This window comes from Campylobacter concisus, from assembly GCF_002914005.1.
In the GTDB taxonomy this organism is placed as follows: Bacteria; Campylobacterota; Campylobacteria; order Campylobacterales; family Campylobacteraceae; genus Campylobacter_A; species Campylobacter_A concisus_N.
Window position 1 is genome coordinate 1 of record NZ_POZU01000040.1, and the last position, 54,511, is coordinate 54,511.

Below are 54,511 nucleotides of genomic sequence, written 5' to 3' on the forward strand. Positions count from 1 at the left end.
AATCATAATTTTTTAAAAATGTATGATCACTATAAAATTTTTACTCATAGTTAAGTTTTACTAGGTAAGCAATTTTCTAACGCAGAAATAATTTAATTTTATATAAAGATATTCAAAAAATAATGTGAAATGATAATAAAAATTTATGATTATCTATAAGTAGTGGCGGACAGAGAGGGATTTGAACCCTCGAGCCCCGATTAAGAGCTGCACCCTTAGCAGGGGTGTGGTTTCAGCCACTCACCCATCTGTCCATAAAAAGAAATCGCATTATAATTGAACGCCGCTGATATCTTGCTTAAATTTGCATTTAACAATTGTAACCCTCAGATAGAAAATCTAAAACAAAAATTTATAAATTTGGCTCTTCAAAGGTTACCATTTTAGCTTGGTTTTTGTCTGGGTGCGGCGTATTTGCATAGTAGCAAACCATACGGTAAACATAGAGGATACACCTATCGCTGCCGCGTCCGAGTGCCTTTGTGCGCTCAAACATCTCGTCTGGATCCGCGCCCTTTAACGAAGCAATGTCTGTGTAGCCGAGTGCCAACAGATCGGCCTCGGTCGCTTCACCGACATAGGGGATTTTCTTAAAATCACTCAAATTTAGCTCCTCACTTCGCTTTGATGTCATCTTCACACAACATTTTATAAAAAAGCTTAGTTAAAAACCACTTCACACAAGTTCAAATTTTAAATTTGCTCCAAAATTCGTTCACAAATTTCTCTTGGATTTGCATTTTCATAAATCGGCCTGCCAACAACTATGAAGTCACTACCTTCTTGCCTTGCACTCACTAAGTTTGCGACTCTTTTTTGATCTCCAGCACTCTCGCCAAAAGGTCTAACACCAGGACAAAGGGTGATAAATTTCTCATTTGTTACATCTTTAATGAGCTTACTTTCAAAAACAGAACAGACCATTCCGTCAAGCCCTGCTTCAAAACTCATCTGGCTAAATTTTCTAACAGCTCTTGCGATCGTATCATTATAAACAGCGTCAAATTCGCTCTCACTAAAGCTAGTAAGTGCCGATACTGCGAGCACCAAAGGACGGTTCCCAAGACCAGCTAGCCTATCCATAACTGTCTTCATCGCGCGCTCACCGGCGCTAGCATGCACATTTATCATATCTACGCCGATTTTTGAGACGACTTCAGCCGCATCTGCCATCGTATTTGGGATATCATAGAGCTTTAGATCGAGGAAAATTTTAAAATTTCCAAGCCCTTTTAGCTCTTCTATAAATTTTGCCCCATCCCTAAGATAGCTTCTAAGCCCCACTTTTAGCCAAAGATCAAGCCCTTTTAGCTCACGAGCAAGGGCTAAATTCTCTTCACTACTAGCCATATCAAGTGCGACACAGAGCCTCACAGATCGTCCTTTAGCTTATCAAGTACGCCATTTATAAATTTTGGTGCCTGATCACTTCCAAGTTCTTTCGCAAGCTCGATCGCTTCGTTTATGATGACAGCCTTATCAGTTTGGCTAAATTTCATCTCATAAAGCCCAAGTCTAAGAATGGCAAGCTCAGTCGCGCCAACTTTGCTAAAATCGCCGTCTTTTAGATATGGCTTTAAAATTTCATCTAGTTTTTCTTTGTTTGCGAGCACCTCTTTAAAAGTCTGCTGCGCCTCATGTTTACGCTCGTTTCTTATCTTTTTCTCTTCCAGAAATTCCTCTTCAAATGCAGCAGTTACCGGATTTATCTCATTTGAGTATAGTAGCGAAACGACGGCCTGCCTAACCTGATGACGAGTCGCCATTTCACGCCTCCAAATTTTTATACAAGCTTAGCATCTCGATCACGCCCGTCATCGCCTCAAAGCCCTTGTTTCCGGCCTTTGAGCCCGCTCTCTCGATGGCTTGCTCGATGCTATCTACCGTTAACACGCCAAACGTCACCGGTTTGCCGTATTTTAGCGTGACGTTTGCGATGCCCTTGGTGGTCTCGGCGCTAACGTAGTCAAAGTGAGGCGTAGAGCCGCGGATCACCGCTCCCACGCAGCAAACGGCGTCAAATTTGCCGCTAGCTAGAGCTTTTTCAAGTGCCATCGGTATCTCAAACGCGCCCGGCACCAAAATGAGACTCAAATTTTTCTCATCCCCGCCGTGACGTAAAAACGCATCCCTCGCGCCCTCCACCAGCCTATCGGTGATGATGTGGTTAAATCTCGCGCCCACTATGGCGATCTTTTCGCCGCCTTTTAAAGCCAAATTTCCTTCGATTATTTTCATGACTTCTCCTTTTAAATTATCTTTAACATTACCGCGCTTAGCGTTATTAGCGATAGATAAAACGCCTTTTACGCGCTCATTTTTTCGCCGTTAAAAACCACTCCAACTCCCACGGCTCCGATCGCTCCGATACCCGTCCAAATCGCGTACGCCACCGACATCGCCATCGCCTGCATCGCGTAGCTCAAAAGCCAGAGTGAAAGGGCGAAATTCGCGGTTAAAATCAAAAAATTCGCCGCTTTTTTCACGCCGACGCTTTTTTGAAATTTGGTTAGAAAAAACACGCCCGAAACCTCGCAGCACCCAGCCACTAAAAGAGCTAAAACGTGCATCAAGATTTTAGCCTTTTTAGCCCTAGCACGCCCGCAACTAGCGTTGCTATGAAAAATAGCCGCAAAACATCGGGCGCCTGGCCGCTTGAGCCGTATTCGCTAACGCTTTCGGCGACCACGATAAAAAACGCTCCAAGCCCCACAAATACGGTATATGCGACGCTAACGGGGATGTATTTTAAAGCCTTTACAAATGACACGAAGCTAACGCAGACTAACGCGGCAGTAAGCGCGAATCCTACGGCATCTTGGGCGTGTTTTAGCCCATACGCCCAGCCGCACTCGGCGACCGCGCCGCCTAGCACCCACAAAAAGCCCTTAGTTTGCATCGCCTAGGGCGCCTTTTATCTTAAAAATTTGAGCGATATTTGCGTCTAGCTCGTCCAAATTTAGCATATTAGGCCCGTCGCAAAGCGCCTCGCAAGGATTAATATGCGTCTCGTAGAAAAATCCGTCCACGCCGGTAGCTGCCGCAGCTCGCGCTAGATACGGTACAAATTTCGCGTCCCCGCCGCTTTTTTCACCCAGAGCTGATGGCATCTGTACGCTATGAGTAGCGTCGAAAATCACGGGCGCAAATTCTCTCATCAGCACCAAATTTCGCATATCTACGACTAAGTTTCCGTAGCCAAAGGTACTGCCTCGCTCCGTTAGCCACACGCCGTTTTGCTTGGCAACCTCGTATCCGTCGCCCTTTACGCCGCGCGTTTCTAGCACTTTTTTGACTGAATGCTTCATCGCAGAAGCCGCCAAAAACTGCCCTTTTTTGATATTTACCACCGCTTTTGTCTTAGCCGCAGCCACGAGCAAATCGGTCTGGCGACATAAAAATGCCGGGATTTGCAGCACGTCCGCCACCTCGCCCACAGGCTGTGCCTGATAGCTCTCGTGGATATCGGTCAAAATTTTAAAACCGAATTCCTTTTTTACCTTGGCTAAGATTTCGCACCCTTTTTCAAGTCCGGGTCCGCGAAACGAGCTTATACTCGTGCGATTTGCCTTGTCAAAGCTTGATTTGAAATAAAAATCTATCCGCTTATCTTCGTTAAATTTAACTAGCCTTTTTGCCACCTCAAAAACGAGCTGCTCGCTTTCGATGACGCAAGGCCCTGCTATTAATATCATTTTTTCTCCTTTATTTTTCTCTAACAACTAAAATTCCACTAACCACGACAAGCATGATGCCTACAAGCGCTAGGTGATTTGGTAACGCATCGCCCATAAAATAGCCAATTATAAGCGTAAAAATAACATCCGCGTAGCTAACTGCAGCGATGACGCCAGCCTTTTTACCAACAGCGAACGCCTTTGTCATGTACGACTGAAAAAAATATCCACTAAGCCCCATTAGCAAGATAAAAACAACGTTATACCAGCTTGGCATGCTAAATTTTGAAAATAAAAAATCAAGTGGCTCGTAGGTAAAAAATTCTGCCAAACCCATGCAAATAAGCGGCAAAAACGAACCCCAAAGCATGAAGCTTAGCACGATGATATTTGTGCCGTAACTTTTATTTAGCTCCTTTACGCTTGTGTATGCTATTGCCGCACCAAGACCACTCCAAATGCCGATGATATCGGTCTTATTTATACCTAAATTTGGCTGAATAACAAGCAAAATTCCACCAAATCCCAAAAATACAGCAAACCAGCCAAGTGAGCTTAGACGCTCTTTGAAAATAAAGGCTGCGAGGATGGCTGTAAAGATTGGATTTGTCTTTTGAAATGTAAAGGCTGTGGCCAAATTTACATGAGCGACATTGTAAAAAAAAGCAAAAAGTGCGACCGTGCCGACAAAGCCACGAAACATTAACAAAAAAAAGTGTCCACCAGCTTGCTTAAATGGAAATCTATAAATGGCATAAATGACGATAAAAAGGCCTATTAAATTTCTAAAAAATACAACTTCGATAGATGGCATATCCTTGCTAAGATACTTTGCAAATGCGCCAGTAACAGCAAACATAAAGCAAGCAAAGAGCATATAAAAAATGCCAAGATGCGAAATATAAAACCTTTTTAACATCACATGACCTTTAAAATTAAAGTAGCCATTTTAATGAAAAGTGGCTTAAATTTTGGTTGATTTTTTCTTTTATTTTGGCGCTTTTAAGCAAATTTTTATACTTTATATAAGTCAAAAATTTGTATAATCAGCCATCACGAAAAGGACAAAATTTGCAAAAAGTAATATTAGTAGGCAAGCCAAATGTCGGCAAAAGCTCACTTTTTAACCGCTTAGCTGGTCGTCGTATCGCTATAACAAGCGATGTTAGCGGCACGACAAGAGATACGAACAAAGCTAAGATCGAGGTTGAGGGTAAAGAGTGCATTTTAATCGACAGCGGTGGCCTTGATGATAGTAGCGAGCTTTTTAAAAATGTAAAAGCAAAGACCTTGGCAGAGGCTAAAAATTCAGACGCCATTTTATACATGGTCGATGGCAAAATGATGCCAGATGACGAGGATAGAGCCATTTTTTACGAGCTTAGCAAGCTAAATTTACCAATCGCTCTAGTCATCAATAAAATAGACAGCAAAAAAGATGAGCAAAGAGAGTGGGAATTTGTAAGCTTTGGCGCAAAAAACTCATTTGGAATTTCTGTAAGCCACAACACAGGTATTGATGAGCTTAGTATGTGGCTAGCAAAGCACTTAGAAAACAAAGTGCAGATAAAGGCCGATACGAGTGAAGATTTTGATGATTTTTTAGAAAACTATAATGACGAGGGTGAGCTAAGCGACGAGATAGACTATGAGAGCAAAAACATTAGAGTTGGTATCATAGGACGTGTAAATGTCGGCAAAAGCTCACTCCTAAATGCTCTTGTAAAAGAGAGTCGCGCCGTCGTTAGCGACGTAGCAGGCACTACGATCGACCCAGTAAATGAAATTTATGAGCATGATGGCAGGGTTTTTGAGTTTGTCGATACTGCTGGTATTAGAAAGCGTGGCAAGATCGAGGGCATCGAGAGATACGCGCTAAATAGAACTGAGAAAATTTTAGAAGAGACAGACGTAGCTCTACTCGTGCTTGATAGCTCTGAGCCATTAACTGAGCTTGATGAGCGTATCGCTGGCATCGCCTCGAAATTTGAGCTTGGCGTCATCATCGTGCTAAACAAATGGGATAAAAGTAGCGAAGAATTTGACGAGCTTTGCAAAGATATAAAGGATAGGTTTAAATTTCTAGCATACGCACCGATCATCAGCGTTTCGGCACTTGGCGGCAAAAGAGTACATAAAATTTATCCACTCATCATTGAAATTTACAAAAACTACACACAAAAAATCCAAACTTCAAAGCTAAACGAAGTGATCGGCGAAGCGACCAAAGCGCACCCACTGCCACGAGATAAAGGTAGGGTTGTAAAAATCTACTACGCAGTGCAGTTTAAGACAGCACCTATCATGATAGCGCTTATAATGAACCGCCCAAAATGTCTACATTTTAGCTACAAACGCTATTTAACAAACAAGCTTAGAGAGAGTTTTAACCTAACTGGCGTGCCTATCGTGCTAATCCCTAAAAAACGTGGAGAGAGCGATGAAAACAAAGAACAATAATATCGTTTTAATAGGATTTATGGGCGTTGGTAAGGGGACGACCGCAAGGGCACTAAGCAAGGCGCTAAAGACGATGAACCTTGACTGCGACGATCTTCTTGAGAGCTCACAAAATATGAAGATAAAAACTATTTTTGAAGAGTATGGAGAGGAGCATTTTAGGCAGCTTGAAAAGGATCTAGCTAAATTTCTAGCGACAAATGTCAAAAACAGCATCATCTCAACTGGTGGTGGTTTCGCAAAGGTTAAAAATTTAAAGAAAATTGGTACCGTGATCTATCTAAAAGCTAGTTTTGATGCGATCATGCAAAGACTAAAAAATAGTAAAAATAGCGAGAAAAAGCTAGCCAAACGTCCACTTTTAAGCGATCTAAAAAAAGCCGAGGCGTTACATCTGGAGCGAGAGGAGCTTTATGAGAAAAAGGCTGATTACATCGTCGAAGTCGAGGGTAAAACTCCAAAGCAAATCGTAAAAGAGATAAGGATGCTTTTAAAGATTTAGTTGTAAAGTAGCGTGATTGCTGCTTGCAACGATACATTTCAAGATCAGGCTGGATACCAAAAAGTCTAACCTGATGTTAAAATTTAAACGTTTTGGCAAAGATTTTTTTTAGGCGAGACGAAATTTTGGTTTTAAGTGAGGGCTAGACACATGGCCTGCTAGTTAAATTTTAAGATTAGATTAGATACAAAAACTCTAATGTAACGTTAAAATTTAAAAAGCATTTTGGCGAAATATCGCGAGATGATTTTGATAGTTGTGTAGAAATTTTAAGCCGAGGCTAGACACATAGTCTGCCGAAAGTTTAAAATTTCAAATCTCTATCAAAAGCGTTCGCGAGAAAAAGCCAAAATTTGAAAGGATAAGATGAGAGTATTAACCGGCCTCCAACCCTCCGGCAAACTACACCTTGGCAACTATTTTGCCTCGATAAAACAGATGGTTGATATGCAAGAGCAAAATGAGATGTTTATGTTTATAGCAAACTACCACGCGATGACAAGCCTTAGCGAGGCCAAAGCCCTAAAGCAAAACACTTTTGAGGCAGCATGTGCGTTTTTGGCACTTGGGATCGATCCAAATAAAAGTATTTTCTGGGTACAGAGCGACGTTAAAGACGTGCTTGAGCTTTACTGGGTGCTAAGCCAGCACACGCCTATGGGGCTACTTGAGCGCGCACACAGCTACAAAGACAAGGTCGCAAAAGGTCTTAGTTCGCACCACGGACTCTTTAGCTATCCAGTTTTGATGGCAGCTGACATTTTGCTTTATAATGCGCAGGTCGTACCCGTAGGCAAGGATCAGATCCAGCACGTAGAGATCGCACGTGATATCGCGATAAAATTTAATAACGAACATGGAGAAATTTTTACATTGCCTGAGGCGAAGATCGATGAAAATGTCGCCACCGTGCCTGGCACAAACGGTGAAAAGATGAGCAAAAGCTATGGCAATACAATCGACATCTTTTCTGACGCTAAAACGCTTAAAAAGCAAATTTCTAGCATCGTGACAGACGGCACACCGCTTGAAGAGCCAAAACAGTGGCAAAACTGCAACGTCTATAATATCGCCAAACTTTTCTTAGACGAGAGTGGGCAAAAAGAGCTTCAAGCTAGATATGAGCGTGGTGGCGAAGGTCATGGGCACTTTAAAGCTTATCTAAATGAGCTTATTTGGGACTATTTTAAAGATGCGAGGGAGAAATTTGAGCATTATCAAAATAATCCTGACGAAGTGTCTGGAATTTTAAAAATAGGAGCCAAAAAGGCAAGTAATGTTGCTCAAACAACGATAAAAAAAGTTCGTGAAGCAGTCGGAATTTATTAATAAAGGAAAAAATATGCAAAATTTATATCCATACGCACAGATAGTTCATCTTTTCTGTGCAATCATCTTTGTTGGTTACCTCTTTTTTGATGTAATCATTTTTAAGGCAGCTTGTAAAAAAATGCCACCTGAGCTTGCTCAAAAGGCAAAACAAGCTATCGGTTCAGTTGCTATTAAGATAATGCCACTTTGTATCTTGCTTTTGGTATTAACTGGAGGCATGATGATGAGTAACTGGGTCGGATCAAAGGCTGGAGGATACTTTGAGACAAATTTACAAATCATTTTTATGATCAAATTTTTCTTAGCGATGCTAATCGTAGCCGCTGTTATAACAAATTTAAGCTGCAAATTTATATTTAAACGCCCTAGCCCACTTGGCAACATTCACCCATTTGCGCTAACAGCAGCAGTTTTTATCGTACTTTTTGCAAAAGTTATGTTTATGGTTTAAGGATACGGAATGATAAATTTAAAACTACTCGAGACAAATTACGATGAATTTGTAAAAAAACTTGAGGGAAAAAATGTAAAAGCTGGGCTACTTGACGAGCTTTTACAAACTTTTAACGAGCTAAAACAAAAGCGCAAAGCACTTGAAAATTTTCAAGCGATCCAAAACGCAAAGAGTAAAGAGCTTGGCATAAAGGCAAGAGCAGGTGAAGACGTAAGTGAGCTTAAAAATGAGCTAAATTTAAACAAAGCTGCACTTTCTGATGCTGATGATATCGTTAAACAATATGAAGAAAAGCTTGAGCAAATTTCATTTAACGTGCCAAATATCACCGACGATGACGTGCCATTTGGCAAGGACGAGGACGATAATGTCTGCATTAAAACGGTGCTTGAGCCAACTAAATTTAGCTTTACACCAAAAGAGCACTGGGAGTTAGGTGAGAGCCTTGGTTGGCTTGACTTTGAAAGGGGCGCAAAGCTCTCAGGATCTCGCTTTACCGTGCTTCGTGGCATGGGAGCAAGGCTAAGTAGAGCGCTTGTTAATTATATGATCGACTTTAATAGCGCGCGCGGCTTCGAGCTTGTAAATGTCCCTTATCTAGTAAGCTCAAACACACTTTTTGGTACTGGCCAGCTGCCTAAATTTGAAGAGGATCTTTACAAAGTGCGCGACGAAGACCTCTACCTCATCCCAACTAGCGAAGTGCCTGTGACAAATTTATACAACGACACGATCATTGAAGCTGAGCAGTTACCTATAAAGATGACTTGCTACTCAGCATGCTTCCGCCAAGAGGCAGGCTCAGCAGGACGTGACACTAGAGGTATGATCCGCCAGCACCAGTTTGAAAAGGTCGAGCTAGTAAGTATCACAAGACCTGATCAAAGCGAAGACGTGCTAAATGAGATGGTATCGTGCGCAAGCGATCTACTAACTAGCCTTGGACTTCCTCACCGCCATATGCTTCTTTGCAGCGGCGATCTTGGATTTAGCGCGGCAAAGACGATAGACCTTGAGGTTTGGCTACCTGGTCAAGGTAAATATAGAGAGATAAGCTCTATTTCTAATACTCGTGATTTTCAAGCAAGGCGTGCAAAAATTCGCTTTAAAGATGGTAAGAAAAATATGCTTGTAAATACGCTAAATGGCTCAAGTCTAGCTGTGGGTAGGACTCTTATTGCTATCATGGAAAACTACCAAAAAGCAGATGGCACTATCGAAATTCCAGAAGTTCTTAAAAGGTATATGTAGTGGCTGAAGAAGAGGTTGTAGTTTTAAAACCACCTGGCGAGCAAGCAGAGCAAGCGCCTGAAGAGGCAAAAACCGAAGCGCCTGAAGAGATCGTCTCGCTTGAGAGTATAGCAAGTGAAGGCGTGTTACAAGATGAAAGCATCCCGGAGCCAATCCCTGTAAAAAAGAGCAATAAAAAGCTCTTTATAATAGCAGGTGTGGTCGCTCTAGTACTTATCATCTTGATAGTGGTTTTGCTAGTTATCTTGCTAAAGAAAGACAAAAAAGAGAACATAGATACTGCAAGTATCGTAAAAAATATAGAAAACAACTACCAAACGCAAAATTTTGGCGCTTCAAAGATCGATGAAATGATAAATAAGGCCAATCAGCTCTACGAGCGTGGCAATAAATTTGAGGCTCTAAAAATTTATGAAAACATAGCTGTTTATAACCAGTCTCTCTCAAACTACAACCTCGGTGTTTCGCAGATGAAACAAGAAAGATGTGATGAGGCGATCGTATCTTTTAACAAAGCAATAACCGATAGAGAAAACACGGCGGTTAGTGCCATAAACGCTGCTGTTTGCTCACTTGAGCTAAATAACACCAAAAATTTTAACTACTATATAGGACTTGCTGACTCATTTTTGCAGTATGAAAATAACTCGCCACTTTATAGCTATTACTACGCGCTTATAAACTACTATAAAGGCAACTATTACGAGGCGCTTCAAGCACTTTCTCATCCAAATACCGCAGATTATAAAAATGAATATGCGTATTTAAGTGCAAAAATTTTATCACTTCTTGGTGATGATGAGAGAGCAATAGCTAAGCTTGAGAGCCAAAAGGCGTTTAAGGCCGACTTCACGCTAGCACAGCTCTATGCAAGACTTGGTAAATATGACAAGGCAAGGGATTATTTAACAAAAGCTTCTAAAAATACGCCAAATATCGATCTTATCAAGATGACTGAGGCGCTAATTGATCTAAAAACTTCTGACTACGGCGACGCGGCTGCATTTATCAAAGATGTTTACGACTACAATGCTTCTTTGCCAAGCAAAATTTACAAGATAAAAACGATACTAAAGCCTGATCTTTTTGATGTCAGCCTAGCTCAGGCACACTTTAGTGATGATATGTTTTTTGATAGAACAAGGCGCTATGAGACGCTTTTCTACTTCGCACCCTACAAGGTCTTTGACGCAAAACAGAGCATCGAGCAGATAAGAAAAGGCGGCGTTAGCGTCTTTTTAGACGATACATCAGCAGCAAACGACTATCTTAGCCAAAGTGCAGCTGCTTCAAAAGTAAATGCAAAACTTAGTGAAGCTATTGCAAAAGCACTAAGCTACCGCTTAAAAGAAGCAAATAAAGAGTTTGAAGAGCTAGCTAGCACTTATCCAAATCACTCTATCTTGCAATACAACCTCGCCCTAAGCTACGCTCAGCTTGGAAATTTTAGCCTTGCAGCAAAGCACTTCATAGCAAGCTATCACCAGGATGTAAATAACCATCTTGCAGGTATTTTTGGGGCGATTTGTCTAGATATAAATAGAAATTTAAACCCAAAACTCATTGAAGAGATCGGCGAAAATTTAGAAAATGACAAGAGTTTAAAGCCTGTAAATTTATACGCCTCGCTTCTAAGCCTGGTTAGCGGCAACCAAAGTGCGATGATAAGGTGGCTTGAAGAGCCAAAAGAGCAGACAATGCTAAATTTAGCCTTTGATATCATCATCGCAAAAATAACAAACAATGATGAGCTAATGATAAAAAAAGCTGATGAGCTACTAAAAATTTTGCCAAATGATATTATTGCAAATATCTTAAATTTCATCTCGAAAAACAAAGAGCAAAATGTCAAAGAGTATGCAAAAGCGATACAAATTCACTTTAATGGCAAGCAGCTTGATTCAAACGCTTTCTATCACGGCGCTGATATCATCAAAAAGCAATACATCAAGCTACTTCAAATTTCAGGCTTACTTACAAGAGAGCGTGATAAGTTAAGAGCCGAGCTAAAAAATGCTCCAAAGAATATAAATTTAATCCAAACTCTAGCCTATGTCGATATCTTTACAAACGACTTTGATGAGAGCTATAAACTTTATAATCAAGCAATCGATGAGTTTAAAGTAAATGACGCTAGCACATTATTTTTAGCATCTGTGGCTGCGACAGGAGCTGGAAAGGTATCAAACGCGATCGCGCTTTTAGAGCTAACAAAACTAAATGATGCTAGTGCTATCGAAAATAGAATAGCTCTTGGTCTAATGTATCAGCAGATAGATAATATAAAAGCAGCTCTTATACAATACAGCAAAATAGGAAATGTTGAGTATGAAAGCGAATTTTACGACTTTGAGATAGATAATGACTGATAAAAACTAGGTCTTTATGCGCCTAGTTTTAACTATTTTAAATACTAAGCAATATCTAAAATTTCAAGATTTATTTGATCTAAGACTTCACTAAATTTATAGATCATATCGCCGCATTTATACTCAATACTCTTGCTGCTCTTATTGTTTTTTTGAGATAAAATTTTCTCCATCATACTGGGAGGCTCTTTTTGTAAAAGTAGTTTATAAGACATCCCCATTCCATGCGTTAGAGACTTTATAAATTTGCCATCAACCTCACTCTCATCTTTTACCATATGAAGCGTCGCGTCAAATTTTAGCTTCTTAAGAGCCTCGTAAAGCTCGATTTTATCCTTTGCTGGGGCTATTTCTTTATCAAAAATACAGTGATAGCTCACGTAAATTGGCTTTTTATAGCTGCTTTGAACATTTAAATGATCTAAATTTAGGATGTTTCTTATCTCTTCTCTTGCGTCAATAAAATAGTATGGTGATTTTTCATTAAGTGTCCAGTAGGTCTTATCAAAAAAATAAATATATAAATTTTGATACAAAGTGTCAGTGCCAAAACAAAAATAGTTAGTAAAATTTATCTCTTTACCAAAGCCAATAAGACGCCATAAAAATATGGCATAAGAGCTATTATCTATCACCGCATCAACTAGCCATGGAACGATCTTAGCACACATATGTGCCAGATATCCACCATGTGAGCTGCCTACCATTATCACTGGCAGATATTCAAATTTGGCATTATTTATATATTTTTTTGTATAAAGCACAGCATTTAGCACATCCATTGCTTGCATAACGCCAAAATTTTGATATTCATTTTTTGTTGGCACTATCGTAATGCTAGCATTTAGTCTAAAATCAGCCGGCAAAATACCTCTCTCTTTTCGAATAATAATCTCTTTGCTGAGAAATTTAAGTAGCAAATCAACCTTCTCGTGGCAGTCGATACTTTTTAGATCAATTGGTAAATTTATACCTATACTTGATAGTTCTCTTGTTAAGATTTCGCGATCTATATCATCAAGTCCAAATTTCGCCCCAAGCTGTGGGCGGTTGCCTATGCAGTGATAATCCACACTAATGCATGCAACATCATAAGTCTCTGCCATAGTCCGAATAAGATTAGCTCTATATCCAAGGTCAGAGTCTTCTCCAAGCCCAGGGATAATCACCAGAAGAGCTTTTGCATCCTTGGTATTGTCATAACATGAATAAAAGGAGAGGGGAGAGCTTCTTTTTATACCAAGCTCAATATCATCACAAGATAAAATTTCATAGCTTCCATCAACTAGCATTTAAATCCTTTTAAATTTACTAATTTCTCCTATTTTTGCGAGACATTATAAAAAAAGCTAACGATCTGTTTTGCTAGACGTTCTTTAAAAAATGGCCAAATGTAACTTGGTGAATAGACATTGCCAACTTGCATAAGCGAGATATTTGTCGCCTTTTCTCCACCATTTTTTGGACGCACTAGCACGCTTACTTGCATGTGATAAGTATAGCTATTCGTGCTAAAGTCATCATCATCGTAATAGCCAAATGGGAAAAACATCGAGTAGCCAAAGCCAAAGCTTGGTCTGCCAAAGCCATATCCCATGCCCATCGAAAATCTAGGATCTCTTTTTATTATCCTAGAAAAGCTTTGCACATCGCCAAGGATGATGAAGTCGGCATTTTTGATATTTGGCTCGTTTCTAAAGCCAGCCTTTGCAAACTCGCTTAAAATTTCAGCATTTACATCTTGCCCGGTCGCACTATTTTTAAAATTTACATAGACGCTTTTGTTTGATTCATTAAGCGTAAAAAAGATCGGATCGCTCGTTTTGACCGAGATATTTGGAGTGCTGTTAGCACATCCAACAAAAAATACCGCTAAGACAAATAAAAAGAAATTTTTCATATTCACTCCTACAAGAGCGTTCTTATAGCACTTTCAAGTACACTTTTTGGTGTAAGACCGATAAATTTTGATCGCATCTTACCATCTTTATCAAAAAAATAGATAACTGGCACGCCCATGACGCCGCCAACTGCCTTGCTAAAGTAATCGACTGAAACCTTGTCGCTCGTCGTTTTAAAGGTGATGTTGTGCTCTTTTAAAAGCTCAATATCTTTATCAAAGCCTTTACTAGGTCCTAAAACACCAATGAATTGGACCTCTTTACCATACTCTTTTTCAAGCGTATTTAGATCAGGTATAGCGGCCTTGCATACTCCGCAGTCAGTGCCAAAGAAAAATAGCATATATGGTTTATCGCCTATCTTTAGGCGCTTTTCTGTTGGAAAAAACTGCGTATCAATGCCGCTTGAGTCATTTAGAGTGATGTGATGCTTCTCATACTGCTTGACGCAGCCCATAACTAGGGCTGAGACTAGACATAAAAATAAAATTTTATATCTCATTTGGCACCTTTGGGTTTTCAATAGTGCGAATTTTCTCTAGCTTACCGTGTCTTAGATATACGATCTTATCGCCATACTCGCCAAGATCAGGGTTGTGAGTTACTAGAAGTATCGTCTTGCCATCTTTTCTTAGCTTGCAAAATAGATCAAGTATAACTCTTTCATTTGCTTCATCAAGGTTACCAGTTGGCTCATCTGCTATTAAAATTTCAGGATCATTTATGAGCGAGCGTGCGATACAAAGACGTTGTTGCTCACCACCACTTAGCTGACTTGGTCTGTGTGTTAGCCTGTGAGAAAGACCAACTGCCTCAAGTGCCTTTTTAGCGTCCTCTTCATCAACTGAGCTGTGATAGTACTGAGCAATCATTACATTTTCAAGTGCGCTAAGATATGGCACTAAGTGAAACTGCTGAAAAATAAGACCGATCTTTTCACGTCTAAATTTAAGTGTATCATCAGCATTTAGATTGCTCGCATCATCGCCACCGAGCATATAAGTGCCACTACTTGGAGTATCCATTAGAGAAAGGATATTTACAAGCGTACTCTTACCACTACCACTTGGTCCCATGACGCTGACCCACTCACCTTTTTTAACCTCAAAATTTATATCATCAAGTGCTTTAACATCGCCAAAAATTTTACAAATATTTTTTAATTCTAGTGCATTTTGCATATCATTCTCCTCTTAGTGTATCTGCCATTTTGTTATTAAGTGCCCGTTTGATCGGATAAAATGCTGCGATCGCTGCAAATAAAAGCGATATTATCACAGCTACTGGGATGCTTAAAATTCTAAAATCAATACTAGAATCAAATATCGCATAACCTAAAATTTGAGCTAGTAAATATCCTAAAAATGCACCAACTAATGCTGAGATGAGCGCTGTCACAAATGTCTCAAAGCCAAACAGCTTTAATACATCCTTTTTGCTTGCACCTATGGCTCTTAGAAGTGCGATCTCCTTTGAGCGAGAGAGCAAGATAGCACTAAGCGTTGTGTTTACGCACATTGAAGTAATGAGCAAAATAACAAGGCTAACAAGTGCCATTAATAGCTTTATTTTCTCCAAAATATAGCCCTCAGACTTTGAGACCTTTGCCACTGGTTTTGCAGCTATTTCTTCATTACTTATAGTCTTTGCGAGCGATGTTATCTCGTCAAAGTTACCAAGCACAACAGCTTCAGCATAGTTTATTTTGCCAGCTTTATTTGAAATTTTTTGAGCCAAAGATAGTGACGTGATCAAAAGCGCATCCTCTTTGTCGCCACTTGCGACTACGCCTTTTATCTTTACATTTATGCTCTCATTTGAGCCAATGGCGCGAATTTCTATATCATCACCTGCTTTAAAGCCAGCCTGACGAGCTAGATCGACGCCTATTAGCACGTTTTTATCGTCAAAATCGACATTTATCATCGTTCCATCTCTAACATCTAAAAATGGTTTAACTTTTTTTAGATTGCTAAATTTTGTTCCCATGACGATAGCATTTGTTGGACCGATATTTGCCTGAGCAAAGAGATAACCGCTCTCACCAAGAAGCTTATCTTTTGGTACTTTAGCGATCATCTCATTGTAAGTTTTTTCACTCATATCATCGCTTGTAGCCATATCTTTTGGAGCAAAGATCATATTTGCACCATAAGTTTTTAGCTCGCGTGAGACTTTAGAGTCGATGTCTAGATAGACATTAACAAACGCAGCACACACGCATGCTCCAAGCAAGATAGAGATCACGATGACCATGACTCTTGATGAGCCGTTTTTTAAACTTTTATAAATTGTATTGTAAAAGAATTTGCTATTTGCGGTCATATAGCACCTCCGCAGGTAGTAAATTTATGACGTTTCTCATTGGCATTAGCGAGCCAACGACTGAGATAAGTAGGGCAAATGCCACGCTAATTGGTAGTACGATCCAAGCTATACCGATGCCATGTGAGAAGATAATGTAAGACATCACGTAGCTTAGTGCGTATCCTAAAAATGCTCCCGTGATACCAGCAAAAAATGCCACAACAAGGCTCTCGCTAGCAAACAAAGCATAAATTTCAAAGTTGCTTGCGCCTATGGCTTTTAAAAGGCCGATCTCTTTTTTGCGGCGGTAAATTTCACTTGTCATAAGCGATGTTATGCCGATGGCTGAAACCACAAGGGCGATGATACTAACGATACCCATTAGGCTTTGGATTTTCTTTACGATATTGCTCTCGGCATCACTTACTTGAAGGCTAGCCTTTGCGCTAACGTTTGGTAAGTTCTCTTCTATCTGAAATGCGATCGAGCCTGCGTAAGCCGAGCAGTACCATTTATCGTACTCTGCGCTATCAAGATTGTCTAAATTTCTTCTTGCTTTTAGCGATAGGTCATTTTCTGGGATCGTCATGGCTGAGACTTCAGCCTTTGTGTATGAGTTTGCATGTCCAGAGAGATCTCCAGCAAGCTTTAGTGAGCCAACTAGCTTATGCGTCTCGTCACTAGCTCCTTTTAAAATTCCAACTATTTTAACCTCTCTTGTACCATTTTTGCCCACAAGGCTAAGCTCGTCGCCAACCTTTAAATTTTTAGCCTTAGAAAGTTCTTCGCCAACTAAAATTTCATCCATACTTTCATCTTTTGGCCAAACACCCTCAACGCCCCAAAATCCATACAAGCTCTTAACGCCTGTGCTAAATTCTGGCTCATCTTTTAGACCGATATTTTTATCAAAATAGGTTCCTTCAAAAGCGAATTCAATTCCTTTTTCATCTTTAACTTTTGCTTCTAAAAACGGCGCAAAAGCAACGATATTGTTTCTCCAAAAGATCTCTTTTATCTTGTAGATATCAGCCTCTGGGAGTAAATTTTGTGATTTTAGTGGGGTGAAATTTTTACCCTCGATCTCGATGCTTAAACTCTCACCGCGCGGTAAAACAACGATATTTGAGCCATATCCTCTAAGCTCGCTTGCCACTTGATCGCCAATTTTTAGCGTGATATTTAGCATGCAAGCTATCAAAAGAGCAGCTAGCAAGATGGTGATAAACGCCATCGTCTTTTGCACCTTTGAGCCAGTGATCGAGCTTTTTATCATTCTTAGTTGCATATTTTTCATTTTAACGTTCCATTTGTTTCTACATATTTTTCTGGATTTGCTTCAAATTTCGCCTGAGTTTCGTTGTTCTCAAAGAAATATGTGCGTCCGTAGTATAAATATGATCTTGAATCAAGATTGCTCACCTTTTTGTGGCTTACAGGGTCAAGTACCATCTTTTCGACGACCTTGCTAAAGTAGTTTGCCCCTGCGACGATCGTTTTATAATCAACTATGATGTTTTTACCATCGAAGGTAAATGCCATAGGGATCGGGTTACAACCACCCTCTTTACCAACTGATGGCAAGAAAATTCTAACATTACAAGAGATACAAATAAGGTCATTACCTTTTTTTATGTAGCCCATATCACCGCAGATCATACACGAGTCAAAGACGATGACAGGAGATGGGCGGTCGCTAAAGCGGTTTAGCAAGAAAAATCTTATCTGTTTGCCCTCATCTGTGATGTAGGCAAATCTGTGAAGTTCGTTATCTTTTAACATATCAACATCAAATATAAATTTATCTCCCACTGGCTCAACCAAGACTGGCTCTGAAATTTGAGGTGGGCGAGATGCGTAAAGATCAAAATAAAGTGAAAATCCAAGCGCTATTAAAACGCTACAAAATGCAAATTTTGCATTGTCAAAGACATTTTCTCTAATAGCTTTTGTAAAGCGGTATTTGATAGAGCCAAACGTGCTCTTATCGATACTTTTTGGTATAAAGCAAAGTGCGATGATGCATAAAAGTAGGATCACTACTATGTAAAAATAGGCACTAAATTCTGTGACGTAGATGCCTTTTGCGCTGATAGATAAAATTTGAGAATTTAGCTCGCTACTTATCTTTAAAGCGCCTGCACGTAAAAGCTCAAGTGCAGTTTGTGAGCTTCTATCAACTAGCAAAAATACTAATGTGATAAGAGCTAAAATTTTAGCTATTGATGATGGGATGCTTGCTTTTAAATTTGAAATGAAGAAAAATAAAAATAGTATCAAGATCATCGCAAAGATCATCAAAAAGAAGCTTATGACTGAAAGCGTGTCAAGCAGTTCGCCACCAAATAACGGGAACAAAGCGCTACTTGAGCTATAGCCAAAGCCAAAGCCGATGCCTAAAATAAAAAATGTTACGATTTTTGCTATCTTAAGCTCGAAAAATATCCATAAAATGCTAATGAATAGAAAAACCAGTGTCACAGAATCTATGAAAATTTTAAACTGGTCATCAACAAGCGCATGACGAGCAGCTTTAAAGATAAGCACACCAGCAACAACGCCAAGAAATGACGGTAAAAAGATCGTTTTTAAACTTTTGCCATTGTTATTTAAGGCAGCAAAAAGCGTAAATCCAAGGAGGGCTAAAAAGACCTGATAGAAGTAAATTGACATAACTAAACCCTATGAGAATTTTTAAAAAGGGGCGAGAACGCCCCAAAGCGATTATTTAACAGGACCACCTGTCCATTGAAATTTATAAGTTGTTGTGAAAGGCTCAAACCATTTACCAACACCAGTCTCTTTGTCAGCGTGGCGACCAAAGCCTTGTTTTTCTGGATTGTCGATGTGGAATTTAAGCTCATAGTTACCAACACCTGTATCCATTTTTACGTTAGCGCCGTAGTGTGGGCCATCGCTTGCAACCATTGGCATAAATGTACCTTTTTTAGTTTTACCATTATCAAGGTTTTTTAGCTCATAGTTGATCTTTAGGTATGGGATCCACTCGCCTTCGCCAAAGCCGTTTTTGTTGCCTTTTACAGCGTGGATGTCAGCTTCTAGGTGAAGGTCAGCCAAGCTTGGAGCTAGATCAACGCCTTTTGGCTCCATGTCGATTGGCTCAAGATAAACAGCAGCTATCTCCATACCATTAGCCTCTATAGGCTCGCCGATTGGGTGCTCTCCAGCAAGTGCAAAACCAGCTGCTAGACTAAGTGCTAGAGCTGAACTAAGAATTTTATTCATTTCCTCTCCTTTAAATAAGATTAGTTTTTATTTTGTTTTGATTTCATGATAACGATGCCGATAATTAGGGCAAGCACCATAATGATTTGAGGCACTAAACTCTCGTAATATGGCATAAGTCCTAGCCAGTCTCTCATCCAGTCAGGAAAATTTAGTCCTTTTATGATAGTTGGGATGAAAATTTTGCCCTCAACTAGCTCGCCAACGCCCTTGCCAACAAAGACGATCGACATGTAAAAGATGATCGCTGATGTAAATATAAAAAATGGCTTAATAGGAATTTTAATAGCGAAAATTTTAAATAAGAAATAGACTATTAAAAGAACGATAAGACCTACAACAAAGCCAGCTGCGATCATTGAGTAGCCAGCTGAGTCTTTTGCGTCAAAGATAAGCGCTTGATAAAATAGCACTGTCTCAGCGCCCTCTCTAAATACCGCTAAAAATACAGTCCACCAAAGCATCCTGCTTGAGCCACTTGAGATAGACTCAGATAAGTGAGATTTGATGTAGTCGTTCCATTTTTTAGCGCCAGCATTTGAAAGAAGCCAGAAGCCAACATAAAATAGAAGTCCCACAGCAACAAGCATCGTGATGCCTTCCATAAGCTCTCTTTTTTGACCTGCTGCCTCGCCAAAGATGACATTCATTATCCAAGCCATGACAAAGCTTAAGATGACAGCCACGCCAACTGAGCTATATACGACCTTGCCCATAGATTTTGCATTGCCAGTTTTTACAAGATATGCAACGACGGCTGCAACGATGATAAGAGCTTCAAAACCCTCTCTTAAGATGATAGTTAGTGCCCAGATAAATAGTGTCCAAGGTGAGCTTGAACCGCTAGTTTTCTCAAGTGCGGCTGCTAGCTGAGATGACATCTTGCTTGCACTCTCTTCAAGTGTTTTTTCGTCTGCACCTGATTTCATAAGGGCTACAAGGTTACCAAATGTAGCTTCAATAGCTGTTTTTAAATTTACATCTATCGCACCTACTTTGTTCTCCATGCCGCTACCTTCAAACTCATCAAAGTAGATGTCTTGGATATCGCCCATAGCTTTGGCACTATTGCCACCTTTGTAAAGCGCGATGGCTGCTTGAATTTTGTCATTTATGTTTTTAACAGTTTGAGTGTAGTCTGTGCCACTATCTTCGCTGCTATCGCTAGATGCTGCACTGCTCATATCAACTTTTGCTAGTTTTACTGTTTCAGCTGGGAGTTTTGCAACGGCATCATAAGCTAGTTTTTTGATCTCTTCTAGCTTTACTTTAAAGTCATCTTTGCTTATGCCATTTGTGATGCCACTGATCGCTTCACCCATCTTTCTTTGGATGTCAGCATCTATGCTTTTGCCATTTTCTATATATTGGCGAACGGCGATTTCAAGTTGAGTGTTTCTATAATCATTAAATTTAGCATCTTGGATAGAATTTTTAGCATCATCTTGTTTATCACTCTCATAGCTTGATATAGCTTTATCTAGAGTAGCTGATAAATTTTCAAATGCCACCTTCCATTCAGGGATAAATTTAGAAGTGTCATAGCCACTTGCAGCAGCTTGTGCTGGGGTGTCTGAGTACTCACCAACTAGTCTATGTCCTTTTAAGATAACTGGTAGAACTTCAGCGATCTCGCTATTTATCTGATCTATTCTTTTTTGCACATCATCTGGCGCTTCGCCTGCTTTTATCGCCTTTCTGATCTCGCCAAACTGCTTCTCCATTGAGTAAGCTTTTTTCTGACCTAAATTTATTCTGATGCCAGCTTCGACATCTTCAAATAAGCCAAAATAAGCATTTTGAGTATCACTGACCGCTTGTTCAACATTGCCAGCTCTATACTCTGTTATTACTTTTTGTAGCGACTCTTTTATCTGAGCTGCGACTTGTGTGTAGTCGTCATTTTTTGCTATAAGCCAAATAGGCAACAACATAATTAGCATAAATTTTAAGAATTTATTCATTAAATAAACCACCTGTGAGATTTTTTGAGACGAATATTATCAAGGCTTTACTTTGATTAAAATAAAAACGATTATCATAAAATAGAGCAAATTGAGATAATAAAGAGAAATTTGTCTTCAAATAGCCAATTTTAAATAGTTTTAGAAATTTTCTAATGTAAATTTAAAATTTATCTTTTGAATAAAAAATAGTAGCTTTATAAAATAATGAAAAGGTTTTTAAGTTTAAAATTTAGAATTTAAAGGAGAGCAAATGCTCTCCTTCTTGTTAGGCATTTAGCCCAGTATTTCTTAGCATAACGCGTTTGCGATATACGTTTGATACTTCAGCCGCATCTCCAACTAAAAGTGCATTTGTAGCACAAACAGCCGCACACATAGGCACTTTTCCTTCGGCCATTCTATTTTGACCGTAAAGTTCTCTCTCCTCGTGTGAGTTTGTTGGCTCTGGACCGCCTGCACACATTGTACATTTGTCCATTACACCTTTTACACCAAATGCTCCATCTTTAGGGAACTGTGGAGCACCAAACGGACAAGCATATAAGCAGTAACCACAGCCTATGCATATATTTTTATCGTGAAGCACGATGCCATCAGCTCTAATGTAGAAACAATCAACCGGGCAAACTTGCTCACAAGGTGCATCAGTACAGTGTTGGCATGCAATGGTAGTTGAAACCTCTTTACCCTCGATACCATCGTGAAGTGTAATGACCTTTCTTCTATAAATTCCCACTGGAAGTTCATGAGCAGAAGAGCAAGCAACTTGGCAACCATAACAACTAATACATCTATCAGTATCTACGAAAAATTTCATTCTTGCCATTTTATTCCTCCTTACTCTTTACCCATGGCGTCTCTCTCGCCATATTCATGGAAAAACGATGTTTTAAATGTATTTTCCTCAGCTTTTTCTATACGGCAAAGACCTGCGTTAAACTCTGAAATTTGAGTAACTGGGTCAAATCCGTAGTTAGTAACTGTGTTAAAGCTCTCGCCGATAACATAAGGCTTAGTGCCCTCTGGATAGCGAGCTGAAAGATCAACGCCTTGCATAATACCAGCGAAGTTGTATGGCATACAAATTCTATCTGGAGTTACCATATGGCTGTGATAGCATCTTACTTTGATCTTTGTGCCTTGTGGGCTGTGAATCCACATCATATCGCGGTCTTTTATGCCGTATTTTAAAGCTAGCTCTGGATTAACATTAGCAAACATTTCTGGCGTAATAGCTGATAGATATTTACTAGTTCTTTCGATCATACCAGCACCACTTAGGTTTACGACGCGTTGCGTACTAAATACGATAGGGAATTCTTTCGACCAATCTTTTGCTTGTTGCTCTGACTTAAACTTAGTAGAAACACGGAAATTTCTAGCTTGATCATCAAATGTCGGATACTTTTGAACAAGATCCCAGCGTGGTGAGTGAATAGGCTCTCTATGTTTTGGAATAGGATCGAGGAATTCCCAAACGATAGCTCTCGCCCTTGCATTACCATAAGGCACAACACCTTTTTCACGGCATTTTTCAAAGATAATACCACTATAATCCATGCTCCAGCTTGGTCCCATCTTAGCTTTCTCTTCTTCAGTTAGAGTTATGCCTAAGACTTTTTCTATATTCTCTTTTGTGATTTGTGGATAGCCACCTTTTATAGCTGAGCCAACAAGTGTTGTCTCTTCGCTAGCTAGCTGACTAACGCCATTATGTTCGAGTCCAAAGCGATTTCTAAAGCCTGAACCACCTTCAACATAAGGTTTGCTCATATCATATAGTATTGGAGTTCCAGGGTGTTTTTCATCCCATGCTGGCCATGGTTTACCGTAGTATTCGCCTTTGACTTCACCGCCAATACCTATTAGCGTATCTGGGTCAAATTTATCCCAGTTTGCTTGATGTCGTCTAAACATCTCGGCTGTTCTACCACCATAACCTATAGAATTTCCAATTCTTGCTATCTCATTTGTCGCATCATCAGGCCATACAAAATCATCTTTTACTTGTTTTATTTCATGATCTACGATACCCATTTTCATGCCTCTTACGTATTCATCGTAAAAGCCAAATTTCTTAGCAAACAAGAACATCACTTCGTGATCGCCCTTGCTCTCATAAAGTGGATCAACAACTTTTGTTCTCCATTGTCCTGAGCGGTTTGTAGCACTTAAGTGACCTTCATTTTCAAATGCAGTCGCTACTGGCAAGATATAAACGCCATCTTTTCTATCTGAAAGGATAGAAATTTCATTTACAAATGGCTCAGCTACAACGATCATATCTAGTTTTGAAGCCGCTTCTTGAATTTTAGCTAAGTGTGCCATAGATGTTAGACCAGTTCCTTGAACCCAAAGAACTCTTAATGCACCACTACTAAATGTATTCTCCTCTTTCAAGACGCCTTGCCACCATTTTGAAAGTGACCAGCCTTTTTCGTTTCTCCAGTTTCTATCTTCTGGATGTTTAGGATCGTGGTAATAATACTCTTCAAAGACTGTATTTTTAACAGGAGTACCGCCTTGCTTTGGCTCTTTTGTTGAGACTGCAAAGCGTTTAATAAATTCGTCATAATCAACGCCCCAGCCTTTGCAGTAATATTTCCATGCAGCATCAGTTAAGCCATAATACATTGGCAAGCTATCTGAAAGGTTACACATATCAGTTGAACCTTGAACATTGTCGTGACCACGAATGATATTACAGCCACCGCCTGCTTTACCCATATTTCCTAGAATTAGTTGAAGGATAGGTAAAATTCTTGTATTTGATGTACCAACTGAGTGTTGAGTAATGCCAAGTGCCCAAACAACAGTACCCGGTTTTGTATGAGCTAGGATATCTGCAGCTTTTAGTAGCTTATCAACTGGTACTCCAGTAACATCAGATGTAACCTCTGGTGTCCAGTGCTCAGCCTCTTTTCTTATCTCATCAATACCATAAGTTCTATTTTCTATAAATTCTTTATCTTCCCAGCCATTTTTAAGAATGATATGAATAAGACCATAAACAAGTGCGATATCAGTTCCTGATCTTTGTCTCAAATAAAGATCAGCATGTGCAGCTGTCTTTGTAAAATTTGGATCAGCTACAATTACTTTTGCATTGTTTCTATCTTTTGCTTGTAAAGTGTGCTTCATGCCACCAACTGGGTTTGCCACAGCTGGGTTTGCTCCAATGATAAATATACATTTTGAGTTTGCAGCCATATCTCCAAAGTGGTTTGTCATCGCGCCATAACCCCAAGTATTCGCCACACCGGCGACTGTTGCGCTATGTCAAATTCTTGCTACGTGATCATTACTGTTTGTACCCCAAAATGCACAAAATTTTCTAAAGTAGTAAGACTGTTCGTTGTTAAATTTAGCCGATCCTAAGAAAACAACACTATCAGGGCCATCTTCTTTACGGATCTGAAGCATCTTATCACCGATCTCATTTACAGCTTGATCCCATGAAATTCTTTGCCATTTACCATCAACTTTTTTCATAGGATATTTAATGCGTTGTTTGCTATGTGTAAGATCGATCTGATCGATACCTTTTGAACAGTGTGAGCCCTGAGATATTGGGTGGTACATTGCCATATCTTGGCGGATCCAAACACCATCTTTTACCTCAGCCTCGATACCACAGCCTGCTGAACAAATAGAACAAATAGTCCTAACCTTTTTTGAGCCAGGAAAAGGATCTTTTATCTCTTCCGCACTCGCCTCTCTTATCGTATCATTTTTCCCAAAAGCCATTGTGGTGCCAGCACCAAGTGCTGCTAGCTTTAAAAATGAACGTCTCCCTATACGTGCATCACTCATGGTTTTCTCCCTTAATAAGCGATTTTATAGTAGGTTTCCCAGTTCTTGCTTTTTTTATAAAGCACCTCTTTTTTGTTAGACTTACCTACGACGACGCCATTGCCATCAGGAGCTAAGTCATCACTAGTTGTTTTTGCTATTGCAGAAACTGCGAGTATTCCGCCAGCAGTACCAACTTTTAGAGATTTCTTTAAAAAATCTCTTCTTGATCCTTGCATTTTTTCTCCTTGCCTCTCAAATCTTAAAAATTTGAGAAATTTGGTTCCATGATATGTAAAATTTGCATATTTAGAGATACTAAAATATTGCAAATAGTCTATTTCAGGGCTTTTAGAGCCTAGAATTAAACTATGTAAATTTAGCATATTTATAAAATAATAAAAGTAAATATATAATATTAATTATATTTATTAAGTATTTATTAAAAATATAGTTAAATGTATTTTAAAATTTAAGAATTTTTATTAAAAGAAGAAATTCTAGGGAGAGCTCCCTAGAAAAGATTATTTTAGATCACTTTTGTTTATGATAAATGGCACTGATCTAACGCCAGCTGAGAAATATTTTTTACGTAAAGTATCGATCTTGTCGCTCTCTTCTTTGCTAACATTTTTTTCATCTACGTTATAATCTTCAGAGAAATACTTTCTTAAAATTTTAACCTTATCGCTATCACTTTTTGCATTTTTTATATCCTTATAGATCAAAGCACTTTTTTGCAAAGATGATAGTTCATGCACTGGAGTTAGGATGATTTCAACGTTATTGTCTTTTAATGTCGTTTCGATCTTTGCTAGCTCGGCTCTACAATATGGGCATTCAGGATCTGAAAACATGATAAGAGTTGGCTTTTTGCTATCATTGCCAAGAGTTACAATATTTGTCTTGTCTTCATTTTTATAAATTTTAGCTAGTGATTTTACTAAATCAAGTGCTGCTTTTTCTGCGATTACCTTTTTTTCTTCAGCTAAATAAGACTTTTGCTCCTTTAAATTTACAACATCAGGAAACATAAGATCGCCCTTAACAAAAGTCACATCTTCTTGAGACATATCTCCTTTGCTAAATTTTAAGCTTACTTTTTCTATATCATCTAAAATTTTAGTGCGTTCTACAACTTTTACATTAACACCATCGATATTTTGATTTTTAAAAACTTCTGAGTAAAAATCTTCTATTTGCTTATCGCTTGCTGCCATTAGGCTAGTTGCCGCTAATATTGAGGCCAAAACCACTTTTTTCATTTTTTTCCTTTTTAAAAATTTGGCGGATTATATTTGCTTTTTGTAAATGAATACTAACCACGAAAGACTCTATCATTTCCTTGCTTCATTATGTCACTCTCAAGGTCAAGTTGCTCAAGATAAGCGATTACATATTTTCTACTTAAATTTAGTGCATCCTTGGCGTTTGTAACATTTACAAAGCCTTGATTTTTGATGATCTCTCTTAGCTTATTAAGTGCCATTTTTAGCGAATTTCTAGTGATAAAAAGATTATGCTCCAGCCTTACAACTCTGCCCATTGCAGTTAGTTTTTTAAGTGCATTATCACCACTTAGCCTATCTATTTCCAGCTCATCATATATATTATAAGGCGCCGTTGGGGCTAGCTTGCCACTTTCTAAAATTTCATAAATTTTCTCTTCAAGCCTTACTTTTAGTTTGCTTATATCAACGCCCTTTTTTGTATAGACGCCATCATTTTTAGAGATTAAGTTTATACTTTCAAGCTCATCAAGTGCTTTTTGAGCTAAATTTTGACTAGCCCAAGCAAGCTTTAGGCTTATACTTTGAGCTGAGAAAACGGCAAATTCATTTTTTTCTATCATAAATTTAACCACAGACTTTATCCGCTCAACCGCGCTTAGATCGTAGATATTTAAAGCCTTTTCATCGACAAAGACGTTTGAGACTTTTTTAGCCACATTTACGGCCTCTTCGTGACTTAGTCCAAACCTTTGATAAGAAGAGATTATGCCAAAGCCATTTTTGTGGGCTTCTTTAAGTATAGAAAATGCTCCAATGAAATCATGCTTTAAAAGTGCAGCTAAAAAGAGAATTTTGCCAGCCTTTTTTAGTGGCTCAAGCACAGGATTTAGCACTCTGCCACCGCCTATCACGCGTGCATCTGAGATAAGCACAAATGCCTCGTCAAATTTCAAAAACATATCGCTTTGAAATTTAAAGGTAACAAAGTAGCTATCATCTTTTTGGCTAAGGATTAGCACCTTTGCAGGCACATTTTTAGCTCCTACGCAAAAGGTTACGCTTTGCGAGTGGATGAGATTCTTAGCAGTTACGACCGCATCAACCTCTCTAAATCCCCTAAAATAGCCTTTTTTACTAAGCAACTGCCCCTTTTTTAGCTCATTAAGCTCAATGCCAGTTAGATTTAGCGCCACACGGCTGCTAACCCCAGCGTGCTCTACAAATTTATCATGGCTTTGCACGCTTCTTACTAGCACCTCTTTACCAGCGTCGTAGTCAAAAAGCTTCTCATTTTTACTAACGCTTCCCTCTATCACGGTGCCAGTCACGACATTTCCGATACCTTTTAGGCTAAAAACCCTATCGATGTAGTATCTAAAAACGCCCTCCTCATCGCGCTTTTTAGCTCTTAGCGTAAAGAGATAGTTTCTAAGCTCGTCAATGCTTGCCTTATCCTTTATACTAACGGCAAAAATTTCTAAAATTTGCAGGTTTTTAAATTTAGAAATTTCATCTCTTATCTCTTTTTTTCTTAAATTTATAGTCGTTTCATCTACGAGGTCACACTTTGTAAGTGCCACGATCAAAGACTTCACACCAAGAAGATTTAAAATTTCAAGGTGCTCCAAGCTTTGAGGCATAAGTCCGTCATTTGCCGCCACCACAAATAAGCACGCATCAAAGCCATATGCACCGCTTATCATCGTTTTTATGAGATTTTCATGCCCAGGCACATCGATAAAGGCGATATTTTCATCATTTTTACTTAAATTTGAAAAGCTTAGATCGATCGTTATGCCACGCTTTTTCTCCTCTTCGAGATTGTCCCCCTCAAAGCCATTTAACTCCTTTATAAGCGCGGTTTTTCCGTGGTCGATATGCCCTGCTGTTCCTATTATTAGACTCATTTTTCTTCCGTTTCATTTATTATTTTTATTAGTTCATTTACATCGTCATCTAAAAGCGTTCTTAAATCAAGTAAAAATTTATCATTTTCTATGCGGCCGATCACCTTTTTTTGCCTAAATTTTTGCTCATTTAAAACTGCATCTCCACTAACAGCCAAAGCCACGCTTGGAATTTTTTTATTTGGCATCGCACCACCTCCTACAAAGGTTTGTGTGTGCACTATCTCAAGCGGAGTTTTTAGATTTTTATTTATAAAATTTGCTAAGTTTTCAAGCTCTTTTATGCTTTTGTGAAGCAGTTTTTGCGTTGTGATTAGCTCAAATTCTTTATTTAAATAAGCTTTCATACTCTCAGTCAAAAGCGAGATGATCACTTTATCAACACGAAGCATTCTTAAAAGCTGGTTTTTTCTAAGTTTTGCGATGAGCTCTTTTTTGCCAACAATGATGCCGCACTGCACCGCACCAAGCAGCTTATCGCCACTAAAGCTAACTAGCGAAACATCTTTTAAATTTTTTAGATCTGGCTCATTTTTGTCTAAGTTAAATGGCAAATTTCCGTAAAATCCACTGCCAAGATCAAAATAATCTATCAAATTTTGCTCACACGCCAATTTGCTTAGTTCATTTGCTGTAACCTCTTCGCTAAAGCCCACGATGTCAAAATTTGAGCGATGAACCTTTACAAGCATCGCCGTATTTTCACTAATTGCCTCTTCGTAGTCTTTTAGCTTAGTTTTGTTTGTCGTGCCAACCTCTTTCAAAAAGCAGCCCGCATTTGCCATAACTTCTGGCACTCTAAAACTACCGCCAATCTCGACTAGCTCGCCTCTGCTAACGACGACTTCTCTGCCTTTCGCAAAGGTATTTAGCACCAAAAATACAGCGCTTGCGTTATTATTTACAACGATAGCGTCTTCAAAACCAAATGCTCTTGCGATCATCTCACCGATATAGTCGTATCTATTGCCACGACTGCCTGTTTTTAAATTATATTCAAGGTTTGAATATCCTGTGATTACCGGTGTTGCACGGCTTAAAATTTCTTTATCGATGACGCTTCTAGCAAGGTTTGTGTGAATGGTTACACCGGTTAAATTTAGCACTCTTTGAAGGCTTGATTCATTAAATTTATGATATTCGTTTAGGATTAAATCTATTATTTCTTGCAACGCAAAATTTGCATTTTCATTTAAAATTTTAGCTCTAACTTCATTTAAAATTTGCCTCGCAAGCAATGTGACTAAATTTATATCAAATCCTGAAAATGCTTCGTTTTTTATGATCTTATCAACTTGTGGGATATCTCTTAAATCGCTCAATTCGTGCTCCTAGTAAGTTAGTTTTACCAAGCCGTGATTTTAACATAAAAAATATTATAAATTAAACCTTAGAGCAAAAAGGAACATATAAAATTCAGAGTCCATTAATCCCATTAATATTAAAATAAACCTGTTTTTGATAATAGGAGAAACTATGAAAGAATTTGGCTTTTATAACGATTTTGACGATACTTTAATGCTAAATGAACAGATAGAAATAAATAACGAAAAGGAAGAATATTTAGTTTCTAACTCGCCAAAGCTTAAAGCAAACATTACCGCACCTGAGATAAATTTTTATCTAAAAAATACAACTGCAAGCGTATTAGAAAAAGCTAAAAATACACTTTTACTTTATGAAGCAAGGGCAACTGCATTTGACATGGCAAAGGATGTTGATTACGAAAAAGAAGTTGGAAAAAATGTCGTAATAGTAAGCAACTCAGGCCGTGAGGAACTAGCAAATTTATTAAAAGAAAATGGCTATAAAGTCATTGAATTAACGCATTTTGAAGTGAAATTTATTTATGGCGCAGCTGGCGAACTTAGTGTTTTGATACTTAGAGCAAATGACGAATTTGAGGTCGATTGTGACTTTTTCTTGGTTGAAAATGCAAGGGATTATATGCTAAAGCAAAGCGGCTGTTATGAAATTTCAGGGCTAGAAGATGAAGCTGTGCTTAAAATTTTAAATGAAAAAACTCCAAAATTTAAGTACAAAAGTCTAACTCAATATGACTCTTCGATCTGTCAATATCACGAACGACGAAATGAAATTTGTGGACGCTGTGTCGATGTTTGTCCAACTGTAGCCATTTTAAAAGAAGACGAGACAAAGCATCTTGTTTTCTCACAAATCGATTGTGTAAATTGTGGCAACTGCATTAGTGTCTGCCCTAGCGGATCTCTTGACTCTACACTTATGCCACAAAATTCTTTTGCTACTATTGCCAAACTTTACAAAGGTAAAATTCCACTAATAATCTCTAATGAAACAAATTTAGACGAGCTAAATATAAGCCTACCTGAAAATGTCTTGCCTTTTTTCATATCAGCACCACATATGTTAAATCAAGCGCATCTTCTTACATTGCTTCAAGAAAGCGGTGCAAGTGTGATTTTATTTAGCAAAACTCTTGGCAAAGGCGAAAAAGACACCATTAGCATCTTAAATCAAATTTATGAGCTTAAATTTAAAGAGACGGCGATCTATCACGCTAAAGATAAAAACGAGCTTGAAGAATCGCTCAAAAAAGCAAAATTTATAGCTGACTCACAACACACGATAAACGAATATGCCTTGCCAAAAAGAGAAATTTTTGCAAAAAGGCTCGAGTTTTTAGTAGGTAGCGAGGATCTTGGCGTGGTAAAAAGCGGCGAGATGATAAGATATGGCGATGTCAAGATAAACACTGATAGCTGTACACTTTGTCTAAGTTGCGTTGGCGCTTGTAACGTAAGCGCGCTAGTGGCTGATAAAAAGACAAATTCGATTTTATTTAATCCAAGCGTCTGCACAGCTTGCGGATACTGCGAACTAAGCTGTGCTGAAAAAGATACCATAAGCCTTGAAGTTGGAAAAATTTCTCTTAAGCCTGAGTTTTTTACATATAATGAGCTGGCACGAGATGAGCTTTTTGCCTGTGTTGAGTGCGGAAAAGAGTTTGCGACCAAAAAAGCTGTCGAAAAGATCGCAACTATAATGCAACCAAGATTTGGCAACGATAGGGTCAAGATAAAAGCACTTTACTGCTGTGCTGACTGCAAAGCCAAACTAATGGTTCAAGCCCAAATAAACGCAATGAAAGAGGATTTATTAAATGGATAAAAACATCATAAAAGCAAGATCATATTTTTACGAATTTCTAGCATATCCTATGTTTTTTTACACAAATGATGAGAAATTTTCAAGGTGGAAAGAGCAGTTAAGATACTTAAGCGCAAATCCTTTAAGCGAGGATAGTGATGCTGCGTTTAAAAATTTAGATAAATTTAGCTTTGAAGAATTTTCAAAAGAACAAAATGACGTTCTTTTTGGCTTTACAAATATCCCTTTAAGTGCCTCATTTTATGAAGAGGGCAGAGATAACGGAGCAGCTAGGCTTAGGGTTATTGAATGTTTAAAACTAAGCCCATATAGACGTGATAGCGAGCTTTGCAAAGATAGTGAGGACTACGTTGGATTTATATTTTTAGCGATGGCTACATTTTTAAAAGATGAGTTTGATGATGCAAAAAATATTAGCAATAAGCTCTTTGGCGAGACTTTAAATTTATTTGTAGATGAGTTTTCTCAGCTACTTTCAGCTTGCAAAGAGGCAAATTTCTTTAAATCATACACAGTCATTTTAAAAGACTTCATCGAGCTTGAGCGCTCCATACTAAACGTAGAAGCACCAGCTAAACCAAAAGGCGATAGTGTCGCTATGGCAGCTCTTAAGAAAGAGCCATTTCAAAGCAAGATGCCAACAATCAAAACCAAGCTTCATTGGGAAGAATTTTCTCCGGTCATATCACACGAGTTTAAAGACTAAAATGGTTAAATTTGCTCTTACTCGAGCTAGGAGTAAATTTAACATCCGCTTAAATTTGTTATCTTGATATTTTATGATTATTAGCAATTTGGTGTTAAACTTCTTTAAATTTTTTACAAAGGACTTACAGTGGTAATGACACACTACATGGAGCTTTTATCGCTCAATCAACCTTACAATCTAATCCTCTTCATGGTGATACCTGTGGGGCTTACGGAGCTTTTAGTGGCGATGGAGTTTCTCACTATGTATCACATGGATAGCGGCAAAAATACTGGCTTTAAGGCTGTTGGCAAATTTGCTGGCATAGTGCTTGGGGTCTATTTTACAGCTCTTGTGATCTATTTTATGGCAAAAATTTATCCAAGTATAAAATGGCGTGGATATGCCGATGTCATCGCTGTCTACTCATATCTCATCAGCGTCATACCACTTCTTGGCATCGCGCTTTTAGAGCTAAATTTGATCTACAAAAACGCAAGCGAAAAGGCAAAGCTAAAGCTTCACTTTTTCCTACTCATATTTGCCTTGGTCGTCGCACACGTCGCTATGATATTTGGCATGGTTGATCCTACCATAACTGGCTACAAGGCTGAAAACGGTGAGATGGGTATGCATATGAATATGCCGATGAACATGCCAGCAGATATGCCAATGCACGATCACCACAAGATGATGCAAAATATGGGTGAGATGCATATGAATATGATGATGCAAAATATGAGTGATGATAACTCAACTAATATGCACATGCATCACTAAATTTTATAGCTTCTTGGCAGCTGCTAAGAAGCTATAAAAATTTAATTCTTTTTTGCTGCTTTTAATAATCTATTTTCTTTAAAAAATTTTCTGAGTGATTTTTGCTCTTTTGGGCCTATTTTGTAGCTTATAAATTTGAGATACCACTTGATATCTTGCTCGCTTATGTCGCGACTTTTAGCATACTGGGCTAAGATATAGTTTGGAATTTTTACATTTTTTTGTAAAAATTTTGCGACCAGTTTTTTGTAAAACGAGCCATTTTTTACGTAAGAAAATCTACCAAAAACAAATGGCAAATTTGTTTTTTCGTGCCAAATTTTACCAAGGTCGTAAAAGCACTCTTTGCCCTCGCTTAAGTATGCCTTTAGCGCCCTGTCGCCTATGATCACCTCGCCATTTAGTTTAAGCACCTTGGCTAGGGCGTTTGAGCTAGCTGAGGCAGGATCTGGCTTTGGGGCTGAGTTTTTGCGCACAAGCACGCTTTTTACATCTTTTTTGGCGACTATTCCAAAATTTAGCTTCTTTAAATTTGCCTTTGTGCTAGCTATGCTTGAGATCACCGCAGCGTCGATTTTTCTAGCGTTTAGCGCCCTATTTAGCTTACTTGGCACGCCCTTTTTAAACTCGATCGCCTTTTTTATCTGAGAACTTAGTGGGGCTGATTTTAAAAATACGTGAAATGGGAGTAAATTTAGATAATCAATCTTTCCAAATATCATTTTTCATCTTTTACAAGCTCAAATTTAACCATCTTGTTTTCGTTGCAAACATCGCGAAATAGCAGGGCTAGGCTCTCTTTTGTACTATCATCCAAAGAATTTTCATTTTTTAGCTTTATAAATGTTGGCTCACTTATCTCGCAGAGGCAGTCAAAGAGTGCGTCTAAATTTCTGCCGTAGTACTCTGGTAGCTCAAATTTCTTAGCAAAATACTCATGCATCTTCTCTTTTTCAGCCATCTTTTTGGCATCTAAGATCACGCTTTTCATTGCATCCTCTTCTCATAAAGCAGGTAAAAATGCTCGTAGTGATCAGGCGTGTAGTAGATAAGCCCGTCGTTTGAGTATAAAATTCTCTCAGCGCCGCGCCTACCACCATTATAATTTACATCGCACTCAAACCACTTTCTACCATCAGCTTCTGGCAGCCTCTTTTCTCTGTTTGAAAATCTATCTCCGCCGATACTTTTGCCGCCGCTTATCTGCCATAAATTTCCGCTTTTTGCATCCCAGCCAAGTTCAAGTGCCTCTTTTTTGGTTATGAAATTCTTTGGTAGCTTGTTAAATTTATAGATATAAAGTGCGACCTCATCTTTTGAGGTGTACGAGCCATTTTCTGCGAGGCTCTGGCTCTTTTGTCCCTCTTTGTTTAGTTGCTCAAGTAAAATTTGAGCGTTTTTATTTGCCTCACTACCATTATTTGAGAAAAAGAAAGTGCCAACAATTACGGCTATTACAAAGGCGACTAAGGCTGGCAAAAGTCTTTTGTTCAAATTTAGCCCTTAAAGCGTGTTAAAAACTCTATCGCCAGCATCACCAAGACCTGGAACGATATAGTTTTTCTCATTTAGCTTTTCATCAATCGATGCCGTATAAACCTCGACGTCTGGGTAAATTTCACTAAATCTCTTTAGCCCCTCAGGTGCAGCGATGATAGAGATAAATTTGATCTCTTTAACGCCCTTTTCACGCAAGAATTTGACCGCATCTATCGCCGTGCCACCAGTCGCAAACATAGGGTCGATGATGATCGCCATGCGCTCTTTTGCGTCTTTTGGAAGCTTTGCGTAGAAAAACTCAGCCTGCGCTGTCTCTTCGTTTCGCTGAAAGCCCAAAAAGCCAACGCTCGCATCTGGTATGATGGTAAAGACGCTATCAAGCATCCCAAGAGCAGCCCTTAAGATAGGGCATATCATCACCTTTGTAGTAAGCCTTTTTGCGTCTGCCACTGCAACTGGTGTTTGGACTTTGACATCTTTTACCTTTAAATTTCTAGTCGCCTCAAAGATCATAAGATAACTGATCTCATCAACTAGCATACGAAACTGAAAAGGTTGAGTATTTTTATCACGTAGAATGGTTAATTTATGCTCGATCAGTGGGTGTGAGATGAGCTTCACGTTTTGCATTTTTTATCCTTAAATTTACTGTTTTTAGAAGGTTTATCTTTACAAAATGCCAAAAGAGTTTAGCCCAAAATTTGGGCTAAAATTTAAAATCCTTTTGCAAGTTTGGCTCTATAAGCCTCAACATCAAAATCTTTTACTCTCGCTACGCCATCTTCAACCGCAGCTTTTGCAACTGCTGGAGCGACCGCTGTTAATACGCGTTTGTCAAATGGTTTTGGGATGATGTACTCTTTGCCAAATTTTAGCTCGCTAACGCCACTTGCCTTTAAAACTTCAGCTGGTACTGGCTCTTTTGCAAGCTGCGCAAGCGCTCTAGCTGCTGCCATTTTCATATTTTCAGTGATCTTTTTAGCTCTAACGTCAAGCGCACCTCTAAAGATAAAAGGGAAACCTAAAACATTATTTACTTGGTTAGGATAGTCACTTCTGCCTGTACCCATCATAACGTCATCTCTTACAGCTACGACGTCCTCTGGATAAATTTCAGGCACTGGGTTTGCCAAAGCAAAGATGATAGGTTCTTTATTCATTGACGCAACCATCTCTTTTGTAAGCACACCAGGCTTAGAAAGACCTAAAAACATATCAGCACCCCTCATCGCATCAGCCAAAGTTCTATCCTCAGTTTCAAGCGCGAACTCTATCTTTTCAGGCGTTAGGTCTGTTCTTTTTGAGTGAATGACACCTTTGCTATCTATCATCACGATATGTTTTGCGCCAAGTGCTTTATACATCTTAGCGCATGCAATGCCAGCTGCACCTGCGCCGCTAACTACGATTTTTATCTTAGATATATCTTTGCCAGAAATTTCCATCGCATTTATCATGCCGGCACTTGTTATCATCGCTGTGCCGTGCTGATCGTCATGCATAACTGGGATATCAACTGCTTCTTGAAGCTTTCTCTCGATCTCAAAGCATTTTGGAGCACGGATATCTTCTAAATTTATACCTCCAAATGTTGGAGCAAGAGCCTTGCAAATCTCAACGATCTTATCTGGATCGTGCTCGTCTAGCTCGATGTCAAAGGCATCAACGTTTGCAAATTTTTTAAATAAGACTGATTTTCCTTCCATAACTGGCTTGCCAGCGATAGCACCGATGTCGCCAAGCCCAAGAACAGCCGTGCCATCGGTGATAACGGCTACTAGATTTGCTTTATTTGTATATTTATAAGCTAGCTCATTATCAGCTTCTATCTCTTTGCAAGGCTCTGCAACGCCAGGCGTATAGGCCATTGAAAGGTCTCTTGACGTCTCGCAAGGCGTCTTTACCTTTATCTCGATCTTGCCGCCTATGTGGTAGTTTAGTGCTTCTTCTTTAGTTACATGTGTCATTTTTCTTCCTTTAATAAATTTTGTATTCTATTTTTCGTCTCGCTACTGCCCACTACTTCAAGCACTTCAAAGATGCTTGGACTCACGCTTGAGCCAGTTAGCGCTATCCTTAGAGCCTGGGCTAAATCTTTTAGCTTTAAGCTATTTTGCTCTAAAAATTTATTTGTTAACTCCTCATAGCCCTTTGCGTCAAGGTCACGATCTAAAATTTGAGCAAATTTAGCCAAAATTTCTTTGCTATTTTCATTTATAAATTTAGCCCATGCTTTCTCATCGTAGCTTTTTGGAGCGTTGATGATCGCGTTTGCACTATTTGCCATTTCTATTAGTGTCTTTGATCTCTCACGGAGCGAATTTAGAAGTAGCTCACCCTTTACCAAAGCCTTAAAATCCACACCAAACTCAAGCATATCGTGCGCTAGCCTCTCGTAAGGTAAAGTCTTAATGTAATGAGAATTTAGCCAGTCAAGCTTTTGAGCATTGTAGGTGCTTGAGCTTTTGTTGATATCGTTTGGATTAAAGTATTTAAGCATATCATCGATAGTAAAAATCTCATCATCGCCGTGGCTCCAACCAAGACGAACGAGAAAATTTAAGAGCGCTTCAGGCAAGTAGCCCATCTTTTTATACTCCATAACGTCAGTTGCGCCATGCCTTTTACTAAGCTTTTTGCCATCCTCGCCGTTTATCATCGCGACGTGATAAAATTTTGGCACCTTAAAGCCAAGTGCCTCGTAAAGAACGATCTGTTTTGGGGTATTTGAGAGGTGGTCATCGCCACGGATTACGTCTGTTACGCCCATTAGCGCGTCATCTATCACAACTGTGAAGTTATAAGTCGGTGTGCCGTCGCTTCTTGCGATGATGAAGTCATCTAATATGTCTTCAACCTTAAATTTAACCTCGCCCTTTATGCCATCATGTATGACGATTTCGCCGCTTAATGGGGCTTTGATACGGATGACTGGCTCGATGCCAGCTGGAGGCGTGCCAGTAAAATCTCTATATCTATTATCATATTTTGGACGCTCTTTTCTTGCCTCTTGGCTAGCTCTAAGCTCTTCAAGCTCGTCCTTGCTCATGTAGCATTTATATGCTTTACCCTCATCAAGAAGCTTTTTAACATACTCTTTGTAAAGATCAAATCTCTTTGACTGATATGTTACTTCGCCGTCGTGGTCTAGCTTACACCAAGCAAATGCCTCTTTTATGGCTTGCGTGGCCTCTTCAGAGTTTCGTTTTAAGTCAGTATCTTCGATGCGAAGTAAAAATTTTCCATTATTAGCTCTTGCATATAAATAATTATAAAGGGCTGTCCTAAGTCCGCCTATATGTAGGTATCCAGTAGGCGAAGGAGCAAATCTAGTAACTATCATTTTGTGCCTTATTTTTATGTTATAATTGCCCAAAATTATATTTACTAAATACTTAAATAAAGGTTTTATTATGAAAAAATTGCTCTTTTTGGCTGCTGGCATGCTAAGTGCTTTAAATTTATATTCGGCTCAGATGATAAACGGTATCGCAGCTATTGTAGAGAACGAACCAATCACGCTTTATGAAGTTTATAGCTTAAAAGAGCAGCTAAGAGCTAGCGAACAAGATGCTTTAAATTTACTCATAAGAGATAGACTCGAAGATGCTCAGATAAAAAATTTAAACATTAGCGTAACACCATTTGAGCTAAACGATAGAATCGAATCGATCGCAAAGCAAAATGGCATGACAAATTCGCAGTTTAGAAGCTCTATCCAAGCCCAGGGCATGGACTTTTTGGAGTTTAAAAACAACATAGAAAAAAAGATGCTTCAAGAAAAGCTTTATAAAAGCATTTTGGCTGAAGCTGGCAAAAATATAAATGAGCAAAAAGCAAAGGCGTATTTTGACGCTAATCCTGATAAATTTAAGGTCTTTAGCACTGCTAAAGTGGTCCTTTATAGGGCAAAAAATCCTGAAGAACTAGAAGCCCAAAAAACAAGCCCATCACTACTTAATAGTGTGCAAACGCAAGAGCTAAGTTTAGACTATCAAAGCATAGATCCAAGACTAGCTGCCATCATAGCCGGTACAAATAATGGCGAATTTACCCAAATATTACAAGGCGCTGATAGTTTTGATATGTTTTATGTAAAGGAAAAAATAGGCTCATACACCCCAAGCTTTGCAGATGTTAAAGATAATGTTATAAACGAGCTTTATCAAGGCGAGCAAGAAAAACTTATGGCTGATTATTTTGACAAACTCCGCGCAAAAGCAAAGATTCAAATTTTAAGATAACTTCAAATTTAGCCATCCTTGGTGGCTAAATTTCTCCAAATTTCACACGACAAAAGATTACACCGCCAAAGAGAAGGCGGTGTAAATTTTAGTTAAAAAGTGTAGTGCATATTTAGCATAAACGATCTCTCATCGCCCGGTCTTGAATCAGAACGCCAGTATTTTTTATTTAAGATATTATTTATTGCTAGTGTTATTTGAGCGTGTTCGTTAAAGTTATATCCAGCACTTGCATCAAATCTAGCAAAACCAGGAAGATGTTCGTCTATGACTCTACCATTACTTATGCGGTAGCTATATCGTTTAGAGTATCCTGTTACGCCACTTTCGACATACCATTTGTCGTTTTTAGCATATCTTAAAAAAACATTGCCCTGCCAGTTGGTTGTATTGTTTAGACTAAGTCTTTCGTTTAATGGATTTGATTTATCACTTGCGATAATAGCTCTCATATATCCAAGAGAGCTTCTTAGATATAAATTTTCATAAATTTTACCCAAGATATTTAACTCTATACCACGACTTCGCTCTTTACCACGTTGTGCCCAAGTATATGGATCATTTATAGGATCTGGTCTATACCTTATATTGTTATGCTCGATCTGAAATATCGCTAAGTTTGAGCTAAATCTATTATCAGCCCATGTGCTTTTTAAGCCGATTTCATATTGCTCATTATTCTGCGGTTTTAGATCAAGCATCGTTGTATCGCCTATACTTATACCTATATTTCCACGGCCGCCGTATGGAGCAAAGCTCTTTGAGTATGAAGCGTATGCGGTATGTTCTGGCAAAAAGTCCCACAGCAAGCCAACTCTTGGACTAAAAGAGTGCCCTTTGTAGCTATTTGTCATATCTGCAATATTTCTTGTTTTAAACTTATAAAAGTCAAACCTTCCACCAATAAGTAGCCTATATTTGTCGTCTAAGCTTATTAGATCCTCGAGAAATACTCCATTATTTATGGCTTTATGCTTATTATCAGTATTAAGTGGTATGTAGCCCACACTACCCCAACTTGATCTTGATGCATATGGATTTATAGTTACATTTTTTGCACTATCAAACCAAAGCCTTGGATGACGAGTTTCTACGCTGTTGTCGTATCCAAAAGTAAGATTATGCTTAAATCTTGTAAATTCAAGCTCTTTTGTAAGTGTTATAGCATTTGAGAGTGTGTCGTTATCAGTTTGTTGTTTAGCATAGTTTTGCTTTAGTCTATTTCCGGGCATGATGGTACCACTAAAATAATGGTCAAAATTTTGACTAGCTTTTCTATAACCAAAAACCCATTTTAAATTCATGTCCTTTACTAACTCTGCATTTAGCTCGGTACGAAAGAAATGAAGCTTATCTTCAACAAAGTCTCCATCATGAGAAAATCCCTTTGCATAGTCGATACCAAGCTTGTCATAGACACTTTTTGTTGGCATTCTATCAGGTACACGCCAAGCATTATCATATGTATATTGCGCCTCAAAACTAACCGTTCCGCCATCATTTGTCACGATAACGCTTGGACTTATCATAAAATTTTTATATTTTATACCATCTCTCCATGATTTTCCACGCTCCACATCAGTCGTTAGTCTTGCAGCTAGTTGATTATTTACTACGTGATTTATATCGATACCACCACCATATCTACTCCAGCTGCCAACTCTTCCTGATAGCTTATAAATAGGCATAAAATTTGCCTTTTTACTAACTAAATTTACAACTGCGCCACCATCGCTTCTTCCATATAAGATCGAAGCTGGCCCTTTTAAAATTTCAACTCTCTCAACATTTGCTGTACTGCGTCTTATCTGGCCAGAGTCTCTAACACCGTCTCTATATATATCGCCACCATCAACACTAAAGCCTCTTATCTTGATGCTCTCGCCTCTCATATCATAGCCTGCATCAATACCAGCATTTCCTTCTAGGATACTTGAGAGATCATTTGTACCGTAGTTTCTGTTCTTTTGTATATCTATATTTTCGATAGTTTGTGGCGTCTCTTTGTTGCTGAGTCCATTTCTATTGATATCCGCACTATCATACGCGATATAACCTTTTAGGGTATTTTGCTCCGAGATACCTTCCACCTCGATAGTTGGTAAAATAACTGAATAATCACTGTTATTTGTATCTAAAGCCCACAGCGAGCTAAAGATCAGTGATGAAGCAAGTATACTAAACTTCATAGAATTCCTTTAGATAAAATTAAAATCGATATTCTATATCAAAATAGCTTAAAATATTTACGTTATATTGATACTTATTAAACTTTGCTAATTTATTGTTAAAATTTAGTTCGATTTGGAATTATCGTTTGCCATATCTTAAAACAAAATGCATTACTATTGCCGCTAAAAAATTTTAAGATTAAGGCTAGTATTTTAATGATCACATATCAACGCGAGCTCTTTAAACTTTTTGATGAGGTGATAGATATAAAAAGTGAGTAAATTTGACTGCAAAAGCAGCCAAATTTATATTATGCTTTTTTAGTAAAAACTCCGACATAAATAGCATAGATAAAGCCGATCACTACGGCATATGGAGCGTAAGGAGTGATGCCAGCTCCAGAGCTTGCAAGTATGAAGTTGTGGCTTATCGCAGCGCCTGCTCCCATACCTAAAACAAATACAGCTGAGCTTAAATTTCCAGCTCCCATTTGCACTAAATGTTTGCCTGGGCAGCCATAACTTAGGCTAAAGCAAAGACCAGCCAAGCTCATGCCAAGGAAATTCCAAAGGACGTCATTATGAGCGATAGATTGAGCTTCAAAGCCAAATTTATATTGCCCAAGAGCTAAATTTGTGATACTTGCAAAAACGATGATAGATACAATGCCATAAAACATTGAAAGATCGCGCTCAAAGACTTTGCTAATCGCTCCAACTGAGCAAAATTTACTTCTTTGCATAAAAATGCCAATAACAATGGCGCAAATAAGTGAGATAAAGATATTTGCGTGCTGTGAGCCTGGACCTTTTTCTGAGCTAAATAAAGCACCATTATCGCCAAGTTTTAAACCAAAGACAAGGGCTATTAAAAGCAAAATAGCAATGATTAATGGCAAAAACGCAACTGGTTTTGTCGTGGCATCATTTTCAGGTATGACGTAACCATTTTTCTTGAAAAATCGTCCAACAAAAACACCGGCAAATAGACCGACAAGACCAGCAATAGCAGTCATATCTCCGCCACCAAGTCGTAAAAATGCTCTCCATGGGCAGCCCAAAAAGATAAGGCAACCAATCATAGCAAACACGCCTAAGAAAAATCTAGAAAATGCCGCACTACCTGATACTGGAGTAAAATTTCTACTCCAAAGCATACTTGCTAGAAAGCCTCCGATGATAAGACCTAAAATTTCTGGCCTTAGATACTGCACGACCTTAGCTTGGTGAAAGCCAAGAGCGCCTACGCTATCCCTTAAAAAGCAAGCCGCACAAACGCCCATGTTTGCTGGGTTGCCAAAATAAACAAGCACTGGGCCAAGAATGCCTAAGCTTGCACCTGCAATGATGTAAAGCACTGTTTTATTCATAAATATTCCTATGTATAGGGTAAAATCAAACTGATTTCTTAAACGACATTTTAATAATCATTAAATAAAACAAAGATTAATTTTTTTAAGAGCAAAGTAGATAAAATATGCAAAAATTTCATAAAAAGGATAAAAATGAAAGATTTTATGAGTTACGCAGATAGCCTAAAAATTCTAAAAGATACTATAAATGAGTGGGATAAGATCGAAAAAGTAGCCATAACAGATGCACTTGATAGACACATAGCTTACGACGTGACAGCTGCTGAAAACTACCCAGCAAAGCCAGTTTCAGCGATGGATGGATACGCTTTTGCCTTCAAAGATGGTCTAAGTGAGCTTGAGCTTATCACAGACCTTCCAGCAGGTAGCGACAAAGGACTAGTCATAGAGGGTAGTAAATGCGTCAAAACTTTCACTGGCTCACTAATGAGCGAAGGCACTGATACTCTTGTGCCGGTAGAAAATGTCGAGGTTAGCGGCTCAAAAATAATCATCAAAAAGAGTGTGCCAAAGGGTTTTGCCGTACGCGAAGTAGGAGAAAGTTACAAAAAAGGTGAAATTTTGATCAAAAAAGGTACACATCTAACCTACGCCGAGATAGCACTTCTTGCTGAGCTTGGTGTCTTTCACGTAAGCGTTTTCATACGCCCAAGAGTGGCGATACTTGCAACTGGTAGCGAGATAAAAGACCTTGGCGAGCCATTAGAAAATCCAGCACAAATTCATAGCTCAAATCACGTAGGCATCGCTATGCAGATACGCAAAATGGGCGCAGAGCCTATCCTTTGCGAGATCGTAAGAGATAAGGCCGAGCTTGTCGAAAAAGCGATCATAAACGCACTAAAATCAGCTGATATATTAGTGACGACTGGTGGCATAAGTATGGGGGACTATGACTTTGTAAAAGGAGCTTTAAATGAAAATTTTAGCCTTATCATCGAAGGTGCTGCCATAAAACCGGGTCGTCACATCAGAGTGGCAAAGTCAGGCGATAAATATATCTTTGCGCTGCCTGGATTTCCGTACTCGGCAATGGTTATGTGTGTGCTTTACGTGAGGGTGCTAATAAATGCGTGGTTTGGTCAAGAAGAGCCAAAGATCACGGCGATAATGGACGAAGACTATAAAAAACGCTCACCATTTTTAGAATTTACAGCTGTAAATTTAGAAAACCGTGAAGGAAAAAATTTTGTAAATCTAAATGGCAAAAAGCTTGGCAGTTCAGCGATCGTAAATAATTTAACAAACAAAGCCGCACTTTTAATGATCCCAATGGATAAAGAATTTCTAAAAAAAGGCGAGATAGTAGAAGTATTGATGATGCCTTGTTAAAATTTTAAGGATAAAAGTTGAACGCATTAGAAATTCAAACAATTATAGTTTTTCTGCTAATGGCATCACTTGCCTTTGGAATAGATCTTTTTGCTCATAAACATGATGAGAAAATTTCACTAAAACAAGCTGGTATTTGGTCTATTTTTTGGATAGGAGTTTCGGTACTTTTTGGCATATATTTATATTTTGAGCGAGGCAGTGAAATAGCAAGTCTTTATTTTGCAGGATATGCGCTAGAAAAGTCGCTCTCAGTAGATAACCTTTTTGTGATGATGGCGATTTTTTCATGGTTTAATATACCTGAAATTTATCGCCACAGAGTGCTTTATTTTGGCGTTATAGGAGCTATGATATTTAGGCTCATCTTTGTAGCCGTAGGTACGATGCTTTTTGCCATCTCGCCTTGGATGGAGCTAATATTTGCAGCAATAGTCGCATATAGTGCTGTAATGATGATAAAAAAAGATAAGTGTGATGAGGATATAAAAGATTATTCAAACCACATAGCTTATAGGGCAGTTTATCGCTTCTTTCCGGTTTTACCACAGCTTTTTGGACATAGTTTTTTTGTTAAATTTAGCGAAATTTCTAAGCAAATTTCAGATAGTCAAAAAACTGCTCTTAACGATCAAATTTTAAGGCTAAAAGCCACTTGGATAGCAACACCATTATTCTTGTGCCTTTGCGTGATTGAGCTAAGCGATGTGATATTTGCTTTTGATAGCGTTCCGGCTGTCATTGCTGTGAGTAAAGATCCTGTGATTGTTTATTCAGCGATGATATTTGCAATACTTGGGCTAAGAACGCTTTATTTTGTGCTTGAAGCACTCAAAAATTTTTTAAAGTATTTAGAAATTTCCGTTATCGTGCTTTTATTTTTTATCGCAGCAAAGCTAGCTTTAAATGCGACTACTCATATCTTTCATCATGGTTTTGAAATTTCTGCACAAATTAGCCTTTTTATCATTCTAGCCATTCTTGGAGTTGGGGTCGTAGCAAGTTTGGTTAAAAAATAGTTACCACAAAAGTATGCAAGCTAAAGTTAGGCAAGCTTAAAATTAAAAATTTATAAGCAAGCGCTTTATATTTTGGTGTCTAAATTTTTTAAAATTTTGTTTGCTTGTGCAAAAATTTATTACTGTATATTTATGCTACCGGCTGGAGTTGGCATATCGCCTTTTTCATCAGCAAATGGTGGCCCTTTTTGAAGCAAAGTGGTGATCTCGGATGCTACTTTTGGATCCATTTTTGCCATAATAGTTGATATCTTTTTGGCATCAAGAGCATAAAGTATGGTGGCTGCGTTTGATCTAGGCATTTTAGAGAGCACTTCAGCTGCAGCGCCATCTTTCATCTTAGAATACGACTCATTTACTTTATCGCTAGTCATTGTGCGAAGTTCTTTTAAAATTTTCTCATTTTTGGCGACCACTTCATCGATCTCTTTGCGTTTTTGCTCGATCACTTTCATTGTCGCATTTAGATCAGCTTCTTTTTTGGCAAGCTTTTTATTATTTTCTTCATAGGCTGCTGCTGAGCTTGCGCGAAATACCTCTAAAGCTTGGCGCTGTTCATCTATGATCTCAAGTTCCTTTGAAATTTCTTCTTTTCTAGCTTCAAAAATTTGCGTACAGTCAACTGGTACTTCAAAACAAAATGCAAAATTTAAAATAATGAAGAATAATAAAACCGCTCTCATTACAACTCACTCTTAGTTGTAAATTTCATCACTGCAAACTCATCAAGCGCAAGTGCTTCGGCCTTTTGTATGCGTTTTATCTCTTTTTTAAACTCTTCTTTTTCTAGATATTTCATCTTTTCGTACTCTAAATTTGCATTTTTATATTTATGTTCGTAATGCGAAACCTCTTTTTTAGCTATCTCAAGGCTCTCTTTGCAGGCATTTAACTCTTGCCTTGCTATCTTTATAAACTCTAAATTTTCCTTTAACTCGCCTATATTGCCACTTTTTGGCAAGCAAAACTCCTCAAGCCTTGCTCTTAAATGCACTAAATTTTCTTCAAAATTTCTTACATTAAGCCTGGCAACGGCAAGCTTTACCTCTACCTTATCCATCTCTTGTTTTTTTACACGGACGATAGAGGTAAATTTGCTTTTCATCTAATGATCGTATCGCTTCTTTCAGGGCTTGTTGAGATGTAGCCGATCTTTACGCCAGTTAGCTCTTCTATTCGCTCGATATAAGCTCTTGCATTTGCTGGCAGATCTTCATATTTGCTTATGCCTTTTACGCTATCCCAGCCTGCAAGTTCTTCATAGATAGGAGTTGCATTTTCAAGATCTGTCGGCATATAATCGATAGTTTCACCATTATATTGATAAGCTTTGCAAATTTTTACCACCTCAAATCCATCAAGTACATCAAGCTTCATAAGCGCATAAGTATCGACACCGTCAAGTCTTGATGCGTATTTTACACTCACAGCATCAAACCAGCCACAACGTCTGCGGCGGCCTGTTGTTGTGCCAAATTCCTTACCGATATCACACATCTTATCGCCACTCGTACCTTTATCTTCTGTTGGGAAAGGGCCAAAGCCAACACGAGTTGTATATGCCTTTATGACGCCTATTACTTCACCGATTTCTTTTGGATTTAGTCCAAGACCTGTGCAAGCACCTGCACTTATGGTATTTGAGCTAGTTACGTATGGATATGTGCCGTGGTCGATATCTAAAAGTGTGCCCTGAGCGCCTTCAAGTAATACCTTTTTATTTTCATCAAGTGCCTTCCACACTAGGTTTGTAGTATTTGCGATAAATGGAGCTAAAACCTCTTTATATCTTTTTAGCTCTTCAAGCAATTCATTTTCATTAGGAATTTTTACACCAAGCGCGTCAAATACGCATTTGTTTGTCTCAAAATCATGCATTAAAGCATCACACAAACGCTCTGGTTCAAGTAATTCGCCTACTCTGTGACCGCTTCTGCTTATTTTATCGGCATAAGTTGGTCCTATGCCTTTTCCAGTCGTACCGATTGCTTTTTCGCCTTTTAGTCTCTCTTTTGCTTGATCGATTTGGCTATGGTAGCTTAGATTTAAATGTGCTTTATCGCTAATATAAAGCCTTCCCTCCAAATTTTCAAACTGAGCCATTTCGGTGATTAACACTTCTGGACAAACAACAACGCCATTGCCAATGATGTTTATGATATTTTTATGCAAAATTCCACTTGGAACAAGGTGAAGCGCGTATCTAACGCCATCAACCCAGATCGTATGACCGGCATTATGGCCGCCTTGTGAGCGACAGATCATGTCATAGTTTAGTCCTAGCATATCAACTATCTTGCCTTTACCCTCATCACCCCATTGAACTCCAACTACTAAATCAGCCTTTCTCATTCTTACTTCCTTAAATTAATTTTTTCTTCTATCAATGCATCTGTATAAACAGCAAAACCACTATTTATTTTTCCGTCTATTTCGTAGCTGCCGCCACTTGCTATTATGCTGTTATTTCTTAAAAATCTAAAAAATAAACTATCGTAATATCTCATTTTCGAGTAATATAGCGGAACTATTCTTAAATTTTTATATTCTAAAGCGCTAGCTAAATTTCTCAAATTTTCAAGCGGTTCTTTTAGCTTGCTTGGAGAAATTTTAATCACCTCATCCAACTCATCAACTGACTTTAAAAGAGCAAGAGCACTTAGCCATGGAACATTTTGAGATAAAATTTTTTCCATTTGTCCATTTTCAAAAATTTCAATAGGTACACTTAAAATTTCACAAATTACCCTTGGAATTTGTATATTGCTCACTTGCAAAAATGTATCCATTTTTAGCTCATTAAGAAGCTTTGCTACGATATTTATGCTTTTTAAAACATCATTTTCACCGATTAGCTCGGCTCCGATTTGATAAATTTCTTGGCTTGGATAGCGAAAGACTGGTTGGATATAAAACCATCTTTTTGATTCGTTTGCTTTTAGTCTTCTAAGCACGATCCTTACAGTATCTACCGTACTATCAGCTCTTAGACTTATTTCGTGATTTAGGCTATCGCTAAAACGTAAAAGATTTGTAGCATCTACACTTAAATGCTGGTGATATGAGAAAAATGGCGTTACGATCTCGCTAAAGCCTTCATTTTCTAAAATTTCACTAGCTTTTTGCTCGATCTGCCTCTTTAGCTTTGCGCTACTGGCAAAGTATAGCTTGCTTCCATTTGGGATTTCATGCTCATAAACATTTAAAGCATTTTCATTCATTATTTATTCGCTCCACTCAAATTTAGATCATTGTCACATAATAAAATTGCCTCATTAGCTAAATTTATTACGTTCTCTTTGTCTATTTTTACAAGGATCGTATCTAAAATTTCAGCTAATTTTTTATCTATTGTTCTGATATCATCTACTTGATTTGCTATTTCGATTTTTAATTTTTCGCTTACTTTTTCATCGCATTTAAGCAAATTTATCAAACGAATCATAAGCTCTTTTGCACCTACTATTTTGCAAAGCATATTGTAGTTCTCATCATCTTGAAAATTTCTTACATTTAGCGGAGATGATAGGGTGAATTTAAATTTGAGCACATCATCCAGGCTAAGCTCTGGCGCAAAAAGCCGTCCTTGAAATCTACTAAAGCCAAACCCGACAAAAATTTCAAGCATGCTTTTATCTTCTAAATTTTTTATCATGACATCAAAATCAAATGTATCTGATACATACTTTATCATGCGCATGGTCTTTAGCGCTTCTACTGAATCAAAAATTTGTTTGCAAAATCTTTTATCTATATTAAATCTATTTGTTTTTAACATACCTAACGCTTCTACTGAGCCCGAATAAGATGCAAAATCATCAAGCGAAAAGCTAACGCCTAGCTCCTTATAAGCATCAATATATCTAACAACATCATCTAAATTTACGCCACTTGCAGAGTCAACGATATCTATGATTAGCCCATTAGCGTCTAGCTGCTCATCTTCTAAAAGCTTTTTAAATTTCTCAAAAAACTCAGATGTCATTAGCTTTTTAATGCACAAATTTACTCTAACTTTTGCATTTATTCCCTCTTTTAGCCACACAGCCCTAGCTTTTAAAGCATCTTTTAGCGTAAATAATGCGATAGCAACAACTGCTTTTGAGCCTTTTGCAAGTGGCAAGAAGTCTGATGGCCTTAATATCTTATCGCCATTTTTCCATCTAATAAATGCCTCAAAGCTGCTAACTTCCCCACTTTTTATATCAATCTCAGGCTGATAAAGCAAGAACATCTCACCAGCATCGATAGCTTCAATGATCTTTGAGTCGTCTCTATATTCATTTTTAAAGTATGTATCTTTTTTCGAATTAAATACATAATATTTATTTTTTCCATTAAGCTTTGCTTGATACATAGCCCAATCAGCTCTTTCGATTAGATCATCAACGCCAAGTGCATCGCTACTTAAGCTAATACCAATACTTACGCTAAGTTTTTTTTCATCATCATCAATAGAAATTTTACTCTGGCCCACTCTTAAGATGTTCTCAGCAGTCTCGTAAATTTCTCCCAAATTTTCATAAGGCATAGCACCTATAAACTCGTCCCCGCCTATTCTCGCAAATATTCCTTGTTTTGGAAAAATTTCATCTATTTTTTTTGAAATTTCTATTAGGATTTTATCGCCTACTTGATGTCCGTATCCGTCATTTATCGATTTAAAATTATCAAAATCGACATAAAAAGCTGCTATTTTTAAGCTTTTTTTCGCTTGTTTTAGCAGATTTTCTAGCTTATTAAAAAGTAAAAATCTATTTGGTAGTCCAGTTAGCGTATCGTGATATGCGATAAATTCGAGGTACTCTTTATTGTAGCAATCATCATTTGCGCTTGAAGCTAACAAAATATATCCCTCTTGGTCGCTAAACGCGTTTAAAAGCTTGCTTATACTTATGACTTCGAGTCTATTTTTGCTTCGAACATCATGAATAAGACCTTGCCAAAAGCCAGTTATTTTAAGTGAATTTAAAATTTCATCTTTAATATCTTTTAGTCCGTTTTTAAAATTTATTATATCTTTTGAGTAAATTTTCTCTATAAAATTTTTATCTCTAGAAATGTTAAGCGTATCGAAAAAAGCGTCATTAGCATCTATGATCCTAAACTCATCATCAAGCATAATAATTTGCTCTTTTGCGTATGAGAAAATTTTTGCTAAAAGGTCTTGATAAGAAAAAAAGCTATTTTGCACACTAAGATCTTGCATTGTGCCCTTTATGACGCTTACTTCACCATCATAAAAAGCTATTGCTTTTGCTCTAATTCTTACATAAATAATCTCTTTGTCAGCCCTATAAAAACGCACTTCGCCATCATATACTTCACCTTTTTTTATAAGGTCAAAAAAGTCCTTAAAGCTTACAAATTCATCTACAAATATAGTTTTTGCACGTTCAAAATTTATACTCATATCCCCATTTAATGCATATCCGAGCGACTTGGCGATAGCATTTGGGATATAAAGGGTGTCGCTTTTTTTATCCCATGAAAAGACAAGCGCTTGACTTGCCCAAAGTATGCTTTGAAAATATTTTAATTCAGCATCATATTTTTCTTGCAACTTTGCTATATCGCTTAGGTCATTAAAAAAGTAGATGATTTTTTGCTCTTTGTCAGCACCATTATCTATAAATTTTACTTTTATCTTAAATGGCGTTTTGTTGTTTTCATTTGTTTGCATATTGGCTACGAGATTTATTTCGCTATTTTTGCCGCCTTTTTCAAAGAATTTTTTAGATTCATTAGAAACATTTACAGCAAACTCATCTAAACTTTCAGGACTTATTAGATCTTTTAAATTTATAAGCTTCTTATCTTGTGCGACTTTAAAGACACTATCGATATTTTGCGTACTTCTTACGATAGAAAATGGATCGCTGCTTAAAGCTTCTGCTATTACATTTGGCGATAAAAACGAATAATCATTTATTGCTTCGTTATCCTTTTTCGTAAATTTTCCATCATCAAGCTCGTGTATAAGCATAAAATTTAGCCTAGAATCCCTTAGTTCAATCTGCGACTCTTGTAAAAATCCCTCTTTAGTGCCGCCATCTTTTGTTTTTAGCTTGATTTTAAAACTCATATCGCTATTTTGAGCATCTTGTTTCATTTGCATAAACAATGCAAAATCGTCATCTATTAAATCATTTAAATTTAGCTCTATAATCTCATCTTTTGTGTAGCCAACAGAAGATAAAAATGCATTACTAGCATCAATAATATCGCCAGTATAAGCATCATAAACTACTATTTTCAAAAAGCTCTGCTCAAAAGTATAGCCAAATCTACTTTTGTATTCTTCTAGCCCATCAGTTGCTTTTTTGGTTTCTATCTTTAGCTTGTTTATTCCATTTTTTATATCTTCAAATTCTGTTACATTAAGGCTTCGTCTTATCTCGTATTCATCACCATCTAAAGTATCTCTTACCTCTTTTAAAGCTGGCATTATTCTATTTTTTATAAATTTTACATCTCTAACCCATAAAATTAAAGAAGATATAAAACAAAAGATCGATAGCCAAAATAACACAAACCGCATAAAGATATGAAAATGCTTCGTTGAAGCTGTAATAACAAAAATTTTATACTCTGGCATATAGCTTATGAGATAAAAGCTCATATGGCTTAAAGAAAATATTATTTTATCCTCTTTAAACTCGTCGCCAAGACTCACATAAGGCAAAAACATCGATTCATCAAATTTTTTATAAAACTCATCTCTTGATAAATTTCCATATTTATCTACCAGATAAGCATAAGTTTTGCTTTTATCATCGTAATCTACATTAGTGTAGTTTTGCAAAAATTTTATATCAATTTGAACTAAAATGCTGCCTCCATTTTTTAGTCCATAAGATGCATAAATGTCTCTAAAACGACTGTTTTTATAAACTCGATCCGATACTGTAAATTTTCCAGCATCTGTCTCGTTTAAACTAAGCTGAGATAGATCATTTTCGGCTATGCCATCAGCACCTAAAAATCTCTTTGAATAGAGCAAATTTCTATTTTTATCAAAAACATAAAAAGCTATATAAAGATCGTTTTTTGTTGAATTTTTATCAAATAGCATATCACTAAGACCTGCTTCAACCATTTTTGATTTTAAAAATAGATCGTTTTTTATTATAAAAAAGCTATTTGAGATTGATGATTTTATATTTGAATTAGTTGAGCTAAGATCATACTTTATATCGTTCGTACCAGCACAAACTACAAATAATGCTAAAAATATAAATGAGAGTAAAAGTAAAATAGACTTTGTATAAAACATTTTTACTATTTGAAGGCTGGTTTTTTGTTTCTCAAGCACGATAGACACCTCGTTAGTTTAGGTTTTGGCTCTGATTTTATCCCATTTTTACTTGATTTGGGTTTATAAAGGTAAGTATTTATTTAGAATTTATTGATTTATTTAAAATTGAGCCAAAAATTTATTTAAAATTTGGCTCAAATATCTTAATAAATCCAAGTAATGATATCAGAAATTTCTCTGCGAAGTTTTTTTGGTTGTGGATTTAGGCGGTAGCCAAATGGCACCATAATAGCCACTCTTTGAAAGCTCTCATCAAGTCCCAAAAGTTCATTTAAAGCATGTCTATCAAAGCCTTCTATCGGGCAACTATCAATGCCTAAACTTGCAGCTGCATTCATCATATTTGTAGCAATTATCATGCACTGCTCATGCGACCACTGAAATGTTAGCTCATCATCATTTTTAAAATTTGCAAGCAAAAAGTCATGATAAAATTTTTGCCTTGCAGCAATTGCTTCAGGATCTTTATTAGTATTTCTAGCAATCATTTTATTAACGTATGCGCTTCCAAATTTTACCTCTTTGATCTTAGCTAAAACGACAACTAAATGTGAGCAAGATGTGATTTGCGCTTGATTCCATGAAAGAGCTTTTATTTTTTCTCTAAGCTCTTTATTTTGAACGACTAAGATATCCCACTGCTCAAGGCCAGTTGAGCTAGGACTTAACCTGCCAGCTTCTAGTATAAAATCAAACTCTCCAGCACCGATTTTTTTGCTTTCGTCAAAAACCTTGCAAGCATGACGAAATTTTAAAATTTCAAGATAGTTCATCATCTCTCCTTTGTAGTTTTTGAAATTATAGAATGGTTAAGTAAATTAAAAGATTTCACTAACGCAATGAGATAGCATGCTATTTTTAAAAATTTATCTTAAAAATATACCAAACTCACTTTTTGATACCGCGGAGCCAACGATAGCTGAGTGCTCATAGCCTACTTCTTTTAAGCGTTTTACTGCAAGCATCGCGTCCTTTTCGCCAACTGCAAGCAAAAGCCCGCCTGAAGTTTGTGCGTCAAATAGTAAAATGTCAGCTTCTTTGTCTATAAAATGCTTTGCAAATTCGCGGTTTTTATAGCTTCCTTCTGGAATTATGCCCATATCTGCAAATTCCTTTACACTTGCAATGATTGGCACATTTTTTTCATAAATTTCAAAACTGATCTTTTCATTTAGCATTTCGCTTAAATGCCCCAAAAAGCCAAATCCAGTCACATCAGTAGCGCCATAAACTTTGATGCCATCAAGTGCCTTTAATGCATAAAAATTTAGCTGTGCCATGATAGTTGCAGCCTCTTTTATCTGCTCCATGCTTAATAAATCAGCCTTTATTGCTGTACTTAAAATACCGCTTCCAAGGGGCTTTGTAAGTATCAAAACATTGCCATTTATGGCTGTATTATTTGCCCAAAATTTATCAGGATGTACCCTTCCAGTAACGCTAAGCCCATAATACATCTGCTGTGTCTCGATCGTATGCCCGCCAACGATTATACCGCCACACTCTTTTACTTTATCGGCTCCACCTTGTAAAATTTCGCCTAAAATTTCAGGTGCCAAGTTGCAACTATCAAAGCCCACGATATTTAGAGCATTTATCACCTCGCCACCCATTGCAAAAACGTCGCTTAGGCTATTTGCAGCAGCGATTTGACCGTAAATAAATGGGTCATTGACTACTGGCGTTATAAAGTCAAGCGTTTGAACAAGTGCAAGATCACTTGAAATTTTAAAGACACTCGCATCCTCATTAGAATTGGTGCTTGAGAGCAGATTTGGATGAGATAAATTTAAACTACTAATCGTTTTGTTTAGACCCGACGGGTCAAGCTTAGCAGCTCAACCAGCGGCTCTAACGAACTGCGTAAGCTTTTTGTCGTGATAGATCATAATTTGATTTGCTCGTAAGTTGAGAGTATGTCGATGATCTCATAAGCATTTGAAATTTCGCCAATCGCAAGATCGCTTACTAGCTTATAAGCCTCCAAGCAGCTTCCGCAGCTTAAAATTTTAACACCAGCGGCTTCAAGATCTTTAAGCGGCTTAAAGCTTGGGTGTGAGCGATTTGTAGTCATCTTTACAGCGTTATTTACGCAGATTATTATCTTTGGTTTTTTCTCAACTTGAAGAAATGCTCCTAAGAATTTTGATAGTAAATTTATTCCTACTTCGCCACTTCCCGCGCGCTCTTCATTCAGATAGAGTACTTTATTATTTTTTGGTGTTATGTCGCAGACAAATTCATCAAAATTTGTAAGCTCAAGCGCATTTTTACCTTTTGTAGCTAAAATTTTAGTTTCGTTGCCATTGCTTTCTAGACTAAAGTTTATATTTTGATTTTTTAAAAATCTTGAAATATTTTCTTTTGGGGCTAGTGCATTTACCAAAATTTCTAAGCTTTCGCCTTCGCTTAAACCATCAAGTGCATTTTTTGTCATTATGACTGGTTTTGGACATTCTAAATTTCTACAATCAATTGTTGTCATGATTTTCCTTTTGCAATTAGTATTTCAAACCTTGAAACTAGTTTGGATTATAGC

The 54,511-nt window shown here is 37.9% G+C and carries 51 protein-coding genes, 1 tRNA gene and 1 pseudogene; 12 read left to right on the forward strand and 41 right to left on the reverse strand.

Going from position 1 to position 54,511, the window contains the following annotated elements:
- Positions 1-163: 163 nt before the first annotated feature.
- The 9 genes from CYP54_RS04525 to CYP54_RS04565 form a co-directional block, all read right to left on the reverse strand.
- Positions 164-254 (reverse strand) — tRNA-Ser (locus CYP54_RS04525).
- A 98-nt stretch (positions 255-352) separates the two neighbouring features.
- Positions 353-604, reverse strand: a complete 252-nt coding sequence (locus CYP54_RS04530; RefSeq protein WP_103604360.1) for a helix-hairpin-helix domain-containing protein — start codon at positions 602-604, stop codon at positions 353-355.
- A gap of 89 nt (positions 605-693) precedes the next feature.
- Positions 694-1,374, reverse strand: coding sequence for an orotidine-5'-phosphate decarboxylase (gene pyrF / locus CYP54_RS04535; RefSeq protein WP_103604361.1), 681 nt, complete (start codon positions 1,372-1,374; stop codon positions 694-696).
- Positions 1,371-1,766: a transcription antitermination factor NusB gene (nusB, locus tag CYP54_RS04540; protein WP_087585156.1), complete on the reverse strand. Its 396-nt coding sequence runs from the start codon at positions 1,764-1,766 to the stop codon at positions 1,371-1,373. The genes pyrF and nusB overlap by 4 nt, the downstream gene beginning before the upstream one ends.
- Position 1,767: 1 nt before the next feature.
- Positions 1,768-2,238, reverse strand: a complete 471-nt coding sequence (ribH, locus tag CYP54_RS04545) for a 6,7-dimethyl-8-ribityllumazine synthase (RefSeq protein WP_103604362.1) — start codon at positions 2,236-2,238, stop codon at positions 1,768-1,770.
- 68 nt (positions 2,239-2,306) lie between these two features.
- Entirely contained in the window at positions 2,307-2,573 is a 267-nt protein-coding gene (locus tag CYP54_RS04550) for a DMT family transporter (protein ID WP_103604363.1), read from the reverse strand.
- Positions 2,570-2,899, reverse strand: a complete 330-nt coding sequence (locus CYP54_RS04555; protein ID WP_103604364.1) for a DMT family transporter — start codon at positions 2,897-2,899, stop codon at positions 2,570-2,572. The genes CYP54_RS04550 and CYP54_RS04555 overlap by 4 nt, the downstream gene beginning before the upstream one ends.
- The gene (gene kdsA, locus CYP54_RS04560; RefSeq protein WP_103604365.1) at positions 2,889-3,695 is read right to left on the reverse strand and encodes a 3-deoxy-8-phosphooctulonate synthase; all 807 of its coding nucleotides are present in this window, start codon (positions 3,693-3,695) and stop codon (positions 2,889-2,891) included. Before kdsA ends, CYP54_RS04555 begins: the two co-directional genes overlap by 11 nt.
- Positions 3,696-3,705: 10 nt before the next feature.
- Entirely contained in the window at positions 3,706-4,596 is an 891-nt protein-coding gene (locus CYP54_RS04565) for a DMT family transporter (RefSeq protein ID WP_103604366.1), read from the reverse strand.
- A 152-nt stretch (positions 4,597-4,748) separates the two neighbouring features.
- On the opposite strand from CYP54_RS04565, the gene der reads away from it, so the two are divergent.
- From der to CYP54_RS04595, 6 genes are all read left to right on the forward strand, one after another.
- Complete coding sequence (gene der, locus CYP54_RS04570) at positions 4,749-6,137, forward strand: ribosome biogenesis GTPase Der (RefSeq protein WP_103604367.1); 1,389 nt, start codon at positions 4,749-4,751, stop codon at positions 6,135-6,137.
- Positions 6,118-6,639 carry a shikimate kinase gene (locus tag CYP54_RS04575; protein ID WP_103604368.1) on the forward strand — a complete coding sequence of 174 codons (522 nt, stop codon included), beginning with the start codon at positions 6,118-6,120 and terminating at the stop codon, positions 6,637-6,639. The genes der and CYP54_RS04575 overlap by 20 nt, the downstream gene beginning before the upstream one ends.
- 366 nt (positions 6,640-7,005) lie before the next feature.
- Complete coding sequence (gene trpS / locus CYP54_RS04580) at positions 7,006-7,968, forward strand: tryptophan--tRNA ligase (protein ID WP_103604369.1); 963 nt, start codon at positions 7,006-7,008, stop codon at positions 7,966-7,968.
- Between the two features lie 13 nt (positions 7,969-7,981).
- Complete coding sequence (locus CYP54_RS04585) at positions 7,982-8,422, forward strand: hypothetical protein (protein ID WP_021090475.1); 441 nt, start codon at positions 7,982-7,984, stop codon at positions 8,420-8,422.
- 9 nt (positions 8,423-8,431) lie between these two features.
- Positions 8,432-9,676 carry a serine--tRNA ligase gene (serS, locus tag CYP54_RS04590; RefSeq protein ID WP_103604370.1) on the forward strand — a complete coding sequence of 415 codons (1,245 nt, stop codon included), beginning with the start codon at positions 8,432-8,434 and terminating at the stop codon, positions 9,674-9,676.
- Entirely contained in the window at positions 9,676-12,045 is a 2,370-nt protein-coding gene (locus CYP54_RS04595) for a tetratricopeptide repeat protein (protein WP_103604371.1), read from the forward strand. The genes serS and CYP54_RS04595 overlap by 1 nt, the downstream gene beginning before the upstream one ends.
- Positions 12,046-12,089: 44 nt before the next feature.
- Here the strand turns inward: CYP54_RS04595 and CYP54_RS04600 are convergent, their stop codons facing one another.
- The 16 genes and pseudogenes from CYP54_RS04600 to selA form a co-directional block, all read right to left on the reverse strand.
- Complete coding sequence (locus CYP54_RS04600; RefSeq protein WP_103604372.1) at positions 12,090-13,337, reverse strand: DUF2920 family protein; 1,248 nt, start codon at positions 13,335-13,337, stop codon at positions 12,090-12,092.
- Between the two features lie 29 nt (positions 13,338-13,366).
- The gene (locus CYP54_RS04605) at positions 13,367-13,945 is read right to left on the reverse strand and encodes a hypothetical protein (protein ID WP_103604373.1); all 579 of its coding nucleotides are present in this window, start codon (positions 13,943-13,945) and stop codon (positions 13,367-13,369) included.
- Between the two features lie 8 nt (positions 13,946-13,953).
- The gene (locus tag CYP54_RS04610; RefSeq protein ID WP_084108991.1) at positions 13,954-14,448 is read right to left on the reverse strand and encodes a TlpA family protein disulfide reductase; all 495 of its coding nucleotides are present in this window, start codon (positions 14,446-14,448) and stop codon (positions 13,954-13,956) included.
- Complete coding sequence (locus tag CYP54_RS04615) at positions 14,438-15,127, reverse strand: ABC transporter ATP-binding protein (protein ID WP_054196145.1); 690 nt, start codon at positions 15,125-15,127, stop codon at positions 14,438-14,440. Before CYP54_RS04615 ends, CYP54_RS04610 begins: the two co-directional genes overlap by 11 nt.
- 1 nt (position 15,128) lies before the next feature.
- On the reverse strand, positions 15,129-16,271 hold the full coding sequence (locus CYP54_RS04620) for an ABC transporter permease (RefSeq protein ID WP_084108994.1): 1,143 nt from the start codon (positions 16,269-16,271) through the stop codon (positions 15,129-15,131).
- Entirely contained in the window at positions 16,258-17,550 is a 1,293-nt protein-coding gene (locus tag CYP54_RS04625) for an ABC transporter permease (RefSeq protein WP_103604374.1), read from the reverse strand. Before CYP54_RS04625 ends, CYP54_RS04620 begins: the two co-directional genes overlap by 14 nt.
- Positions 17,547-18,926: a Fe-S-containing protein gene (locus tag CYP54_RS04630; RefSeq protein ID WP_103604375.1), complete on the reverse strand. Its 1,380-nt coding sequence runs from the start codon at positions 18,924-18,926 to the stop codon at positions 17,547-17,549. The genes CYP54_RS04625 and CYP54_RS04630 overlap by 4 nt, the downstream gene beginning before the upstream one ends.
- A 51-nt stretch (positions 18,927-18,977) precedes the next feature.
- Entirely contained in the window at positions 18,978-19,499 is a 522-nt protein-coding gene (locus tag CYP54_RS04635) for an iron transporter (RefSeq protein ID WP_103604376.1), read from the reverse strand.
- A 20-nt stretch (positions 19,500-19,519) separates the two neighbouring features.
- Complete coding sequence (locus CYP54_RS04640) at positions 19,520-21,463, reverse strand: FTR1 family protein (RefSeq protein ID WP_103604377.1); 1,944 nt, start codon at positions 21,461-21,463, stop codon at positions 19,520-19,522.
- Between the two features lie 268 nt (positions 21,464-21,731).
- Complete coding sequence (gene fdh3B, locus CYP54_RS04645) at positions 21,732-22,292, reverse strand: formate dehydrogenase FDH3 subunit beta (RefSeq protein WP_021090689.1); 561 nt, start codon at positions 22,290-22,292, stop codon at positions 21,732-21,734.
- Between the two features lie 11 nt (positions 22,293-22,303).
- On the reverse strand, positions 22,304-24,958 hold the full coding sequence (locus tag CYP54_RS04650) for a formate dehydrogenase subunit alpha (protein ID WP_430732701.1): 2,655 nt from the start codon (positions 24,956-24,958) through the stop codon (positions 22,304-22,306).
- 60 nt (positions 24,959-25,018) lie between these two features.
- Positions 25,019-25,279, reverse strand: a pseudogene (locus CYP54_RS10275) (hypothetical protein); the annotation flags it as partial.
- An 11-nt stretch (positions 25,280-25,290) separates the two neighbouring features.
- A complete protein-coding gene (locus tag CYP54_RS04660; protein WP_087579573.1) occupies positions 25,291-25,497 on the reverse strand; it encodes a twin-arginine translocation signal domain-containing protein in 207 nt (68 codons plus the stop codon).
- A gap of 285 nt (positions 25,498-25,782) precedes the next feature.
- On the reverse strand, positions 25,783-26,523 hold the full coding sequence (locus tag CYP54_RS04665) for a thioredoxin fold domain-containing protein (RefSeq protein ID WP_103604380.1): 741 nt from the start codon (positions 26,521-26,523) through the stop codon (positions 25,783-25,785).
- A 53-nt stretch (positions 26,524-26,576) separates the two neighbouring features.
- A complete protein-coding gene (selB, locus tag CYP54_RS04670; RefSeq protein WP_103604381.1) occupies positions 26,577-28,397 on the reverse strand; it encodes a selenocysteine-specific translation elongation factor in 1,821 nt (606 codons plus the stop codon).
- A complete protein-coding gene (gene selA, locus CYP54_RS04675) occupies positions 28,394-29,719 on the reverse strand; it encodes an L-seryl-tRNA(Sec) selenium transferase (RefSeq protein ID WP_103604382.1) in 1,326 nt (441 codons plus the stop codon). The genes selB and selA overlap by 4 nt, the downstream gene beginning before the upstream one ends.
- Before the next feature lie 154 nt (positions 29,720-29,873).
- Here selA and CYP54_RS04680 point away from each other — a divergent pair, with 154 nt between their 5' ends.
- From CYP54_RS04680 to CYP54_RS04690, 3 genes are all read left to right on the forward strand, one after another.
- Positions 29,874-31,547: a 4Fe-4S binding protein gene (locus CYP54_RS04680; RefSeq protein ID WP_103604383.1), complete on the forward strand. Its 1,674-nt coding sequence runs from the start codon at positions 29,874-29,876 to the stop codon at positions 31,545-31,547.
- A complete protein-coding gene (locus tag CYP54_RS04685) occupies positions 31,540-32,253 on the forward strand; it encodes a formate dehydrogenase-specific chaperone (protein ID WP_103604384.1) in 714 nt (237 codons plus the stop codon). The genes CYP54_RS04680 and CYP54_RS04685 overlap by 8 nt, the downstream gene beginning before the upstream one ends.
- Positions 32,254-32,388: 135 nt before the next feature.
- Entirely contained in the window at positions 32,389-33,015 is a 627-nt protein-coding gene (locus CYP54_RS04690) for a DUF6803 family protein (RefSeq protein ID WP_258033666.1), read from the forward strand.
- 41 nt (positions 33,016-33,056) lie between these two features.
- Here the strand turns inward: CYP54_RS04690 and CYP54_RS04695 are convergent, their stop codons facing one another.
- The 6 genes from CYP54_RS04695 to gltX form a co-directional block, all read right to left on the reverse strand.
- Complete coding sequence (locus CYP54_RS04695; RefSeq protein ID WP_103604385.1) at positions 33,057-33,737, reverse strand: MqnA/MqnD/SBP family protein; 681 nt, start codon at positions 33,735-33,737, stop codon at positions 33,057-33,059.
- A complete protein-coding gene (locus tag CYP54_RS04700) occupies positions 33,734-34,006 on the reverse strand; it encodes a barstar family protein (protein WP_103604386.1) in 273 nt (90 codons plus the stop codon). Before CYP54_RS04700 ends, CYP54_RS04695 begins: the two co-directional genes overlap by 4 nt.
- On the reverse strand, positions 34,003-34,509 hold the full coding sequence (locus CYP54_RS04705; RefSeq protein WP_072593899.1) for a ribonuclease domain-containing protein: 507 nt from the start codon (positions 34,507-34,509) through the stop codon (positions 34,003-34,005). Before CYP54_RS04705 ends, CYP54_RS04700 begins: the two co-directional genes overlap by 4 nt.
- A 9-nt stretch (positions 34,510-34,518) precedes the next feature.
- Complete coding sequence (upp, locus tag CYP54_RS04710) at positions 34,519-35,145, reverse strand: uracil phosphoribosyltransferase (RefSeq protein WP_004317747.1); 627 nt, start codon at positions 35,143-35,145, stop codon at positions 34,519-34,521.
- 83 nt (positions 35,146-35,228) lie between these two features.
- Positions 35,229-36,482, reverse strand: a complete 1,254-nt coding sequence (locus CYP54_RS04715; RefSeq protein WP_103604387.1) for a malic enzyme-like NAD(P)-binding protein — start codon at positions 36,480-36,482, stop codon at positions 35,229-35,231.
- Positions 36,479-37,858, reverse strand: coding sequence for a glutamate--tRNA ligase (gltX, locus tag CYP54_RS04720; protein ID WP_103604397.1), 1,380 nt, complete (start codon positions 37,856-37,858; stop codon positions 36,479-36,481). Before gltX ends, CYP54_RS04715 begins: the two co-directional genes overlap by 4 nt.
- Before the next feature lie 70 nt (positions 37,859-37,928).
- Here gltX and CYP54_RS04725 point away from each other — a divergent pair, with 70 nt between their 5' ends.
- Positions 37,929-38,759, forward strand: coding sequence for a peptidylprolyl isomerase (locus CYP54_RS04725; protein WP_103604388.1), 831 nt, complete (start codon positions 37,929-37,931; stop codon positions 38,757-38,759).
- Positions 38,760-38,851: 92 nt separating this feature from the next.
- On the opposite strand, the gene CYP54_RS04730 is transcribed toward CYP54_RS04725, so the two are convergent.
- Together CYP54_RS04730 and yedE are read right to left on the reverse strand one after the other, a co-directional pair.
- Positions 38,852-40,948: a TonB-dependent receptor gene (locus CYP54_RS04730; protein ID WP_103604389.1), complete on the reverse strand. Its 2,097-nt coding sequence runs from the start codon at positions 40,946-40,948 to the stop codon at positions 38,852-38,854.
- Positions 40,949-41,241: 293 nt separating this feature from the next.
- Positions 41,242-42,300, reverse strand: a complete 1,059-nt coding sequence (gene yedE / locus CYP54_RS04735; RefSeq protein ID WP_103604390.1) for a YedE family putative selenium transporter — start codon at positions 42,298-42,300, stop codon at positions 41,242-41,244.
- A gap of 135 nt (positions 42,301-42,435) precedes the next feature.
- On the opposite strand from yedE, the gene CYP54_RS04740 reads away from it, so the two are divergent.
- Together CYP54_RS04740 and CYP54_RS04745 are read left to right on the forward strand one after the other, a co-directional pair.
- Positions 42,436-43,635 (forward strand): molybdopterin molybdotransferase MoeA, encoded by a 1,200-nt coding sequence (locus tag CYP54_RS04740; protein ID WP_103604391.1) that lies wholly within the window; start codon positions 42,436-42,438, stop codon positions 43,633-43,635.
- A gap of 17 nt (positions 43,636-43,652) precedes the next feature.
- A complete protein-coding gene (locus tag CYP54_RS04745) occupies positions 43,653-44,654 on the forward strand; it encodes a TerC/Alx family metal homeostasis membrane protein (RefSeq protein ID WP_103604392.1) in 1,002 nt (333 codons plus the stop codon).
- 119 nt (positions 44,655-44,773) lie between these two features.
- On the opposite strand, the gene CYP54_RS04750 is transcribed toward CYP54_RS04745, so the two are convergent.
- The 8 genes from CYP54_RS04750 to yedF form a co-directional block, all read right to left on the reverse strand.
- Positions 44,774-45,337, reverse strand: a complete 564-nt coding sequence (locus CYP54_RS04750) for a MotE family protein (protein ID WP_084041661.1) — start codon at positions 45,335-45,337, stop codon at positions 44,774-44,776.
- Positions 45,337-45,759, reverse strand: coding sequence for a flagellar export protein FliJ (locus CYP54_RS04755; protein ID WP_103604393.1), 423 nt, complete (start codon positions 45,757-45,759; stop codon positions 45,337-45,339). The genes CYP54_RS04750 and CYP54_RS04755 overlap by 1 nt, the downstream gene beginning before the upstream one ends.
- A complete protein-coding gene (locus CYP54_RS04760; protein ID WP_084041659.1) occupies positions 45,756-47,006 on the reverse strand; it encodes an adenylosuccinate synthase in 1,251 nt (416 codons plus the stop codon). The genes CYP54_RS04755 and CYP54_RS04760 overlap by 4 nt, the downstream gene beginning before the upstream one ends.
- 2 nt (positions 47,007-47,008) lie before the next feature.
- The gene (locus CYP54_RS04765; protein ID WP_021090725.1) at positions 47,009-47,875 is read right to left on the reverse strand and encodes an ATP phosphoribosyltransferase regulatory subunit; all 867 of its coding nucleotides are present in this window, start codon (positions 47,873-47,875) and stop codon (positions 47,009-47,011) included.
- Positions 47,875-51,969, reverse strand: a complete 4,095-nt coding sequence (locus CYP54_RS04770) for a diguanylate cyclase domain-containing protein (protein WP_103604394.1) — start codon at positions 51,967-51,969, stop codon at positions 47,875-47,877. The genes CYP54_RS04765 and CYP54_RS04770 overlap by 1 nt, the downstream gene beginning before the upstream one ends.
- Positions 51,970-52,115: 146 nt before the next feature.
- Entirely contained in the window at positions 52,116-52,745 is a 630-nt protein-coding gene (locus CYP54_RS04775; RefSeq protein WP_103604395.1) for an NAD(P)H-dependent oxidoreductase, read from the reverse strand.
- 93 nt (positions 52,746-52,838) lie between these two features.
- Positions 52,839-53,861 carry a selenide, water dikinase SelD gene (gene selD, locus CYP54_RS04780; protein WP_430640088.1) on the reverse strand — a complete coding sequence of 341 codons (1,023 nt, stop codon included), beginning with the start codon at positions 53,859-53,861 and terminating at the stop codon, positions 52,839-52,841.
- A complete protein-coding gene (gene yedF / locus CYP54_RS04785; RefSeq protein WP_103604396.1) occupies positions 53,858-54,457 on the reverse strand; it encodes a sulfurtransferase-like selenium metabolism protein YedF in 600 nt (199 codons plus the stop codon). Before yedF ends, selD begins: the two co-directional genes overlap by 4 nt.
- Positions 54,458-54,511 lie beyond the last annotated feature (54 nt).

Excerpts from the sequence above, each read along its gene's own strand:
- gltX (WP_103604397.1), bottom strand. The coding sequence starts at position 37,858 with ATGATAGTTACTAGATTTGCTCCTTCGCCTACTGGATACCTACATATA.
- CYP54_RS04740 (WP_103604391.1), top strand. The coding sequence starts at position 42,436 with ATGAAAGATTTTATGAGTTACGCAGATAGCCTAAAAATTCTAAAAGAT.
- CYP54_RS04700 (WP_103604386.1), bottom strand. The coding sequence starts at position 34,006 with ATGAAAAGCGTGATCTTAGATGCCAAAAAGATGGCTGAAAAAGAGAAG.
- CYP54_RS04625 (WP_103604374.1), bottom strand. The coding sequence starts at position 17,550 with ATGAAAAATATGCAACTAAGAATGATAAAAAGCTCGATCACTGGCTCA.
- CYP54_RS04635 (WP_103604376.1), bottom strand. The coding sequence starts at position 19,499 with ATGAATAAAATTCTTAGTTCAGCTCTAGCACTTAGTCTAGCAGCTGGT.
- CYP54_RS04765 (WP_021090725.1), bottom strand. The coding sequence starts at position 47,875 with ATGAATGAAAATGCTTTAAATGTTTATGAGCATGAAATCCCAAATGGA.
- CYP54_RS04730 (WP_103604389.1), bottom strand. The coding sequence starts at position 40,948 with ATGAAGTTTAGTATACTTGCTTCATCACTGATCTTTAGCTCGCTGTGG.
- CYP54_RS04605 (WP_103604373.1), bottom strand. The coding sequence starts at position 13,945 with ATGAAAAATTTCTTTTTATTTGTCTTAGCGGTATTTTTTGTTGGATGT.
- CYP54_RS04725 (WP_103604388.1), top strand. The coding sequence starts at position 37,929 with ATGAAAAAATTGCTCTTTTTGGCTGCTGGCATGCTAAGTGCTTTAAAT.
- CYP54_RS04610 (WP_084108991.1), bottom strand. The coding sequence starts at position 14,448 with ATGAGATATAAAATTTTATTTTTATGTCTAGTCTCAGCCCTAGTTATG.
- CYP54_RS04680 (WP_103604383.1), top strand. The coding sequence starts at position 29,874 with ATGAAAGAATTTGGCTTTTATAACGATTTTGACGATACTTTAATGCTA.
- CYP54_RS04565 (WP_103604366.1), bottom strand. The coding sequence starts at position 4,596 with ATGTTAAAAAGGTTTTATATTTCGCATCTTGGCATTTTTTATATGCTC.
- CYP54_RS04695 (WP_103604385.1), bottom strand. The coding sequence starts at position 33,737 with ATGATATTTGGAAAGATTGATTATCTAAATTTACTCCCATTTCACGTA.
- nusB (WP_087585156.1), bottom strand. The coding sequence starts at position 1,766 with ATGGCGACTCGTCATCAGGTTAGGCAGGCCGTCGTTTCGCTACTATAC.
- CYP54_RS04775 (WP_103604395.1), bottom strand. The coding sequence starts at position 52,745 with ATGAACTATCTTGAAATTTTAAAATTTCGTCATGCTTGCAAGGTTTTT.
- CYP54_RS04760 (WP_084041659.1), bottom strand. The coding sequence starts at position 47,006 with ATGAGAAAGGCTGATTTAGTAGTTGGAGTTCAATGGGGTGATGAGGGT.
- CYP54_RS04685 (WP_103604384.1), top strand. The coding sequence starts at position 31,540 with ATGGATAAAAACATCATAAAAGCAAGATCATATTTTTACGAATTTCTA.
- yedE (WP_103604390.1), bottom strand. The coding sequence starts at position 42,300 with ATGAATAAAACAGTGCTTTACATCATTGCAGGTGCAAGCTTAGGCATT.
- ribH (WP_103604362.1), bottom strand. The coding sequence starts at position 2,238 with ATGAAAATAATCGAAGGAAATTTGGCTTTAAAAGGCGGCGAAAAGATC.
- CYP54_RS04620 (WP_084108994.1), bottom strand. The coding sequence starts at position 16,271 with ATGACCGCAAATAGCAAATTCTTTTACAATACAATTTATAAAAGTTTA.
- yedF (WP_103604396.1), bottom strand. The coding sequence starts at position 54,457 with ATGACAACAATTGATTGTAGAAATTTAGAATGTCCAAAACCAGTCATA.
- upp (WP_004317747.1), bottom strand. The coding sequence starts at position 35,145 with ATGCAAAACGTGAAGCTCATCTCACACCCACTGATCGAGCATAAATTA.
- CYP54_RS04615 (WP_054196145.1), bottom strand. The coding sequence starts at position 15,127 with ATGCAAAATGCACTAGAATTAAAAAATATTTGTAAAATTTTTGGCGAT.
- CYP54_RS04640 (WP_103604377.1), bottom strand. The coding sequence starts at position 21,463 with ATGAATAAATTCTTAAAATTTATGCTAATTATGTTGTTGCCTATTTGG.
- kdsA (WP_103604365.1), bottom strand. The coding sequence starts at position 3,695 with ATGATATTAATAGCAGGGCCTTGCGTCATCGAAAGCGAGCAGCTCGTT.
- CYP54_RS04750 (WP_084041661.1), bottom strand. The coding sequence starts at position 45,337 with ATGAGAGCGGTTTTATTATTCTTCATTATTTTAAATTTTGCATTTTGT.
- CYP54_RS04660 (WP_087579573.1), bottom strand. The coding sequence starts at position 25,497 with ATGCAAGGATCAAGAAGAGATTTTTTAAAGAAATCTCTAAAAGTTGGT.
- serS (WP_103604370.1), top strand. The coding sequence starts at position 8,432 with ATGATAAATTTAAAACTACTCGAGACAAATTACGATGAATTTGTAAAA.
- CYP54_RS04630 (WP_103604375.1), bottom strand. The coding sequence starts at position 18,926 with ATGTCAATTTACTTCTATCAGGTCTTTTTAGCCCTCCTTGGATTTACG.
- CYP54_RS04575 (WP_103604368.1), top strand. The coding sequence starts at position 6,118 with ATGAAAACAAAGAACAATAATATCGTTTTAATAGGATTTATGGGCGTT.
- CYP54_RS04665 (WP_103604380.1), bottom strand. The coding sequence starts at position 26,523 with ATGAAAAAAGTGGTTTTGGCCTCAATATTAGCGGCAACTAGCCTAATG.
- CYP54_RS04755 (WP_103604393.1), bottom strand. The coding sequence starts at position 45,759 with ATGAAAAGCAAATTTACCTCTATCGTCCGTGTAAAAAAACAAGAGATG.
- selB (WP_103604381.1), bottom strand. The coding sequence starts at position 28,397 with ATGAGTCTAATAATAGGAACAGCAGGGCATATCGACCACGGAAAAACC.
- CYP54_RS04600 (WP_103604372.1), bottom strand. The coding sequence starts at position 13,337 with ATGCTAGTTGATGGAAGCTATGAAATTTTATCTTGTGATGATATTGAG.
- trpS (WP_103604369.1), top strand. The coding sequence starts at position 7,006 with ATGAGAGTATTAACCGGCCTCCAACCCTCCGGCAAACTACACCTTGGC.
- CYP54_RS04585 (WP_021090475.1), top strand. The coding sequence starts at position 7,982 with ATGCAAAATTTATATCCATACGCACAGATAGTTCATCTTTTCTGTGCA.
- CYP54_RS04555 (WP_103604364.1), bottom strand. The coding sequence starts at position 2,899 with ATGCAAACTAAGGGCTTTTTGTGGGTGCTAGGCGGCGCGGTCGCCGAG.
- fdh3B (WP_021090689.1), bottom strand. The coding sequence starts at position 22,292 with ATGGCAAGAATGAAATTTTTCGTAGATACTGATAGATGTATTAGTTGT.
- CYP54_RS04715 (WP_103604387.1), bottom strand. The coding sequence starts at position 36,482 with ATGACACATGTAACTAAAGAAGAAGCACTAAACTACCACATAGGCGGC.
- CYP54_RS04690 (WP_258033666.1), top strand. The coding sequence starts at position 32,389 with ATGACACACTACATGGAGCTTTTATCGCTCAATCAACCTTACAATCTA.